Here is a 54,913-nt window from a genome sequence, read left to right on the forward strand (position 1 = left end):
CGCGGGGAGATCGCCAGCCTGCTGGGCATCACCATCGAGACCGTCAGTCGGCAGCTGACCGCGCTGGAGAAAGAGGGTGTGATCGGACGCGCCGGACCGCGCGGCATCGAGCTGCGCGATCTGGATCGGCTGGAGATCCTTGCGGGTTAGGCAAACGCCGCGATGAGGACGACGGCGATTCCCCAGGCCAGGATCAGAACGGGAAGGACGAGGACCTGCACCGCCGCCTCGCCGCCGCTTGACCGGCCGGTAAAGGTATCGACGCCCTCATCGAACAGGCGGCGCAGGCTCATCGCCCGGCCTGGGTTCTCCGGGCCCATCGTCGCCCACAGCATCGGCACAACATAGAAGCCGACGGTGAAGATGACGAAGATCGCCATCGGCAGGATCATTTCGGGATGCGGAAAGCCGATCGCCGTGACGCCGAGGTAGGCGAGGAACAGCCCGAAGAAGCCCGCATGGAGCGAGGTCGGCAGATTGAAGGTTCGGTCGGTGCAGGCGCGCGGAGCGGCGGGGGGCTGCGCCAGCTGGCGAGTGGCGACGAGCAGCTTGGGATCGACATGAACGGACATGACCGGAACACTCCTTGTTGAGGGTTCAAGTCGTAAGCTTTGGAAGCGCGACGCGCTTTGACATCGGTCAAACGCTGGAATCGCGCGCTTAGCCTGCTAAGGCTGGGCGCTTCATGGCAGAGCAGCACAACCACCTCTATCTCGTCGACGGATCGAGCTACATCTTCCGCGCCTATCACCGGCTTCCGCCGCTGACCAACCGTCACGGCGTGCCCGCGGGCGCGGTCTATGGCTATACCGCGATGCTGTGGAAGCTCGCCGATGGGCTGAACAAGGCCGACGGGCCCACCCATATGGCGGTCATCCTGGACGCGTCGTCGCACACGTTCCGCAACGAGATGTACGACCAGTACAAGGCGCACCGGCCGCCGCCGCCCGAGGATCTGGTCCCGCAATTCCCGCTGATCCGCACCGCCACCCGTGCCTTTTCGATCCCGTGCATCGAGACCGAGGGGCTGGAAGCCGACGACATCATCGCCTGCTACACCAAGGCTGCGCTGGCCGCCGGCTGGTCGACGACGATCGTGTCGAGCGACAAGGACCTGATGCAGCTGATCGAGCCGGGCGTGGACATGCTCGACACGATGAACGACCGGCGGATCGACGCCGAGTACGTGACGGCAAAGTTCGGCGTCCCGCCCGAGAAGCTGGGCGACGTCCTGGCGCTGATGGGCGACAGCGTCGACAACGTCCCGGGCGTCCCAGGCATCGGTCCTAAGACCGCGAGCCAGTTGATCAACGATTTTGGGACGCTGGAAGCGGTGCTGGCGGGCACCGAGTCGATTAAGAAGCCCAAGCTGAAGCAGTCGCTGATCGACCATGCCGACAATGCGCGTCTGTCGCGCGAGCTGGTGCGGCTGGAGTGCAACGCGCCGCTGCCCGAACCGCTCGAGGATCTTGCGCTGAAGGGCATCCCGCCCGAGCCGCTTCGCGAATTCCTGGAGGACATGGGGTTTAAGTCGCTGCTCAATCGCGTCGGCGGAAGCGGCGGGAGCAACGGCGCGTCGGGATCGGCGGGGACGATTGCTGCCGTCATGACGCCGGCCGCGCCAAAGCCGGCCGAGCCCGACAAGATTACCGTCGACCGCACCAAATATGAGACGGTAACGACCGAGGAAGCGCTCGACGCGTGGATCGCCGAGGCGCGCCACCAGGGCTTCGTCGCGGTCGATACCGAAACCGACTGCATCGATTGCATCGTGGCAAAGCTGGTTGGGATCAGCCTGGCGACGCAGCCTAACAAGGCCTGCTACATCCCGATCGGTCATGGCGGTGGCGACCTGTTGAGCGAGGCGCCGTCGCAGCTTCGCGCCGACGTGGTGCTGGCTAAGCTGAAGGACCTGCTCGAGGACCCGGCGGTGCTCAAGATCGGGCACAACCTCAAATATGACTGGGTGATGTTCGCCAAGGCTTGGATTACCGTCGCGCCTTATGACGACACACTGGTGATGAGCTTTGACCTCGACGCCGGGCGGTCGGGGCATGGCATGGACGAACTTGCCAAGGCGCATTTCGAGCATGAGTGCATCAGCTTCAAGTCGGTGTGCGGGGTCGGCGCGAAGCAGATCACCTTCGACAAGGTGCCGCTCGAAGCAGCGACGGAATATGCCGCCGAGGATGCCGACATCACGCTGCGCCTGTGGCAGCGGCTGAAGCCGCGCGTCACTGCCGAGGCGGTTGCGAGCGTCTACGAAATGGTCGACCGGCCATTGGTCGCAACCATCGCGCGGATGGAGCGGCGCGGGGTGCGAGTCGACCGCGACTATCTGGCGCGGTTGTCGGGCACCTTCGCCGAGGAAATCGGCAAGCTGGAAGGGCAGGTCTACGAAGCCGCCGAGGGTCCGTTCACGATCGGCAGCCCGCAGCAGTTGGGGCAGGTGCTGTTCGATCGGCTTGGTCTGAAGGGCGGGCGCAAGGGCAAGAGCGGGCAATATTCGACCGACGTGACCGAGCTGGAGCGGCTCGCGGCCGAGGGCGTTCCGGTGGCGCGGCTGGTGCTCGACTGGCGCCAGCTTACCAAGCTGAAGAACACCTACACCGACGCGCTTCAGGCGCAGATCAATCCCGAGACGGGGCGCGTCCACACCAGCTTCAGCCTGTCGGGCGCGCAGACGGGGCGGCTGTCGTCGACCGAGCCGAACCTGCAGAACATCCCGATCCGCACCGAGATCGGCCGCCAGATCCGCGACGCCTTCGTTGCCGAGCCCGGGCATGTGCTGATGAGCGCCGACTATAGCCAGATCGAGCTTCGATTGGCGGCGCACATGGCCGACGTCCCGCAGCTGAAGGAGGCTTTCGCCGCGGGCGAGGATATCCACAGCATGACCGCCGAGGAGTTGTTCGGAAGCGTCGACCGCGACACGCGCGGCAAGGCGAAGACGGTCAACTTCGCCATTCTTTACGGCATTTCCAGCTGGGGGCTTGCCGGTCGGCTGGGCGTTAGCCGCGAAGAGGGGAAGGCGATCATCGACCGCTATTTCGAGCGGTTCCCTGGCATCAATGCCTATATCAACGACACGCTGAACTTCGTTCGGGAACATGGCTTCACGCGCACCCTGTTTGGCCGGAAGACCCATTTCCCGAACATCCGCGCGTCGCAGCAGAACCTTCGCCAAGGCGCCGAGCGCGCCGCGATCAACGCGCCGATCCAGGGGACCAGCGCCGACCTGATCAAACGCGCGATGAACCGCATGGACGGCGCGCTGATCGACGCTGGCCTGCCCGACGTGCGCATGTTGCTTCAGGTCCACGACGAATTGGTGTTCGAAGTGCCCGAAGGCCAGGTCGAGCAGGCCGCCGAGGTCGTGCGCGCTGTGATGGCGCACGCGGCCGAGCCGGCGATGACGCTCGACGTACCGCTGGGTGTCGAAGTGGGATCGGGCGCGCACTGGGGCGCCGCGCATTGAACGAGCCGGGGGGCCCTTCCACGCCAGCCACCGCAGCACCGTCAGCGGACCTCGCCGCGCTGGCGCGTGGCGGGCGGATCAACTTTTTCGGCTTCGTGCTGCGGCTCGCGGCGCGCCTGCCGTTTCTGTTCATCGCCGGGCGGATTTACGGCGCGGAGGCACTCGGCCGCTTCGCCTATGCCGTCCTTATCCTGGAATTCGCGTCGCAACTGGCGACGCTCGGCCTCAAGCGCGGGCTCGCGCAGCAGCTGGCCAAGAACGACAAGCCGCATGTCCATGTCGTGTGGGACGCGCTGCTGGTGGCGGCGATCGGATCGGCGATCGCGATGGCGCTGCTTGCCTTCCTGCCGCAGATCATGTTCCCCAACTCGGAAATCACCGGGTTGGAATGGATGCTGCCGGTGACGGTGATCGCGCTTGCCTGGTCGGACATCAGCCTGGCCGCGCTCGCCTATCGCCACGATGTCGGATCGACGGTTCGCGCGCGGTCGATCGTGGAGCCGTGGATCATCTCGATTGCGGCCTTCGTCTGGTCATACATCTCGCTGCGTGACGGACTGATCATTGCCTACGCGCTGTCGATGATCGGCGCGCTGATCGCGTCGATGATCCCGTTCCTGCGCGCCTATGGCCTGCCGTACGGATGGAAGCCCGATCCCGGCACCTTATGGACCTTGGCGCGGCGCAATTTACCCGTCGCCGCTGCCGACGCGGTCGAATGGGGTTCGCGGCGTATCGACATTGCGGTGCTCGGGCTGTTCTTCTCGCCCGCGGTGGTCGGAATCTATTATGTCGCGCAGCAGGTCGCGTCGTTGCCGTCAAAGCTGAAGACCAGCTTCGACCCGATCCTGGGTCCGGTGATCAGCCGCAACCTGGCCATCGGCGACAGACAAGCAGTCGCGCAGCAAGTTCGGCAGGTCGGCTTCTGGGTCATCGCGGCGCAGGGCGGCGTGGCGCTAGCGCTCGGAATTCCCGGCGAGGCGGTGATGGGATTGGTCGGCGCGGGCTTCGTCGCCGGCACTGCCGCGCTCGCGTTCCTGCTGGCGGCCGAAGTGGTGGCCGCGACCGCCGCGGTCAGCGAGGCCGCGCTGATCTATACCGCGCGCCACCGCAACATGATGATCAGCTTGGTGATGATCGCGCTGGAGGCGGGCCTCGCCGCAGGCCTGATTCTGGCGATGCGTGCGCTCGATTGGCCGATCATGTGGCAGGCGACCGGGCCCGCCATTGCCCTCGCGCTGGCGCTCGCCTTCGCGGCGGTGGTGAAGTCTCGGCTGCTCGCCAAGATCCTCGGCGCGGGCGTGTCGGGATGGCGCTGGCCGCTGGTCTGGGCGGCCGCCGCGGCGATGCTCGTCGGCCAGCTGGTGATCCGCCTGCCCGAGTGGATGGAGCTGATTGTCGGTATCCCCGCGATCCTGCTCGCCTTCGGCGCGGTGCTGTGGACCAAGGGCTTCGGCCCCGCCGACCGCGAGCTCTTCAAGATGCGCAAGGCCGACATCGCCGAACTCAACGAAGCCGAAAGCGACGCGACCCCGCGGCCTTGATTGACCGCACTGCGCGAGGCGTGGCGGCTCAGTGTCGGAAGTGGCGCATTCCCGTGAAGACCATTGCGAGGCCGGCTTCGTTGGCGGCGTCAATCACGTCCTGGTCGCGCATCGATCCGCCTGGTTGGATGACCGCGGTCGCGCCTGCTTCGGCGGCGGCGAGCAGGCCGTCGGCGAAGGGAAAGAAGGCATCCGAGGCGACCGCCGAGCCGACAGTGCGAGGCTGGTCCCAGCCATGCGATTCGGCCGCTTCACGAGCCTTGATCGCGGCGATGCGCGCGGAGTCGCGGCGGTTCATCTGCCCTGCGCCGATCCCGGCGGTGACGCCGTCCTTGGCATAAACGATCGCGTTCGACTTGACGTGCCGCGCGACGGTCCAGGCGAACAGGCAGTCGTCGAGTTCCTGCGCCGTGGGTGCGCGGGCGGTGACGACCTTGAGCTGGTCGCGCGAGACATGGCCGTTGTCGCGGTCCTGGATCAGCAGGCCGCCAGCGATGACCGCGACGCTCTGCCCGCCGCGACGCGGATCGGGCAGCGAGCCGGTCAGCAACAGCCGCAAATTCTTCTTGGCGGCGAACAGCGCGATCGCATCGGCGTCGGCGTCGGGTGCCACGACGACTTCGGTGAAGATGCCGGTGATCGCTTCGGCGGTCGCGCGGTCGAGCGTGCGGTTGACCGCGACGATCCCGCCAAAGGCCGACACGTCGTCGCACGCCAAAGCCTGAACCCAGGCGTCGTGCAGCGTGTCGCCGGTGGCGACGCCGCAGGGGTTAGCGTGCTTGACGATCACCACCGTCGGCGGACCGTCGCGAAATTCGGCGACGAGTTCGAGCGCGGCGTTGGCGTCATTGAGATTGTTGTAGCTGAGTTCCTTGCCCTGCACCTGCCGCGCCTGCGCGACGCCGGGGGTCGACGGACCGGCGGGCAGGTAGAGCGCCGCCTTCTGATGCGGATTTTCTCCGTAGCGAAGGTCCATCGCCTTTTTGCCGACGATGAAGCGCGCTTGCGGATAAGTTTGCCCCTGGTCGGCAAAAGCGAACCAGGAGGCGATCATCGCATCGTAGGCGCCGGTGGTGGCATAGGCCTTGGCAGCCAGGCGGCGACGGAGGTCGAGCGTGGTGCCGCCCTGTTCGGCAAGCTGGGCAAGCGTTTCGGCATAATCGGCAGGGTCGGTCAGCACCGCGACATGGTCGTGGTTCTTCGCGGCCGAGCGGATCATCGCCGGGCCGCCAATGTCGATATTCTCGATGATCGTCGCGCGGTCGGCGCCCTTCGCCACGGTCGCTTCGAACGGATAGAGGTTGACGACGATCAGGTCGATCGCGCCGATGCCGTGCGCGTCCATCGCCGCGACATGCTCCGCATTGTCGCGAACCCCGAGCAGGCCGCCATGGACGATCGGGTGGAGCGTCTTCACGCGCCCGTCCATCATTTCCGGAAAGCCGGTCAGGTCGCTGACGTCGCGGACGTCATGGCCAAGCTCGCGAAGCCGCGCCGCCGTCCCACCGGTCGAAACCAATTCGACCCCGGCCGCGACCAACCCGCGCGCCAGCTCGTCGAGGCCGTTCTTGTCGGAAAGCGAAAGCAGCGCCCGCTTGACGGGGACGAGGCCGGTGGAGGTCATCGAGGTCTTCCTTCGTGGTCTAACTGGAGCGGCGCAACTGCCACGCGATTTCGCCGCCGACGCCGGACACTTCGCCGACGATGACGAGCTGCTGCGTCGCGCGCGCCTGGCCCGCGCCGTCGATGGCGATACTTTCCTCGACCGTCAGCATTGCCCCACGGCAGCGGAAATTCCACGGCGGGGCACCCGGCGAGCGAAGGATCGCACCCATTGCGTCGGCGGTGACGGTCGCCTCGACGCCCGGCGCGAGGTGAAAGCGGATCGCGACGGGGACCGCTTCGGCAACCTTGCGGCGGCCGCGCGGCTGCAGGCGATCTTCGCCGCGCACTTCCTTGCCGTCGTTGCCAAGGCTTATCCGCCGCTGGTGTGCGAGCCCGAAGCCGCGAACGTAGCCATCGTGGCTGGCTTCGAGCCGCGAGCAGTCGTTGTCCTCGCTGCGCTCCACGATCACGTCGGTGACTCCGCGACCGAGGTGACCGCCTTCAAGGATCGCGGTCGAATTGGTGTCGTCGAGCACGAGCGCCGAATGCGCGGCGGTGCTGCGGAGCGCTTGGACAAGATCGTCGGGCAGGTCGGTCGGCACCGCGCCCGGCCCGCCGCAATTGACGATCAGGCGCTGCGCGCCGTCGCTCATTTCCAGTCCCAGCGTCGAGGCGGAGCCGCGCGGCGCCATGCGTGGCGGCGGCGGCGGGGCGGCGTCGAGGACGACGATGGTGCCAAGCGCGCTCAGGCGCTGGTACCCCCACCCGCGCGCCGCGCGCAGCGGGCGGGTGCGAAGGCCGCAACCTTCGACCAGCGCCAGCACGCGTGCCGGATCGCCGGGATTGCCGCCTTGCCATGACGACAGCGCATTATCACCCATCGTGACGCCATGAAGCGCAGCGAGCGCGGCGGTGGCGGCGCTGTCGAGCGCGTCGGGCACCCCCTGCTTCGCCGCGAAATAGGCCGAGCGGACGAGCGCGAGGCGATCGACCAGCAGCATCTGTTCGGATGGCGACCGGCTCATCAGCCCGCCGTCGTCGAACTGCGCTGACGCGAGTGCGCGCATCAGTCCGCTTTCGGCGCGCGACAGGCGCGAAATGCCGCCCTGCATCGTCAGCGCGGCGACGACCGCCCCGGCCCAGGCAGTGATGCGGGTCAGCCCTGGCGGCGCCTTGTCCGCGCTGGCGTCCAGGTGGCGCGCGCCGCGCGCGAGCGTGTTGAGCAGCGCCGAGCGATAGCCGGCGTCGCGGCTCGAGAGAATGTACGGCGCGTAAGCGGTCCAGAAGAGGATGCGTTCGCCCCACAGTTCAGGTGCCCACGCTTCGTCGACGCGGGTGCCATGCGCGATCAGCCAGCGACCGGCGATTGCTTCGGCGAGGCGCGCCCCCTTTTCGCGGCTGGCGGAGGCGGCGAGGTCGCGCAGCCACGCAAAGCTCTGCACTTCGCGCGCCAGCGGCCCGCGCGTGCCAACCGCGGCGAAGTCAATGTCGGACAGCGACACTGCGCCGCTGCCGAGCATCAGCCGTCCGGAGAGCAGCGCATCGCCGCGGCGGCGGTCACCGATGACATGATCACGCGGAACGGCGACGAGACGGAGCGGTCCGCGGCCTTGCTTGAACAACCGCGTGAACAGCGAACCGCGAGCGAGTTTGCCGACGACGTCGTCGCTCATGCGGCTCCTCGAAGCGCGGCGATGTTGGCGGCGTATTGTTCGGGGCCACCCCGGAAGGCGGCGGTGCCTGCGACGAGCGCGGTCGCGCCCGCATCGACCGCCTGGCGCGCGGTGACGGGATCGATCCCGCCGTCGACTTCGATGTCGAGGGTGAGATTCTTCTTCGCCGCCATCTTCGCGATCGCCTCGATCTTCTTGAGCTGGCTGGCGATGAACTTCTGTCCGCCGAATCCCGGATTGACGCTCATGACGAGGACGAGGTCGACTTCCTCGATGACATAGTCGAGCATTTTCGCCGGGGTGGCGGGATTGAGCGAGACGCCGGCCTTCTTGCCGAGCGCCTTGATCCGCTGGATCGAGCGGTGAAGATGCGGGCCGGCTTCGGGATGGACAGTGATCATGTCCGCCCCCGCCTCGGCAAAGGCGTCGAGGAAATTATCGACCAGGCTGATCATCAAGTGGACGTCGAACGGCTTGGCACTGTGCGGGCGCAGCGCCTTCACCACGCCCGGCCCGATGGTGATGTTGGGGACGAAGTGGCCGTCCATCACGTCGATGTGGATCCAGTCCGCGCCCGCGGCGTCGATCGCCCGGACCTCCTCGCCCAGCTTGGCGAAATCGGCGGACAGAATCGACGGGGAGATGAAGGGAGCGGCCATGGGACCGATTAGCCGCGATCAGCCGGTTCGGACAAGGTGTGCGGCGAAGAAGCCGTCGAGTCCGCCTGCCTCCTCGATCATGCCCGGAAGGATGCGTAGCCAGCCGCGCGCATGTGGCGTCACGCCGCCGACCACCTCGGCCGCAGGTTCGATCCGGAAATCGGGACGGTCGGCGAGAAACTGGTCGATCCGTTGCTCGCCTTCGGACGGTTCGAGCGAGCAGACCGCGTAGACCAGGCTCCCGCCGGGGCGGACCCATTCGGCGGCACGGGCGAGCAGCCGGGCCTGAAGCGCCGACGTTTCCTCGATGATCGACGGCCGGGCGCGGTAGAGGACTTCGGGGTGACGGCGGAAGGTGCCCGTCGCCGAGCAGGGCGCGTCGAGCAGCACCGCGTCGTACGGCGCGTCGGGCTGCCATTCGAACACGGCGCCGACGATGCGATCGGCGGCGAGGCCGGTGCGCTCCATATTTTCGGCCAGTCGTGCCAGACGACTTTCCGACCGGTCGAGCGCGGTAACGGCGTGGCCGGCGGCGGCGAGCTGCATCGTTTTTCCGCCCGGCGCGGCGCACGCGTCGAGCACGCGCACCGCGTCGGTTGGGATCAACCGCGCAGGGAGCGAGGCAGCAAGGTCCTGCACCCACCAGCCGCCCTCGCCATAGCCCGACAGCGCCTGCACTGATCCGGCGTCGGCGACACGGCGATGGCGCGGCGCCAGCGCAGTGCCGTCGGGAAAAGCGTCGGCATCCTCCTGGGTCGCGAAGCTGAGGTCGAGCGGCGGACGCTGCGCGATCGACCGGCGCGCGGCGTCGACCATTGGATCGCCCCATGCCTCGCGCCAGCGTTCCTCGACCGCGTGCGGGAGCAACGGCGCGTCGATCGGCGATAGGCCGCGACGAAGAAGCGTACCGAGCACGCCATGGACGAGTCGGCGCGGACCCCCGTCGACCAGCGGCAACGCGGTCGAGACGACGGCATGGTCGGGCGTGCCGAGACCGATCTTCTGCGCAAGCGCCAGGCGGAGCACCATCCGCGCCTTGGCATCGTCGGCCAGGTTGAGCCGCGTCGCGCTGTCGATCAGCGCATCGAAATCGGGCAGGCGCCGAAGCGTCTCGCCGACGATCGCCAACGCCAGCGCGGCGTCGGCGGGCGGCAGGCGTCCCGCGGTCTGCGCGGCATTGTCGACGGTCTGGCCGCGGCGAAGCACGGCTTCGAGGATGCGCAGCGCGGCGGCGCGCGCCGGGAGGCCGTCGGGTTGCTGATCGTGCTGATCGGGTCTTGGCATGGCGCCCCTTACGCATCATCTGGGACTTATGAAACGCCCATCGCATGTGAAGCCGCCGGCGCACCTGACGCCATCGCCGCCGGTCCCCACGCCCGAGCCGGTCGATCCGCCCCCGCCCGCAGGGGAAGAGGATAAGCCCGACCCGACCCGCTATGGCGACTGGGTCAAGAAGGGCATCGCAATCGACTTCTAGTGCGCTTCAGGGCGCGGCGGGCGCGACAGCAGCGCCTCCAGCACCGATTCGACCGCGACCTTGCCTTCGAGCAGCGCCGCGACCGCCGCGACGATCGGCATGTCAATTCCGCGTTCGTGCGCGATCCGGTTGAGGACGGGCGCAGTATGCGCTCCTTCCGCGACCGTCCGACGGTCCGCCATAAGGCTTGCCGCGTCGCGGCCCTCGCCGATGGCTTTGCCTAGCGAGAAATTGCGGCTGCTGGTCGAGGAGCAGGTCAGCACCAAGTCGCCAAGCCCGGACAGGCCGACCAATGTTTCGCGGCGCGCGCCCATCGCCAAGCCGAAGCGCGTCATCTCGGCAAAACCTCGCGCGATCAGTGCCGCGCGGGCGTTCTGGCCGAGGCCGCGCCCCTCGACGACGCCGCAGGCGATGGCGAGCACGTTCTTGACCGCGCCCCCGACTTCGGCGCCGGCAACGTCGTCGGTGAGGTAGGTGCGGAAATGCGGCAACGCGATCCGGTCGCGAAGCCGCTTGGCGACCTCTTCATCCTCGCACGCCAGCGTGACCGCGGTCGGCAGGCCCGCGACGACTTCATGCGCGAAGGTCGGCCCTGACAGCACCGCGACGGGCGAAGTCGGGCAGACTTCGCGCGCGACGTCGTGAAGCATCCGGCCCGACCCTTCCTCGATCCCCTTCGAGCACAGGATCAGCGGCTTGCCCGGACAGGGCGACCGGCCGAGCACCGCGCGCATGTGCTGCGCCGGGGTGACCACCAGCCATGCGTCGCAACTGGCCAGGTCGGAGAAGTTGGAGGTGGCGCGGATCGCAGGATCGAGCTTCGCGCCTTTCAGATAGACTGGATTTTCATGGATGCGGTTGATCGCGGACACGACATCGTCCTCGAGCGCCCACAACAACGTGTCGCGCCCGCCCCATGCCGCGACCTGCGCCAGCGCGGTTCCCCAGGCGCCGCCACCGATCACTGCCAGCCGTTCGATCGTCATGCCTTCACCCCTGCCCCGCGCACTGCCTCACCCGCCGGGTCGAGCGGCCAGCGCGCCCGCGCCGGCGCGTCGAGCCCGTCGACCAGCCGGGCCGCGAAGCGCTCGGCCCCGGCCCAGCCGATCATCGCGGCATTATCGGTGCACAGCCATGCCGGCGGCACCGAGAAATTGCGGCCCTGATCCTCGGCCAGCTTGGCCAGCGCGGTGCGAACCCCGGCATTGGCGGCGACCCCGCCTGCGACGACCAGGCTGGGCGCGTCGCTCGCGGCAAGCGCGATGCGGGTGCGGTCGACGAGGCAATCGATCACCGCCTGCTGGAAACTGGCGGCGATGTCCGCGGGGGCATAGTCGCTTGAGACGACTGCGCGCTGCACCGCGCCTTTGAGGCCGGCAAAACTGAAGTGCGGCTCACCGCTTCCGACCAGCGGGCGTGGCAGCGGGACGGCGCGCGGGTCGCCGTCGGCGGCGAGCGCCTCGATCGCGGGACCGCCGGGATAGGGAAGGTCGAGCAGCTTGGCAGTCTTGTCGAACGCCTCGCCGGCGGCATCGTCGATCGTCGTGGCCAGCCGACGATAGTCGCCGACCCCGCGCACTTCCAGCAATTGGCAATGGCCGCCGCTGACGAGCAAGAGGACGTAGGGAAAGTCGAGCGACACATCGACCAGCCGCGGGCTGAGCGCATGGCCTTCGAGGTGGTTGACCGCGATCAGCGGCTTGCGCGCGCTCAGGGCCAGCCCCTTGCCGAGCATCAGACCCACCATCACCCCGCCGATCAGTCCGGGACCAGCGGTCGCGGCGACCGCGTCGATGTCGCCGATCGAGACGTCGGCTTCGTGCAGCACCTGTCGAACCAAGGTTGGCAGAATTTCGACATGCGCGCGCGCCGCGACCTCGGGCACGACTCCGCCGAACGGGCGGTGCGCGTCATTTTGTCCGACGACCGCCTGCGCCAGGATCTGACGGTCCGACCCGACCAGCGCGGCGGCGCTGTCGTCGCAGGAGGATTCAAGGGCCAGGATCAGTGCCATGCGACAAGGCCTTTGCCTCAATCCCCGGCTTTGCGCTAGCGGGGGCGCCAGTCATGACCCAGCCCGTCTTCACCCTTGGTTCGCGCGGATCTCCGCTGGCGCTCGCGCAGGCGCGGATGGCGGCCGCCGCGTTGGAGCAGGCGCACGGCTGGCCGACCGGGTCGGTCAAGATCCGCGTCGTCAAGACCAGCGGCGACCGCATCCAGGATCGCCCGCTGGCGGAGGTCGGCGGCAAGGCGCTGTGGACCAAAGAACTCGACCTTGCGCTGTTGGCGGGCGAAACCCACGCGTCGGTCCATTCGATGAAGGATGTCGAAAGCGAGCGCCCCGACACGCTGGCGATCGCGGCGATGCTGCCACGCGCCGACGTTCGCGACCGGCTGATCGGCGCGGCGTCGGTGTCGGACCTGCCGCAAGGCGCGCTCGTCGGGAGCAGTTCGCCCCGCCGCACCGCGCAATTGCTTCGGCTTCGTCCCGACCTGCGGCTGGTGTCGATCCGCGGTAACGTCGATACCCGCCTGGCCAAGCGCGACGCGGGCGAGGTCGATGCGACGCTGCTGGCGGCGGCGGGCCTCGACCGACTTGGCCGTCATGACGTCGGCGTTCCCATCCCCGAAATGCTTCCCGCCCCGGCGCAGGGGGCGGTAGGGATCGAGTGCCGCGCCGACGACGGCGCGACGCGCGCGCTGCTGACCGCGATCGATCATGGCGATACCTGCGCCGCGGTCGCCGCCGAGCGCGCCTTCACCCGCGCGCTGGGCGGATCCTGTCATTCGCCGGTCGCGGCGCTGGCGATCGTCAAGGACGGCGCGATTCACTTCCGCGCGCAGATTTTGAGCGAGGACGGCCGCGAGGCGATGCAGGCCGACACCCACTTTGCCGTCGGCGAGACGGACCGCGCAGAGGAATTGGCGCGCGAGATGCTGGCCAGCGCGCCCCACGCGATCCGCCAGCTGTTCGATCCCAAGTGAGGCCGCTGGTCCTGCTCCGCCCCGAGCCGGGCCTGTCGCAGAGCATGGCGAAAGCGCAGGCGGCGGGCCTGACGGCAATCGCCTGCCCCTTGTTCGACGTCCAGTCGGTCGCATGGAAGGCGCCCGATCCGGCGAGATATGACGCGCTGCTGCTCACCAGCGCCAATGCCATTCGGCATGGCGGTAAGGAGCTTGCCGCGCTGTCCGCGCTGCCCGTCCACGCGGTCGGAGATGCCACTGCTGAGGCAGCACGGCAGGCTGGTTTTACAGTGGCGTCGGTCGGCTCGGGTGGCGTCGACGCGTTGCTGGCGACGCTTGCCCCCGGATTGCGCCTGGTTTCGCCCGGCGGAGAAGATCGCCATGTGCCGCTGAGGGAAGTCGACATGGTGACGGTGTATCGAGCCGCCGCCGTTGCCGACCCCGAACTTCCGACCGAGCGCGATTGCGTTTTCGCGGTGCACAGCCCCCGAGCGGGCGCGCGGCTGGCGGAACTGGTGACGACCCGGACCGACGCGACGATCGCCGCGATCAGCGAGGCCGCGGCCGTCGCTTGCGGTGACAGCTGGCGCGAGATCGCAGTGGCGGAGCGACCCGACGACGAGTCGTTGCTGGCCCTTGCGGCGCGGCTGTGTCAGACATCGCCGCGATCATGAGCGCGACCTACAACCCGCAGACCCCGAACTGGACCGCGCGCATCGCCTGGGCCCTGCTGCTGATCATCGCCGGCGCCGCGCTCGCGACGTGGGGATTGGCGAAGTGGGAAGCCGGTGCGCGCTTCCTCGGCGTCGCGCCGAGCGAACCGCTTCAGATCGTTCGTCAGCCGGTCGCGCTTCGCGAAGTGGCGGTGCCGGTCACCGGTACCTCTGCAGTCGATGCGGCGCGCCTGGCGGCGCTCGAGACCCGGCTGACGGGGTTGGAGAATGCGACGCAGGCCGCCGCCGGATCGCTCGGGCGCGCCGACGCCCTGCTGATCGCCTTTGCCGCGCGCCGCGCGATCGATCGCGGGGTTGCCCTTGGTTATCTCGAGCCGCTGCTGGTCCAGCGCTTCGGCGCACAGCACCAGGCGGCGGTCGCCACGATCATCACCTCGTCGCGCGAGCCGGTGCGCCTCGATGCGCTGACCGCCGAGCTCGAAGCGCTCGGTCCCGCGCTTCGTGGCGGAAGTCCCGACGAGAATTGGTGGGATGCGATGCGGCGCGAATTCGGGACGATCGTGTCGGTCCACCGCGCCGATGCCCCCTCCCCGCAGCCGCAGGCACGGTTCGACCGGGCGCTGGCGCGGGTCAAGGCGGGCGAAGTCGATGCCGCGCTGGCCGAGACGATGCGGCTGCCCGGCGCAGCCAATGCCGGACCGTGGATCGCGCGGGCGCGGCGCTACATCGCCTCGCATCGCGCGCTCGACGAGGTCGAGTCGGGCGCGCTGCTGGGCGGCGGGCAACCGGCGCCGTTGCCGCCCGCCCATTAGAGGGTTGGCAAAGCGAATCCGATTTGCGAGTCTGCCCCGACGTGCAAGCCGCGGTTCAGCAATTCGCTGCTAACGCCTTCACAACGCGCCAATAGTCGAGGGGGATTTTGACGCCATGACGCCCGTACCGCACCGCCTGTTGATCGCGGCAGGCCTTGTCGCCGCCGCCGGTCCGGCGAGCACCCAGTCGCTGGCCAACGACCCGCTGGCCCCGCTGCCGCCCGTTACCCGCACGAATTCGCCCACGCCGCAACCGCCCATGCTCGGCCGGGCGCCGGGCGGGCAGACCTCTCTGGCGCCGGCGGCGCTCCGTGACCGCGTCGGCGCGCTCGGACGCGCCTTCAACGGTCGCGCCGGGATTTCCGTGGTGTCGCTGCGCGACGGATGGCAGGCCGATTACAACGCGAACACGCTATTCCCGCAGCAAAGCTGTTCGAAATTGTGGGTCGCGATCGCGGCGATGGATGCGGTCGACCGGGGCCGGGTCAAGCTGACCGACCGCGTGACGCTCGGCCGAAGCGACCTGACCCTGTTCCACCAGCCGCTGGCGTCGAAGATTCTTGGCGGCGGCCACACCACCACGTTGGGCGCGCTGATGACGACCGCGATCACCCAGAGCGACAACACCGCCAACGACAAATTGATGCGGTCGGTCGGTGGTCCCGATGCGGTGCGCGACATGATCGCGGCCAAGGGGCTTGGCGCGATTCGGTTCTATAATGGCGAGCGTGCGCTTCAGTCGCGCATCGCCGGGCTGATCTGGACGCCGAGCTATTCGATCGGCGACGCCTTCTACAAGGCGCGCAGCGCGCTGCCGATGTCGGTCCGCCGCGCGTCGTTCCAGCGCTACATCGAAGATCCCTATGACGGCGCGGCGCCGCATGCGGTGGCGATCGCGCTGGCGCGGCTCAAGCGCGGCGAATTGCTGTCGCCCGCGTCGACCGGCAAGCTGCTGTCGACGATGGCGTCGACGCGCACCGGCGCGCTTCGCGTTCGGGCCGCCCTGAAGCCCGGCTGGAAGTGGAGCCACAAGACCGGCACCGGCCAGAATCTGGGTGGACGTGTCGGCGGGATCAACGACATCGGAATCCTGACCGCGCCCGACGGCAGCGACTATGCGATGGCGATCATGACCGTTCCCAACAAGACCGACGGCGAAGCGCAGACGATGATGCAGGCGGTCACGCGCGCCGTCATCGCGGCGCACGAAGCGCGGCGTGGCGGCTGACGAGGTCGGTCCCGCGGCGCGGCTGGCGGCGCTGGGCGGCGTCCAGCGCTTTCCCAACCGCGCGCTCGAGCTATTCGTCGTCCGCGAGTTCCTGAGCGAGGCCGACTGCGACGCCCTGTGCGCGATGATCGATGCGAAGCGGCGGCCGTCGACGATCGCCGACGATCTGGGCGATCCGGGCTTCCGGACCAGCGAAACCTGCGATTTGGATGGCGATCATCCACTCGTGGCGCGGGTGCGGACGATGCTGAGCGAGGTCACCGGCATCCCGCTCGACCGCGCCGAGCCGATCCAGGGGCAACGCTACGCCCCCGGGCAGGAATTCAAGCCGCACACCGACACCTTCAACCCCGGGGGCGCCGACTTCTTCGTTCACACCGCGGATCAGGGGCAGCGGACCTGGACCGCGATGCTCTACCTAAACCAGCCCGAGGACGGCGGTGCGACACGCTTCAAGATTCTCGGCAAGACGATCCAGCCGGAAACCGGCAAGCTGCTGCTGTGGAATAACCTGCTGGCCGACGGCGCCCCGAACAACGCCTCCCTCCATCAGGGAATGAAGGTGCGCAGAGGCGCCAAGTACATCATCACCCAATGGTATCGGGAGCGCGCGGCAGCCTAGCGGTAGGACAAAGGAAAGGTCGTCCGAAGCGCGGCGACCTTCGGCCGGTCATGCGCCAAAATATACGGATGGCGCGGATTCTTGGCCATGAAGTCCTGATGATAGGCTTCGGCCGGGTGGAAGACGCCCAATTTCTCGATCCTGGTGACGATCGGCCGCGGATAGGCGCGGGCGGCGGTCAGCTGCGCGATGTAGGCCCGCGCCTGCGTCGCCTGCGCCGCGCTCGTCGGGAAGAGCGACGTGCGATATTGCGTGCCGGTGTCCGGACCCTGTCGGTTGAGCTGCGTCGGGTCGGTGATCACCGAGAAATAGATTCGCATCAGGTCGGCGTAGCGGACCACGCGCGGATCGAAAGTGACCCGCACGACCTCGGCATGACCGGTGCTTCCCGCCGAGACGCTGTCGTAAGTCGGCTTGGCCGTCGCGCCGCCGGCATAGCCCGACACGGCCGACTGAACCCCGCGCACATGTTCGAACACGCCTTCGACGCCCCAGAAGCAACCGCCGGCGAAATAGGCCACTTCGCGGGGGCCCGAGGCGGGAATGATGGTCTTGGGGACGGGCATGGCGACGCTAGCGCCCTGCGAGGGCGAGGAAGCGAGGACCGCGACGATCGCGGCGCCGGCGGCGAGGGGAATGAGAATGCGCATAGCCATAGCTACGGCGCATAGCATGATTCGGCTTCGGCCAGGATGAACGGATCGGATGAAGACCGGCGCCGACGTCCCCCGGACATCGGCGAAAAATGGAGCGGGCGAAGGGATTCGAACCCTCGACCCCAACCTTGGCAAGGTTGTGCTCTACCCCTGAGCTACGCCCGCTCTGGCGCCACACGCGGCACGATGTGCCGGTCGGGTGGAGCGGGCGCCTAGCATCGCCCCATGAGGTGCGCAACCCCTCTCTGCGCGATGCTTGCCGCCAACAGCGCCGATGCCCATATGCCTGCTCAACAAGAAGGAGGTACGGCGTGGCGACATTGGGCATGACAGAGGCGGAGCGCGAAGCGATCGAGCGATTCCAGCGCGACGTGATCGAGCCGTCGATGACCAGCCTCGTGATCCTCGATTTCTGGGCCGATTGGTGCGGGCCGTGCAAGCAGCTTGGCCCCGTGCTCGACAAGGTCGCGGCGGACTATGCCGACAAGGGCGTGATCCTGGCGAAGATCGACGTCGAGGCCGACAAGCTGATCGCCTCGCAATTCCGCATCCAGTCGATTCCGACCGTCTACGCGATTTTCCAGGGGCAGCCGGTCGCCGACCTGACCGCGCACCGCACGGAGGCGCAGTTGAAGCGCGCGCTCGATCAATTGCTCGGCCAGTTGCCAGTCAAGGGCGCAGCGCAGGATCTGGCGGCGCAGGTCGAGCCGCTGATCGCGATGGGCGAAGAAGTGCTGGCCGAGGGCGATGCGCCGCGCGCCGAATCGATCTTTGCGCAGATCCGCGACATGGACCCCGACAATCCCGCGGTGATCGGCGGGCTGGCGCGCGCGATGATCGAGGGCGGTCGGACCGACGAAGCGCGGTCGCTGCTGGACGGCGTCGGCGAGGAAGCGGCCAATCATGCGGCCATCGCCCGCGCGCGCGCTGCGCTCGACTTGGCGTCGGCGCCGGTGGCTGACGTTTCGGCGGAGGAAGCGCGGCTGTTGACCAATCCCGACGATCATGAGGCGCGCTACGCGATCGCGCAGGCGAAGCTGGCCGCGGGAGACCGAGATGCCGCCGCCGATGCGCTCCTGACGATCATCGAACGGGACCGCGAGTGGAACGAGGGCGCCGCGCGCACCCGCTTCCTGCAGATGCTGGAGGCCGCCGGGCTCGAGGATCCGTGGGGCCGCGCCCAGCGCCGTCGCCTGTCGTCGCTGCTGTTCACGTGATGGGCGCCGAACCGCTTCGCCTGCCGCTGTTCCCGCTGGCCGGCGCGATCCTGTTCCCCCGCTCGCAGCTGCCGCTGCACATCTTCGAGCCGCGTTATCGCGACATGGTGCGCGACGCGCTCGCCGGTGCCGGGCGAATCGGGATGATACAGCCGAGCGGTGACGGCGATCCCGCGCCGCTGTTCCGGTCAGGCTGCGTCGGCGAGATCGTCGGCGTCGAGGAGATGGAGGACGGGCGCTACAACATCGTCCTGCAGGGTTCGACGCGTTTCCGGCTGATCGCCGAGCGCGACTTGGGTACCACCTATCGCCAGGCCGACGTCGACATCGCCGCCTTCGACGATGCCGAGCCCGATCCCCTTTCGCTCGTCCAGCGATCCGATGTCGAGCGCGAGGCGCGCCGCTTCGGCGATGCGCTCGGCCTTGCGGTCGACTGGGATGCGGTCGGGCGGCTCGACGACGAAATGCTGGTCAATGCAATCGCGCAGGTCGCACCGTTTGATCCGGGCGCGAAGCAGGCGCTGCTGGAGGAAGCGACACTCGCGGGCCGTGCCGACCTTGTCGTCCAGCTGATGCAGTTCCAGCGGATGGCACCCGGCGGCGCCGATTCGGGCCAAACGCTTCAATGACCGACGACGCAGCGGACCTCAGCGGCTGCTGGACGGGCAGCTACGCCTATCCGGGGCAGATGGAACCCGTGCCCTTTACGGTCGAGCTTCGCGACGATGGCGGCCGGCTGAGCGGGCTGTGCCAGGAAGACGGCATCGGCTTCGGCCGGACCGGCACGATGACCGCCACCTTGTCCGGGACGCGGAGTGGCACCGGGGTCAGCTTCACCAAGATCTACGACGCGCACGATGAACTGATCGAACCGGTGACCTATGACGGCCTGGTGCAGGACGACGGGCACGAGATTGGCGGCGAATGGCACATCGTCGGCCAATGGAGCGGGCCGTTCGTGATGACCCGCCCGCGCACCGCCACCGCGAATGGAGAGGTCGAGATCGGCGAGACGGTCGAGCCGCCGCTCGCCTAGATCGGGAGCCCGCGCAGCAGCAGCGGCAGATCGCCGCTCGTTCCGCGCGCTTCGTCCATCAGTCGCTGCTTCACCGGGCTGATCCGATCGATCAGGCCCATGCCGAAGCGGCGCACGCGCGACGCGGTCTTGCCGGGTATACCGTAGATCCGCGTCAGGCTGTCGGTGGCAAGGCTGACCATGAACGTGTCGAGCCCGCGCCAACGCTGGTAACGGTCGAGCAATTGCCGGTCGCCGAGGTCCTGCCCGAGCCGCGCGCCTTCAACCAGCACCTGCGCCAGCGCGGCGGCGTCGCGATAGCCAAGATTGACGCCCTGCCCCGCGATCGGATGAATGCCGTGCGCGGCATCACCGACCAGGGCGAGCCGCCGATCGGTGATCTGCGCGGCATGATGGAAACCGAGCGGGTAGGTCGCGCGCGGGGCCAGCATCGACACCTTGCCGAGGAAGCCACCCATCGCGGCCTCGGCCTCGGCGGCGAAATCCTCGTCGCTGAGCGCAAGAAGGCCAGCCGAATCGGCAGTGGAGACCGACCAGACGATCGCCGAGCGATGTCCAACCTCGTCGTCGATCATCGGCAGCAATGCGAAGGGACCCGCCGGATAGAATATCTCGTAGGCGACCTCTTCATGCGGCCGCTCGTGACGGAGCGTCGAGACGATCGCGGCGTGGTCATATTTCCACCGCGCCATGCGGATGCCCGCCGCGTCGCGAGTCGGCGAGTTGCGCCCCTCGGCCGCGACCAGCAATGGCGCGCGCACGACCGCGCCATCGTCGAGCGTCGCGGTCACGCCATGCTCGCCGCGATCGATGCTGACCGCGCGGCGGTTCCAGCGGAGGTCGATCCTTCGCCCCGCCTCGGCACGCGCGAGCAACGCAGCGCGCAGGTGGCGATTCTCGTTCATCCAGCCGAGCGGCTCGTCCTCACCCTCCGGATCGAAGCTCAGCCCGCCCGGGGCAAGCCCGTCGGCAACCTCGATCCGGCGGATCGGGCAGCCCGGCACGGGGAAATGGTCGCTGATCCCGACGGTGTCGAACATCCGTTTCGACGACGACGACAGCGCACTGGTACGGCCGTCGAACTTGGCATCCTTGCGGTCCGCCGGATCGGCGGGATCGATGACGATGGCGGAAAGGCCGCTGGCGTCGAGCGCAGCGGCCAGCGCCAGTCCGACCAGGCCGCCGCCGAGGATGATCACGTCGCTTCGTTCCATGATTCCCTGTTAGTGGTCGCATGCCGACGAGGGAAGCCTTGCCCCGGAGTCCAGCGACAGGCACAATCATGGCCAACGATTTTTCGACTTCGGGGGAAGTGACGTCATGGCGACCGCCGCGCAGCGGGCTCAAAAGCGGGATCTTGGCCCCGACTGGCGCGAATCGCTGGCCGCGTCGGTCGGCAGATTCGCTCGCAGGACCGTGGGCATCGGCCTGATCGGACTGTCGATCGCGCTGTTCGTGGCGCTGCTGACGCATTCGAGCGTCGATCCAAGCTTCACCACCGCCGCGGGTGGACCGCCGACCAACTGGCTCGGCGCGTTCGGATCCTACGCCAGCGATGCGATGCTGTTCCTGTTCGGCCCCGCCTCGGCGCTGTTCCTGCCGCTCGTCGCGCTCGCCGGGCTTCGCCTCGTGCGCGGCGTCGACACCGGGCGGATCGGCCGCGCGATCCTCGTCGCGGCGCTGGGCGTGATGTTGATCGGGATCGCGCTGGGGCTGTATGCGGGATCGGCCGTGTCTGGTCTTCCCGCCGGTTACGGCGGCGCGCTGGGTCTGGCGGGCGCTTATGGGGTCGACGCGGCGGTGGGCGCGATCGGCAATCCGGCGATTGAGGGCCCGCTGCGTCTGTCGCTGATGGTGCTGCTGGTTCTCGCCGGGTTCGTCGTCGGCTGGTTCGCGCTCGGCGTTCGCGACGAGGAAAAGGAATGGGCGACCGAACGCCTTCGCCGCGAGCCCTCGGGCGTGGTCAAGCCGCCGCGCCGCTCTCAGGCCTCGCGCCTAGTAGAGGACGAGGACGGCGTCGCCACGCCGCCGCGCTCGCGTCCCGCGGTCGCGGTGACCGAGCCCGCCAAGGCGATCGCGCCGGCCAAGGCCGCGCCGAAGAAGGGCAAGGCGCCCGGACAAGCGAGCCTCGCGCTCGGCGACAATTATCAACTGCCCCCGATCGCGCTGCTCGCCGCCGCGCCGGAGAAGGGCAAGAACGTCATCGACCGCGCCGGGTTGGAGCGGAACGCGCGCCTTCTCGAAAGCGTGCTCGAGGATTTCCACGTCCGCGGTGACATCGTCGAGGTTCGCCCCGGCCCGGTCGTCACCATGTACGAGCTGGAGCCTGCCAGCGGGATCAAGGCCAGCCGCGTGATCCAGCTGGCCGACGACATCGCGCGCAACATGTCGGCATTGTCGGCGCGCGTCGCGACGATCCCGGGGCGGAGCGTGATCGGTATCGAGCTTCCCAACACCAAGCGCGAATCGGTGGCGCTGAGCGAGCTCATCGGAAGCCAGGCGTTCGAAGACCAGAACATGTCGCTCCCGCTGATCCTGGGCAAGAATATCTCTGGCGACCCGGTCATCGCCGATCTGGCGCCGATGCCGCACCTGCTCGTCGCCGGCACGACCGGGTCGGGCAAGTCGGTCGGCCTCAACTGCATGATCCTGTCGCTGCTCTATCGCATGGGCCCCGACGAGTGTCGGATGATCATGATCGATCCCAAGATGCTCGAGCTGAGCATATACGACGCGATCCCGCACCTTCTGGCGCCGGTGGTGACCGAGCCGGGCAAGGCGATCCGCGCGCTCAAGTGGACCGTCGAGCAGATGGAGGAACGATACCGGATGATGGCGAGCCTCGGCGTTCGCCAGCTGGCCAGCTTCAATCAGAAGGTTCGCGATTCGAAGGCCAAGGGCGCACAACTCGGCCGCAAGGTGCAGACCGGCTACAACGCCGACACCGGCCAGCCGGTCTATGAGACCGAAGAGCTGGAATATGAGGTCCTGCCGCAGATCGTCGTGGTCGTCGACGAGCTCGCCGACCTGATGATGACCGCGGGCAAGGAAGTCGAATTCCTGATCCAGCGGCTGGCGCAGAAGGCGCGCGCGGCGGGCATCCACCTGATCATGGCGACGCAGCGGCCGTCGGTCGACGTCATCACCGGCGTCATCAAGGCGAACCTGCCGACCCGCATCAGCTTCCAGGTGACCAGCAAGATCGACAGCCGCACCATCCTTGGCGAGCAGGGCGCCGAGCAGCTGCTTGGCAAGGGCGACATGCTCTACATGCCGGGTGGCAAGCAGATCCTTCGCGTCCACGGCCCGTTCGTCAGCGACGACGAGGTTCGCGCGGTTGCCGACCATTGGCGCAAGCAGGGCGTTCCCGACTACATCCAGGCGGTCACCGAGGAGCCCGAGGACGGCGGCTATCAGCTCGACGGTGCGCCGGTTGGCGACGACGATCCCGAGACGCAATTGTACCGCAAGGCGATCCAGATCGTCGCCGAAAGCCAGAAGGCATCGACCAGTTACCTGCAGCGGCAGATGCGCGTCGGCTACAACAGCGCGGCGCGGTTGATCGAACGGATGGAGAAGGACGGGCTGGTCGGCCAGCCCGACCATGTCGGCCGCCGCGAAGTGCTGATCGATACCGACGGTCATCCGCTCTGATCGAGGCCTTTCCCACCTGAACCTAGCGGAACCCTTGGGTTCAGGGCGCATTCAAGGCGCGAGCGCCATTCGTGGCGCAATGATTTTCCAGGAGCTTTCCATGACTTTTGCAACCACCCTGTCGCGCGCGCTGATTCCGGTCGCGCTGGTCGCGACCGTTGCTGCGCCTGCCGCGGCGCAGAGCAACGACCTCCGCGCGGTCCAGCAGAGCCTGGCCGCGACCAGTTCGATGACCGCCAACTTCCTGCAGGCCGACGGCCGTGGGCGGCAGATGGCCGGGACGCTGACGCTCAAGCGTCCGGGCAAGATCCGCTTCGCTTACGGCGGCGGCGTGAACATGCTGCTCGTCGCGAATGGCAAGACGCTCAACTTCATCGATTATGACGTCGGGCAGAAGTCGAGCTGGCCGATCGGCAAGTCGCCGCTGGCGGTGCTGCTGTCGCCTACCCCCGACCTTGGCCGGATCGCGCGCCTTCAGCCCAGCGACAACAAGAACGTCGTTGTCGTCCGCGCGCGCGATGCTCGCCGTCCCGAATTCGGCACGATCGTGCTTGCCTTCCAGCGTGCCGCGGGTGCGCCGGGCGGGCTCCGCCTCGAAGGCTGGACCGCGATCGACGCGCAGAACAAGCGCACCACGGTGCGGCTGTCGAACCAGCGCTACAATGTCGCCGTGCCCGACAGTGCGTTCAACTTCGCCGAGCCGAAGCGCAAGAAAGCGTAGCTTTTCACAACGGTTAAGCTTCGCGACAGCTTCGCTGACGTAAGCCAAACATGATCGTCGCCACCGGGGTTTCCCCCTGTTACCCGCGCGACGCGACGATCGCCTTGCGTGACGAACGCTTGGTTGGCCCTCGCTCCATGCCCCCGGAGCGGGGGCCTTTTACTTGCGGCCTCCGTGGCGCAGCCGCTAAGCCGACCTCCGCATGACCAAGCTAAAGATCGCTTCCTGGAACATCAATTCCGTCCGCGCCCGCCTCGGCATCGTCGAACGGCTGCTCGACGAAGAGCAGCCCGACATCCTGTGCCTGCAGGAAACCAAGGCGCAGGACATGGTTTTCCCGGGCAAGAGCTTCACCGACCGCGGCTACGTCCATCACGAGCTCAACGGGCAAAAGATGCATCATGGCGTCGCGATCCTCAGCCGCCTGCCGCTCGGCGACAGCGGGCGCCACGACTGGCAGGACAATGGCGAGGCGCGCCACGTCGGTGCACGGCTGGAATGCGGAATCCGGCTGGAGAACGTCTATATCCCCGCTGGCGGCGACGTCCCCGATCGCGGCGTCAACCCCAAGTTCGGGCAAAAGCTGGATTTCATCGAGCGCATGACCCGCTGGTCCGAGAAGTTGGCTGAGCCGACTTTGATCGTCGGCGACTTCAACATCGCGCCGCTGGAATGCGACGTGTGGAATCACAAGGCGCTGCTCGATGTCGTCAGCCACACGCCGGTCGAGGTCGAGACGCTCGAACGCCTGCGCGCAGCGCACGACTGGGTCGATCTGGGCCGTCACTTCATCCCCGCGCCGCAACGCAATTTCACCTGGTGGAGCTATCGGTCGAAGGACTGGACCGCGAACGATCGCGGCCGCCGGCTCGATCATATGTGGGCCAGCCCGTCGCTGGCGCCGCAGGTCACCGGGCATCGCGTGCTCGAACCCTGCCGAAGCTGGGAACGCCCGTCGGACCATGTCCCGCTGATCCTAGAGCTGGACGTTTGAGCGACCTTGCCCGCGCCATCGCCGCGCTTCGGCTTGGGCGCCCGGTTCAGGTCGGCGCGCTCGGAATCCTGTCCGCCGAAACCGCAAGCGCGGCAATGCTCGCGCTTGCCGATCCGCAGCAGCGCGCCGACCTGCTGATCAGCGGCGAGCGCGGGGCGGCGCTCGGCCTCGGCAACATGCGCGAGGCAGCGGAAGCGTCGCACCCGGTTCGGATCGAGCGGGCGAACTGGCTCGATCATGGTGAGGCGAGTGCCTTGATCGACCCGTCGCGCGACTTCGACCGGGCGCCGTCGGGGCTGATCGTCAAAGCGCCCCCTGCGGAGGGTGCAGTGGCGCTCAACCTCGCGCGGCTTGCGGGATTGCTGCCCGCCTTGTGGCTTATCGATCCCGACGCCGGGGCACTCGGGGTCGAGGCCGCCGACATCGCGGCGTCACCTAGGGCGGTGATCGTCACTCGCGCAACACTCCCGCTCGACGGCCTTCCTTCCAGCCAGATGGTGGCGTTCCGCGATCCCGCCAGCGGCGAGGAGCATGTCGCGCTGGTCGTCGGCGCATTCGGCGGGAAACCGCCGCTGGTGCGGCTCCACAGTGAATGCCTGACTGGCGATGTGTTCGGCAGTCTGAAATGCGACTGCGGGCCGCAATTGAAGGAGGCGCTACGGATCATCGGGGCGGAAGGCGGCGGTGTGCTACTCTACCTTCGCCAGGAGGGGCGCGGAATCGGACTGACCAACAAGCTTCGCGCCTACGCGTTGCAGGATCGCGGGCTCGACACGGTCGATGCCAATCGCCGGCTCGGTTTCGCCGACGACGCTCGCGATTACCGGATGGCGGCGGCGATGCTTCGCGCGCTCGGGGTCGATTCGGTACGGTTGCTCACGAACAACCCCACGAAGTTGGCGGGGCTGGCCAAGGAAGGAATTGCGGTCGAGCGGGTCGCGCACGCGATGCCTGCCAACCCGCACAACGCCGACTATCTCGCCGCCAAGCGCGACCGCAGCGGCCACTTAGGCTAGCAGGCGCGCGACCTCGTCGAAGGTGGAGGCGAGGTGGTGAACGCCGATGGCCTTAAGGCGGTCGGCGTGACATTCCCCGATATGATCGGCGCCGAGGAAGCCGATCACGGTCGCGCCCGAAGCGACCGCGCCGGTGGCGCCCACCGCCGAATCCTCGATGATCACGCATTGCTCGATCGGCACGTCGAGCTGCCGTGCCGCGTGGAGATAGAGATCGGGCGCCGGCTTGCCGCGCTCGACATGCTCGCGCCCGCTATACAGATGTGGACCGAAGGCGTCGGCGATGCCGAGGTGATTGAGGTGCGCCTTGATCCAGCGCAGGCGCGACGACGACACCACGGCGCGAGGCAACGCGGGATCGAGCGACCGAACGAAACGCACCGCGCCCTCTACCTCGGCAATACCTTCGGCAATCATGCGGTCGTCGATTTCGGATCGCGCCTCGTGAAAGCCTGCCGGGAGCGGCGCGGCAATCAGCGATTCGATCGCGTCGACGAAATCTTGGCCCGAGAGCCCGGTAAAATGGTCGAGCGCCTGGCGCGTCGTCACGGGATGGCCGGCGGCGGTAAGCCATTGCGCGGCGTGCTCGTTGCCCGCCCACTCGCTTTCGATGAGCACGCCGTCGAAGTCGAACAGGATCGCGGCGAAGCGCATCAGTCCTCGAACAAGGCCGTGCCAACGCGCACATGCGTGGCGCCCAGCGTGACCGCCACGGCGTAGTCGGCGCTCATCCCCATCGACAAGCCGGTGACGTCATGACGCTTCGCCAGCTTCGCGAGGAGGGCGAAATAGGGAGACGGCTGATGCTCGGCGGGCGGAATGGCCATCAGGCCCGCGAGTGCAATCGGGGTCGCGCGCACCTGATCGAGAAAGGCTGGCACCGCGTCGAGCGCCACGCCACCCTTCTGCTCTTCCTCGCCAACGTTGACCTGGACGAAGCAGTCGGGACGGTGTCCTTCGGCCGCCGCCTCCGCCAGCGCGTCGAGCAGCGACGGTCGATCGAGCGAGTGGATCGAGGCAAACAGCGCCGCCGCCTCAACCGCCTTGTTCGACTGCAGCCGGCCGATCATGTGCAGGCGAACGTGCGGAAATCGATCGAGTAGAGCAGGCCATTTCTCGGCGGCTTCCTGCACCCGGCTTTCGCCAAAGTCGCGTTGCCCTGCAGCGATCAGCGCTTCGATCTCGTCCGCGCTTCGCCGCTTCGACACCGCGATCAGGCACACGTCCTCGTGTTTTCGACGCGCCAGCGTAGCGGCGCGCGCGATTTCCGCGCGGACGGTCGACAATCGGGTGGCGGCATCGCTCATGCGGTGCGCTATAGAAAGGCCGGTGACGACGAGCCACCCCTCATGGCCACGCGAATGGCTGATGACCGATCCCAGGATCGGCGCGGCCCTGCCGTCGGTGATCGCGCAATTGCCCGACGGGACAGGCGTCATCGTTCGCCATGACGAAGCGCCGAGGACCGAGCGCGCGGCGATTGCCGAACTGTGTCGCGTGCGCGGGATCGTTTTCGGAGTGGCGGGAGATGTCGCGTTGGCACGTGACTGCGGCGCTTCGCTTGTTCACCGACCGCATAGCGATTCGGGAGGTCTACCCCTCAGCCTGCCGGTTCATGACGAGCGCGAAGCCGGCGACGCCGCGCGGCGCGGCGCGGCACTGGCCTTCGTTTCGCCCATCTTTGCCACGCGATCGCATGAGGGCGTCGCGGGGATTGGCCTCGAGCGCGCCGTCAAGCTGGCGAAACGCTCGGCAACGCTTGCGATTGCACTGGGAGGAATGGATCGGGACAGGTTCGCCGAGCTGGACGGCGACGTCTTCTACGGCTGGGCCGGGATCGACGCCTGGCTTAGAACTTGAACGCAGTGCCCACGTAAACCGCCTTGTCGTTGCGGCGATCGTCGGCGAGCGCCGGGATCTGGTCGCGCTCGACCTTGTAGCGGACGCCGCCGTTGACGGCGATGTTGCGGCTGATGCTGTACGACCCGCCGACGTCGACCGCGACGCTGTCGGGACGTGCGAGCGGGGTCAGGCGACTTTCGTTGCGCTCACCCGCGACCGCGACCCGGCCGCTGAATTTCTTGAGGTTGTAGCTAACGCCGACCACCGCGGTGTCGCGAGTGCCGATAACCGGGTCCGGGCTGGCCGAGCGGCTGACATCGCCGGCGACCGCGAACCGCTTCCAGCCCACACCGACGCCGAGGTCGTACTTGGCCGGAGCGATATTGGTAACCGGGGTCGCGACCGCGACTTCGACCGGGCGAGCCGGGGTGGCCGCGCCGCTCGAGCGGACCGCGATGCGGACCTGCGATGGGCGACCCTTTGCCGCAGCGGGCGTGAACTTGAGGTCGTTATTGCCGAAACCGCGACCGGCGAACATCGCGGCGAGGCGCGGGTCGGCCGAAGCGGGCGTAAAGGCGGACATCTTGTCGAAGCTGATTGACACGGCGGGTGGGCGAACCTTGCCGTTGACCGCGGCGATCCCGAGCGCAGGGGTCATGATCAACGCGGCCACTGCCAGCGCCGACGCCGTTCCCTTCCCCATCGGTTTCACCCTGTTCAACACGTGAACGACTCCCATTCACAAGTGATATAGCTCGACGAGCCTGACTGTTCCATGACTCCGCCGATTCAAATCGACTCTGTTGCCCATTGGGCACAAATCGGCCCGGTGCGGGACAGTCGAATGCTTGCTTGCCGTCACGCGGTCAGCATCTATAACGCCAGCGACGACGCCCTTATCGCATGAGAGATTCCATGGCCAGACCGACCCCGACCATCGTCACCCTGATCGCCGCCGGCGTCGCCGCCGCCGCGCTGAGCGGATGCGCGCGCAATCGCGACGTCCCGACCAGCCTGGCCCCCGCCCGGATGACCTCGATCGGGGTCAACAGCTATCTGTGGCGCGCCGCGGTCGACACGCTTTCGTTCGCCCCGCTCGTCACCGCCGATTCCAATGGCGGCGTGATCGTCACCGACTGGTACGCCAACCCGCGCACTCCGGGCGAGCGCGTCAAGCTGACCGTCTCGATCCTCGACCAAGAACTGCGTGCCGATGCGCTTCGCGTCGCCGCCAGCCGCCAGGTCAACCAGAACGGCGCATGGGTCGAGGCGCCCGTCGCCGCGGCCACGGTGCAGAAGCTGGAAGACATCATCCTGACGCGTGCCCGCGACCTTCGCCGCACGACCATCGGCGGCTGAGGCACCAGATCCAGCCATGACCGACCGCTTCGACCCGGCGGTTGCCGACGCCGCGTGGCAGCAACGCTGGTCGGACGCCGGGACCTTCCGCGCCGATTCGGCCAGTCCCAAGCCCAAGGCCTATGTGCTCGAGATGTTTCCGTACCCGTCGGGACGGATCCACATGGGGCACGTCCGCAACTACACCATGGGCGACGTCCTCGCCCGCTATCGCCGCGCGCAGGGCTTCGAAGTGCTCCACCCGATGGGCTGGGACGCGTTCGGAATGCCCGCCGAGAATGCGGCGATGGAGCGCGGCGTCCATCCCGGCGCGTGGACCCGAGAGAATATCGCGGCAATGCGCGCGCAGCTCCAACGGATCGGCTTCGCGCTCGACTGGAGCCGCGAACTCGCCACCTGTGAGCCCGATTATTACGGCCATGAGCAGGCGCTGTTCCTTGACCTGATGGAGGCCGGCCTCGTCTTCCGCAAGGAGAGCGAGGTCAATTGGGACCCGGTCGACATGACCGTCCTCGCGAATGAGCAGGTCATCGACGGCAAGGGCTGGCGGTCAGGCGCGACGGTCGAGCGGCGCAAGCTGAGCCAGTGGTTCCTGCGCATCACCGACTTCGCCGACGAGCTGCTCGAAGGACTGGGTACGCTCGACCAGTGGCCCGACAAGGTCCGCCTGATGCAGGAAAACTGGATCGGCCGGAGCAAGGGGCTGCAATTCTGCTTCCGCCTGGTCGGCACCGCCCCGGGCGGCGCGTGCGATATCGAAGTCTTCACGACGCGGCCCGACACGATCTTTGGGGCAAGCTTCGTCGCCATTTCGCCGGGCCACCCGATCGCCGAAGCGCTCGCCACGGACAATCCGAAAGTCGCCGAGTTCATCGCCACGGCGCGCGCGGGCGGCACCAGCGCCGCCGAGATCGAGACCGCGGAGAAGCTGGGCTTCGACACGGGGCTTGAGGTCGTCCACCCGCTCGATCCGGACCTGCGCCTGCCGGTGTGGATCGCGAATTTCGTGCTCATGGATTACGGCACCGGCGCGCTGTTCGGCGTTCCTGCACACGATGTTCGCGATTTCGAGTTCGCGACCAAGTACCGCCTGCCGATCCGCCGCGTCGTCGGCGACAGCATCGATGATGCCAGCGCCCCGGTCGGCGAGGCCGAAACCGCGCACGGCATCGCGGTCAATTCGCGTTTCCTCGACGGAATGACGACCCAGCAAGCTGCGGCGGAGGTCATTTCCCGCGCTGAAACGGCCGGTTGGGGCCAAGGCAAAACGCAATACCGCCTGCGTGACTGGGGCGTCAGCCGCCAGCGCTATTGGGGCACACCGATCCCGGTTATCCACTGCGAGACATGTGGCCCGGTCGGCGTGCCGCGCGAGCAGTTGCCGATCGTCCTTCCCGAGGACGTCAGCTTCGATATCCCCGGCAACCCGCTCGACCGCCATCCCACCTGGAACAAGGCCGCTTGCCCCAAGTGCGGCAGTCCGGCGCGGCGCGAGACCGACACGCTCGACACCTTCGTTGATTCCAGCTGGTACTTCATCCGCTTCGCCAGCCAGCCCAAGGACAAGCCATTTGATCGCGCCGAGGCCGAGGCGTGGCTTCCCGTCGGTCAATATATTGGCGGGGTCGAGCATGCGATCCTGCACCTGCTCTATGCCCGGTTCTGGACCCGCGCGCTTGAGCGGATCGGCAAACTGTCGGTCAAGGAGCCGTTCAAGGGGCTCTTCACCCAAGGCATGGTGACGCACGAAACGTATCGCAGCGAAGACGGGCGCTGGTTGTCGCCGGCGGAACTGACGATCGGCGAGAAGGGCGCGCTGGTAGAAACCGCGACCGGCGGCGGCGTCACGCCCGGCCGCGTCGAGAAAATGTCGAAGTCGAAGCGCAACACGGTCGATCCCGAGCCAATCCTCGACCGTTACGGTGCCGACGCGGTGCGCTGGTTCATGCTGTCGGATTCGCCGCCCGAACGCGACCTCGAATGGTCGATCGGCGGGATCGAAGGCGCTGCGCGCTTCGTCCAGCGGGTGTGGCGCCTCGCAATGTCGCCACGCACGCCCGATGGTGCCGCCGACGTGTCACTGACCCGCAAGCTACACCGCGCGATTGCTGCGGTCGGCGCGGCGATCGAGGGCCTGCAGTTCAACAAGTCGGTCGCGGCGCTGTACGAGTTGACCAGCGCGGTCGAAAAGGCCGCGCCCGGTCCTGACCGCGATGCCGCCATTCGCGCGCTGCTGATCCTGGTGTCGCCTGGCGCCCCGCATCTTGCCGAGCAAGCTTGGTCGGAGCGCGGCGAAAGCGGCCTGATCGCCGACGCACCGTGGCCAACGCACGATCCCGCTCTGCTGGTCGACGACGAAGTCACGATCGCGGTGCAGGTGAACGGAAAGCTGCGCGATACTCTTACCGTCGCCCGCGGCCTCGACAAGGCGAGCCTCGAGGAACAGGCGCTCAGCCTCGCCAAGGTTCAGGCCCAGCTTGGCGGCGGCGTCCCACGCAAGGTGATTGTGGTTCCCGACCGACTGGTCAATATCGTCGCATGATGCGTCTCGCCGCCCTCGCCCTGTTGATTGGCCTGTCCGGCTGCGGGCTGCGACCGATGTACGCCGGGGGCGCCTCCGGCGCGGTGGTGGGAAGTCTGTCGACGATCCAGGTCGCGCCGATCCCCGAGCGCCAGGGATGGCTGGTCCGCAACGCCGTCGTCGATCGCCTCGGCGGAGAAGCGCGCGACCCCGCATACCGGCTCGAGATCGAACTCGACGACGACCTCACCAGCCTGGGTATTCGCGGCGACAGCGCGGTCACCCGCGAACGACGGACGTTGCGCGCGCGCTATCGCCTCGTCGACGTTACCGACGGCCAAGTCGTCCTCGATGCGACCGCGGGATCCGATGCCGGGATCGACGTCGTCAGCAGCGAATATGCGACCATCGCCGCCGAACAGAGCGCGCTCGAACGGCTTTCGGTCGTCGTCGCCGATCAGATTGTCGGCCGGTTGGCGCTGTTCGTCAGCCGCGGAGCCGCAGCGCCGCGTCGATGAAGTCGGCGAAGGGCAGCCTCAACGTGGCGCTCGACCGGCCCGATCCGTCGATCCGCTTCTACTTGTTCTACGGGCCCGACGAGGCCGGTTCGCGCGCCCATGCGCTGCGCCTGCTCAAGGGCATCGGGGATGCCGAGCGCTTCATCGTGATGGGGCAATCGATCAAGTCGGACCCAGCAACGCTCGCCGACGAGGCCGGCGCGATGTCGCTGTTCGGCGGCAAGCGCGCGGTCTGGATCGAGCCGGCCGGCGACGAAATCACCGAGGGGGTGAGCGCCTTGCTCGATGGCGGCGCAAGCGAGAGTGCGGTGATCGCTCTGGCGGGGCCGCTGCGCAAGACGTCGTCGTTGCTCAAGCTCGCCGAGAGCCACCCTCGCGCATTGGCGCACATCAGCTATGTGCCCGAGGGACGCGAAGTCGAGCGCGTCGTCATCGATCTGGGTTCGGCCCTCGGCCTTCGCCTGTCGCCGGACGTCGCCCAGCGCATCGCCGGCGCGGCGAACAACAATCAGGCGATCGCGTCTCAGGAGCTGGAGAAGCTCGCCCTATTCGTCGGCGCCAGCGGGTCGAACCCGAAGGACCTCAGCCACGAATCGATCGACGCGGTCGGCGCCGACTCGTCGGAGGGTGACATGCTGAGACTCGGCGACCTCGCCCTTGGCGGACGAATGGACGAACTGGTCGAGGAATTGACCCGTCTTCCCCGCCACGGGTCGGAGGCAATCCCCGCTCTCCGCGCCCTCCAACGCCGCTTGCTCATGCTCGCCCCACTGCGGGCAAAAATCGAGAATGGCGAGCGCGTTGATGGCGTCATGGCGGCAATGGGTAAGTCTTTGTTTTGGAAAGACAAACCACTGATCCAGAAACTCTTGTCGACGTGGTCCGCCGAACGGATCGCGGAGGCGGCGTCGCGGGTGGCTGAGCTGGAGAAGCAGCTTATTTTTGCCGGCGTCCCATCAGACTCCGCGCTCGGCGAAACGCTCGTATCCTTCGCCCGCGTCGCGCGGCCGCGCTAGATCGGTTCGCCGCTCAATCGCTGGCAGATCATATCTAGCTGATCGAGGCTGCTATAGTGGACGACGACATTCCCTCCGCCCTTCCCATGCGCCACCTTCACCCGCAGGCCGAGCAAATCTCCGAGCTGCCGCTCAAGGGCGGCGAGATCGGCATCGACCGGTCGGCGATCGCCGGTCTCAGTCTTCGCCTTGGCCTTGGCCGGCTTGGCGTCGCGAACGAGCGCTTCGGCCTGACGCACCGATAGGCCCTCTGCCACGATTTGCCGCGCAATCTCTTCGGCATTCGGCGCGGAGGCAATTGCTCGGGCGTGACCCATGCTGAGGTCGCCAGTCACGAGCATGTCGCGCACCGGCTTGGGAAGATCGAGCAATCGAAGCAAATTGCTGATGTGGCTTCGAGATTTGCCGACGACCTTCCCCAGGTCGTCCTGCGTATGATTGAAGTTATTGATCAGCTGACGATAACCCTCGGCTTCCTCGATCGCGTTGAGGTCTTCGCGTTGGATGTTCTCGATGAGCGCGACTTCGGCCGCAACGCCGTCGTCGAAGGTTCGAACGATTGCGGGGATCGTATGAAGCCCGGCCTTCTGCGCCGCGCGCCAGCGCCGCTCTCCGGCAATGATCGAATATCCGTCAGACGCGGTGCGGATCAGGATCGGCTGAAGGACCCCGCGCTCCTTGATCGATGAAGATAGCTCTTCGATCGCCGCATCGTCGAACCGCTTGCGTGGCTGGGTATCGTTCGGACGAATTCGGCCGATCTCGATTTCCCGGACCATCGCGCCGTGGTCCTGTCCCGTGGCTGGCGGCCGGAATGATTCGTCGATGAGTGCACTCAGTCCGCGACCAAGACCGCCTGGCTTCTTCATGCCGCCACCGCCGCGATCGACGGAAGTCGCGACATGATCTCTCGCGCCAGCTTGATATACGCTTCGGAGCCCGGACACTTCAGGTCGTAGATCAACGCGGGAAGTCCATGGCTCGGCGCTTCCGACAGGCGGACGTTGCGGGGAATGACGGTGGAGAACACCACGTTGCCAAGGCAGGCGCGGACGTCCTCCGCCACCTGCTGCGACAAATTGTTGCGACGGTCGAACATCGTGAGTGCGACACCGAGAATCGAAAGTGAGGGATTAAAAGCAACGCGGATCCGCTCGACCGTCTGCAACAGCTGGCTCAACCCTTCGAGCGCAAAGAACTCGCACTGCAGCGGAACCAGCAAATGCTGCGAGGCCACGAGCGCGTTCACCGTCAACAGTCCGAGCGACGGTGGGCAGTCGAGGAGGCACACGTCCCAGCGGCCTGCGGGCACCTCGGCAAATGCCTGGTAAAGTCGGTGCGTCCGGTCCTCCATCGACACCATTTCAACCTCGGCGCCTGAGAGGTCGACCGTTGCAGGCAGCAGATCGAGCCTCGGTACGGGCGTGGCGACTGCGGCCTCGGCAATCGACGCCTCCCCGATCAGCACGTCATAGCTTGAGCTTGTCCTTGCCGCCTGACCGATGCCAAGACCAGTCGACGCATTTCCTTGCGGATCCAGGTCGACCAGCAAGACTTTCCATCCAATGGCTGCGAGCGCCGTCGCGAGATTGATCGCCGTGGTGGTCTTCCCCACGCCGCCTTTTTGGTTGGCGACCGCTATCCGGATCATGGCCTTCCCCTCCGCCGTACTCGCTCGGCGACGACAATTGCCGCGTCGTCGCTTGTCACGCTGGGAACCAGCGTGAATTCACCCTGCCACCTTATCATGGCTTCATCCAGTTCGGATTTCACCTGTCGCCCCTTAGGCAGGATCCACCGAGTCTTCTTGCGGGACAGATGATTGGCCAGAGAAAAGAACTTGTCCAACGAGGCAACCGCGCGAGCCGTGATATTGTCGAAGGAACCGTGGACACGCTCAGCCTTCGCGGTCGATACAGTCACATTCGGTAGATTAAGTTCGAGCGCCACTTGCTTAAGAAACATCGCGCGAAGCGGCCGCGGCTCGATCAGTGTGATGGGTTGGTCGACCAAGATCGCCAAGACGATACCGGGGAGCCCCGCCCCACTGCCAATGTCGCAGGTCGTGCCCGGAATAAGAATCGAGGCAAGCTGGGCACTATCAAGAATGTGGCGGTCCCAGAGATCATCCAGCGTCGATGCGCTTATCAAATTTTGTTTTGTTGCTTCCGACCGAAGCAAGCCTTCGAAGGCCCGTAGCTTTGTAAGTGTTTCACGTGGAACATCGAGATTTGTTGATCGGGCGATGTCCGTCACGCGGCTTCCCGTATGAGAGCAAAATGAAGGGCCGAGAGGGCAGCCGGCGTCATTCCGTTAATACGCCCCGCCTGATCGAGATTTGCGGGGCGAGCAGATGTAAGTCGCTCACACATTTCGGAAGATAGTCCAGGAATGTCTGAGAAGGACAATGTTGCCGGGATCGACATTCCGCGATCTCGCTCCCGCGCGGCGAGGTCGCTAGACTGCCGATCCAGATATGGCTGATAAAGCGCGTCGTCGATTGCCTCCGACGTGGCAGCGTCATCAGGCAGGTGCGATCGGACGCTTGTCTCGGCGAGCGGGCGGCGAACCCATTCCTCCAGTGGGCGCCTTGCTGGGTCCTCGATGCCGAGCTCCCGTCCAGTCACCGAGCAAGAGTGCAGGACGTTTTGCGCATAACGCTTTGCCACGACATGCTCATCCGCCTTCTTTGCGTTATCCCCGCCAATTAGCCCTAATCGAATTGCAGTTCCTCCCAGCCGCGACACGGCATTGTCGGCACGGAGGTGCAGGCGGTATTCCGACCGTGCAGTAAGCATGCGATACGGCTCTGCCACCCCTTGGATCGTTAGATCGTCAATCATGACACCTACATAGCTTTCGGCGCGATGAGGTCGCAACGCTTCAAGGCCTATCGCCACGGCGGCGGCGTTGGCCCCTGCCACCAGCCCTTGCGCGGCGGCCTCCTCGTACCCGGTGGTGCCGTTTATCTGACCAGCCAGGAAAAGGCCGGTGACCTCACGATGCTCAAGGGTCGGACTGAGTTGGCGCGGATCGCAATAAGAGTATTCGACGGCATAGCCCGGCTGCACAATTTCCGTCCGCTCCAAACCCTCTACCGTTCGTAGCATGGCGAGTTGAACGTCTGCCGGAAGCGAGGTCGAGATTCCATTAGGATAAATCAGATGTGTCGACAGACCCTCGGGTTCTAGGAAGATCTGATGCCCGTCACGGTCCCCGAAGCGCACGACTTTATCCTCGATCGAAGGACAGTAGCGCGGCCCCCTGCCTTCGATGTCGCCACCGATTAAGGGAGAACGAGGAAGCCCAGCACGGATGACGTCATGACTTCGAAGGTTGGTCCTCGTCATCGCGCAAGCGAGCTGGGGAAGTGGTCGTGACTTCTCGAAGAACGACATCTGCCATTCCTGCTGGTCACTCGGCTGCGGCGTCAGCGTCGACCAATCAATTGAGCGACCATCGAGCCTGGGGGGCGTTCCCGTCTTCAGTCGTCCGACCCCGCCACTCAATTCATGGAGTTGATCGGCCATTCGCGCTTGCGTTGGCTTCGCACCTGACCGTCCACCGGTCCAACGTTCTTCCCCTCGAAACAGGGTAGCGCCCAAGAACGTTCCGGTTGCCAAGACGACCGACGGACAGGACAAGAACCGCCCGTCACTAAGCTCTACTCCGCTTACGGCTCCAGTCTCGAAGCGGAGTTCCGACACTTCTCCCTCAAGGACTTCGACACCTGACTCGTTGACCAAGTCACGGACGGCAGCCCGGAAATAATCGCGATCTGCTTGAACACGCGGGCCACGAACGGCGGATCCTTTGCTGGCGTTGAGCATACGGCGGTGAATGGCGGCCCGGTCGGCCGCAATCGCCATTACACCCCCGAGAGCGTCGATTTCCCGGACGAGATGACCTTTACCGACCCCGCCGATCGACGGGTTGCAGGACATTTGGCCCAAATCGCTGGCCGAGAGGGTGACGATCGCCACTCGCGCACCGCGCCGACGGGCGGCGCAAGCCGCCTCCACGCCCGCATGGCCGCCTCCGATCACGATGACATCGAACATTCACGGCACTTACCGCAGCCCCGCATGACATTCAAACCAAGGAGTGTTCCACGTGGAACCTACGGCCTATTTCCCGAGGCAGAATTGGCCAAACAGGCGGTCAAGCATGTCTTCTACGCCAGCTCGACCCGAAATTCTGTCGACTGCACTTCGCGCATGACGAAGTTCTTCGCTGATTAACACAGGGTCGTGAAGGCCGCCGGCCCGTAGAAGCGCGTCGGCAGACTCGCAAAGCAATTCACGCTGGCGCGCATTGATCGCAAGCTGGTCTGCATCGGGGAGAAGGGCCATTGCCTTTGTTGATAGCAGCGCGACGAGGTCCGTGAGTCCTTCCCCCGTGACGACGGAGATCTGCAATCCGGGCGGAGGGAGCGACTCATGAAGGTCTGCTTTGGGCAATATCAGTTCGGCCCCAGGAGGATGCTCGCGGGCCGGGCCCATCCAAAGAACGATATCGGCGCCGGCCATTTGCTGCCCTGCCCGCTCAATCCCAATCGCTTCGACAGGATCGCTTGTTTCGTGAAGTCCTGCGGTATCAATGAGTACGAACGGAATGCCGTCGATGGCGATCGGGACCTCAATGACGTCGCGCGTCGTGCCGGCGACCGGCGTGACAATCGCTTTTTCGGATTGCGACAACGCATTGACCAGGCTCGACTTCCCGCTGTTGGGAGGTCCAGCGATGACCACGCGGATGCCGTCACGCAAAGGCTCGACGCGGGGGCCTGAAAGTACTTCGCGAAGCTCCGCGGCCAGGCGCGCTGCATCTTGTCCCAACGTCAGGTCTTCCGCGCCGTCGTCCTCGTCGGCGTAGTCGATCGCGACCTCGGCCCGAGCGCTCAACACCAGCAGACGCTCGCGCCATTCATCGAGGCGTCGGCGAAGTCCGCCGCCCGCGCGCTCGACTGCGGACCGGCGTTGCCATTCGGTTTCGGCGGCAAGGAGGTCGGCCAGACCTTCGGCTTCGGTCAGGTCGATGCGACCGTTCGCCAGGGCCCGGCGCGTAAACTCACCGGGTTCTGCCAAGCGGAAGCCGGGTTGCGAGCGCAACACCGATAGGATGGCCTCGATAGTGGCACGGCCGCCATGGCATTGATATTCAACGACATCTTCGCCGGTCGAGGAAGCAGGCGCATCGAAGCGCAGAACGACGGCCTCATCGAGAAGGGAGTGGTCCTCCGGATCGCGGAGACGGCAAAAAGCGGCCTGTCGGGCGGGCGGAAGCCGACCGATCAGCCGCTCCGCCGCGGCAAAGGCATGAGGCCCACTGCTTCGAATGACCGAGATGCCTGCCGGCGGACGACCGCTGGACAGCGCGACGATGGTGTCGGGCGACTGCCCGACCATCACATGAACAGGCGGCCCAGCCCGACCTGCGGATCGACCCAGCCGTCATAGATCATCTTCACCGCGACGTAGAGGATCACGACGAGGCCGATGTACGCGATCCAGCGATAGCGCTCGATATACTTGGCGATGACGTTGGCCGCGAGGCCCATCAGCGCGACCGCGAAGATCAGGCCGACGATGAGGATGCCAGGGTGCTCACGAGCCGCGCCAGCGACCGCCAAGACGTTGTCGAGGCTCATGGACACATCCGCGACCGCAACGGCCCAGGCGGCCGCTGCAAAGCTCTTGGCGGGGCGAAGACCGCTATGCTCGTCGCCCTCGATCTCGGCCGAACCTGCGCTCTCGCCGCCATGGTGAAGCTCGCGCCACATTTTCCAGGCTACCCAGAGGAGAAGAAGGCCGCCGACAAGGATGAGGCCGATGATCTGGAGCAACTGAGTGACAATCAGCGCGAAGGCGATGCGAAGGACGAGCGCGGCGATGACGCCGATCAGGATGACCTTGCGGCGCTGTTCGGCAGGGAGGCCCGCCGCGAGCGCGCCGACGACGATGGCATTGTCGCCCGCGAGGACGAGATCGATCATCAGCACCTGAAGGAAGGCCGAGAAGGCTGCCGGCTCGGTGATGTTCGAGAAGTCCTTGACGATCGACGCCCAAATGTCGGCGGGCCCGCCAAAACCGGCCGGTGCCTGTGCGACGGCGGCAAGTACGAAATCGATCATCGACTATTCCCTGTTATCCGGTCTCCGTCGAAAGCGCGACGGAAGAAGAGGTTCCGACCCGCCATCGGGCGGGCTGCCCCGAAACGCCTTACTGGTTCATCGACGCGAAGAAATCCTCGTTCGACTTGGCGTCCTTCATCTTGTCGAGAAGGAACTGCATCGCGTCGATCGTGCCCATCTGCATGAGGATGCGGCGAAGCACCCACATCTTGCTGAGCGTGCCCTGCTCGACCAGCAGCTCTTCCTTGCGGGTGCCGGACTTGCCGACGTCGAGCGACGGGAAGATGCGCTTGTCGCTGACCTTGCGGTCAAGCACGATTTCGCTGTTACCCGTGCCCTTGAACTCTTCGAAGATGACCTCGTCCATCTTGGACCCGGTGTCGATCAGCGCGGTGGCGATGATCGAGAGCGATCCGCCCTCCTCGATATTGCGCGCGGCGCCGAAGAAGCGCTTGGGGCGCTGCAATGCGTTGGCGTCGACACCACCGGTCAGGACCTTGCCCGACGACGGAACGACGGTGTTGTAGGCGCGGCCGAGGCGCGTGATCGAGTCGAGCAGGATGACGACATCCTTCTTGTGCTCGACGAGGCGCTTGGCTTTTTCGATCACCATTTCGGCGACCTGGACGTGACGCTGCGCGGGTTCGTCGAAGGTCGAGGAAACGACCTCGCCGTTGACCGAACGCTGCATGTCGGTGACTTCCTCGGGCCGCTCGTCGATCAGCAGGACGATCAGGAACACCTCGGGGTGGTTGTCGGTGATCGCCTTGGCGATGTTCTGCAGCAGCACGGTCTTGCCGGTACGCGGCGGCGCGACGATCAGCGCGCGCTGGCCCTTGCCGAGCGGCGCGACGATGTCGATCACGCGCGCGCTCTTGTCCTTGACGGTCGGGTCGAGCGTGTCGAGCCGCAGCTTGCTGTCGGGATAGAGCGGTGTGAGGTTGTCGAAGTTGACGCGATGGCGAACCGCTTCGGGCTCGTCGAAATTGATCTGGCTGACGCGGGTCAGCGCGAAATAACGTTCGCCGTCCTTGGGCGCGCGGATCTCACCCTCGACGGTGTCGCCGGTGCGGAGCCCGAAGCGGCGGACGAGGTTCGGCGCGACATAGATGTCGTCGGGGCCGGCGAGATAATTGGCTTCCGGGCTGCGCAGGAAGCCGAAACCATCGTTGAGGACCTCGATCGTCCCCATGCCCATGATCTCGGCGCCATTCTCGGCGCGGACCTTCAGAATGCCGAACATCAAGTCCTGCTTGCGCAGGGTCGATGCGCCTTCGACGCCCATTTCCTCGGCCATCGCGACGAGGTCGGCGGGGCTTTTCTGCTTGAGGTCCTTGAGATGCATGGATTTTTTTCCGAGTATTCGAATGATCAGGAGATGACGCGCGGCAGGACGCCGGACATGGGACGGAACTGGTGGCTCACCGGATCGACATGGGACTGGACCGGTGCAGCCGTCTTGCCCCTGCGCTTAAGTCGCGCGGGGTGGTCAAGTCAATCGCAAGGCGCCGAATTAGAAGGGGCGGACGATGACCAGGACGACGATGATCGCGGTCAGGATGCCCGGGACCTCGTTCATCAGCCGGAGGCGTTTGTCCTCGAGGTCGCGATGCCCCGCGGCAAGCTTTCGGCCGTAGGCGCCGATCCAGCCCTGGTAGCCGGTCAGGAGCAGCACGAAAGCCAGCTTGGCCGAGAACCAGACCTGCCCAAACGCATTGAGGTGCACCGCTAGCATCAGCCCCAGCGTCCACACGATCAGCATCGCCGGCGTCAGGATGATCGTCCGGGCGCGGTCCTCGCGCTCGATCCAGGCGCGGTCCTCGGCCGATCCGGGCGCCGCCTGGCTGTGATGGATGTAATAGCGCGGAACGATGAACAGGCCCGCGATCCAGAAGATTGCAAAGGTCAGGTGCGCGGCCTTCACCCAAAGGTAGGCGCTTCCCAGAAATCCCTGATATTCGCTCAGCATCGCCTCAGCCCTTTACCAGCCGAACGAGCTGTTCGACGTGCGCGATCGGCGTCGTCTGCTGGATCCCGTGGCCGAGGTTGAAGATGTGGGGCCGCATGGCGAAGGCGTCAAGGATGCGCTGTACGGCATCCTCCAGCGCGTCCCCGCCCGCGATCAGCGCGAGCGGGTCGAGGTTGCCCTGAACGGGCATCCCCGGCGGCAGTTCGCGGTGGGCCCAAGCCGGATCGACCGTCTCGTCGATGCCGATCGCGTCGACCCCGGTTTCACGCGCATAGGCCGCAAGCTTGCCGCCCGCGCCCTTGGGGAAGCCGATGATCGGCGTGTCGGGGTGGCGCTGTTTCAGCTGGTCGACAATCCACGCGGTGCGCGCGATGACGAGTTGCTCGAACTGCGTCGGCGACAGGCTTCCCGCCCAACTGTCGAACAACTGGACCGCATCGACCCCCGCCTCGATCTGACCCGACAGATAATCGACCGTGATCGATGCAACGATGTCGAGCAGCGCGCCCATCTTCGCCGGATCGGCGTAGGCGAGCATGCGGGCCTCGGCCTGCTCGCGGCTGCCCTGACCCGCAATCATGTAGGTGGCGACGGTCCACGGGCTGCCGGCAAAGCCAAGCAGCGTGACGTTGCCGGGAAGCGCGGCCTTCACCCGCCGCACCGTCTCGTAGATCGGGTCGAACTGCTCGAAGTGAGGCTTCAGGTCGCGGATGCGCGCCTTGTCCATCGTCGGCGAAAGCCGCGGGCCCTCGCCGGCAACGAAGGTCAGGTCCATGCCCATCGCGTGCGGAACGATCAGGATGTCGGAAAACAGGATCGCGCCGTCGAACGGGAAGCGCGCGAGCGGCTGCAAGGTGATCTCGGCCGCGGCGGCGGGATCGTAGACCATGTCGAGGAAGCCGCCCTTCTCAGCCCGAAGCGCGCGATATTCGGGCAAGTAGCGGCCAGCCTGGCGCATCAGCCACATCGGAGGCGGATCCTGCCGCTCGCCGCGGAGAACGCTGAGCAGGGGCTTAAACGGGGCACCCGGCGACGGGTCGGACGGGACGCGGGCCAGCCTCTTTCTCCTAATATAGAGTCTTATAGTCTTAGACTGATGATGATGATGGGGCGTTGGCAGCGGGGTTTAAGCGCGGCTTCCGACTTTGCCAACAGCGGCGATTCAATCGCGACGTCGGGGAATCCGGCGAGTCGCACCAACTCATTCCCATGATTCACAGGCTGGGGAGAAGATTCATCCCCTGTGGACAAGAGTCGCAAAACTGCGCGCGCAGCGGGGAGCGATCGGGCCAGTTGGGTCATCCCCGGCCTTGCGCTAGGGATGCGCACCGGTTTTTCCACAGGCTTCTCCCATGACTCTCATTCTCGCCAGCAGCAGCGCCATCCGGCGATCGATGCTCGACCAGTCCGGGGTCGAATATCGCCCGGAAAGTCCCGATTTCGACGAGGATGCGGCCAAGCAGTCGCACGACGGCGACGGCGCAAGCCTGGCGCTGCAGCTCGCCAAGGGAAAGGCGTTGTCGGGGCGCGGCGATGACTGGAGCATCGGGTCGGACAGCGTGCTCGAGGTCGATGGCGTCCGCTATTCGAAACCGCGTGATCGCGACGAAGCCGCGGATCACCTTCGCCGCTTCTCAGGACGAAAGATGCGCCTGTCGAGCGCGGTGGCGTTGGCGAAGGACGGCCGCATCGACTGGAGCCATGTCGATACTGCCACCCTCGTCGTGCGCGCGTTGAGCGACGAGTTCATCGCCTCCTATCTCGATGCCGAGTGGCCCGACGTCGGCTATTGTGTCGGGGTCTTCCGGATGGAGGGTCGCGGCGTGACGCTGTTCGACCGCATCGATGGCGACTTCTACACCATCCTCGGCATGCCCCTGCTCCCCCTGCTCGGCGCGCTTCGGGCGCGCGGACTGGTGGCCGCATGACCCGCCCCTATGCCGAAGTGATTGGCGACCCGATCGAGCATAGCCGCTCGCCGTTGATCCATAATTTCTGGCTCGAGGTGCTCGGGATCGACGCCGACTATCGGCGATATCGGGTCGATCGGGCGACGCTGCCCGCCTATCTTGCCGAGCGACGCGCCGACCCCGCTTGGCGCGGGACCAACGTCACCATGCCGCTCAAGCTCGACGCGCTGCATCTCGCGGACGAAGCGACCGATCAGGCGCTCGCGGCCGGCGCGGCCAACCTGTTGATCCGGCGAAACGGCGGGCTGACCGCGGTGAACACCGATGTCCGGGCCATCGGCATGCTGCTTGGGCGGCTGGCGAAGCGTGGGGCCGCATTCGGCTCGGTCACGATCCTCGGCAATGGCGGCGCGGCGCGGGCGGCGCTGGTCGCACTGAAGTTGCTCGGGGTGTCGGCGGTGCGGATCCAGGCGCGTGACATGGTCGCGGCGCGCAAGCTCAGCGTCGAGTTCGGGCTCGATGTCGAGCCGGCGCCACTGACGGCGCCGATCGAAAGCGATGGACTGATCAACGCGACCCCGCTCGGCATGCCCGGTCGCGACTGCCTTAATTGCGAGCTTGGCGGACTTCCCGACAAGGGATGGGTGTTCGACATGGTCACCGACCCCGACGATACGCCGCTGCTGCAGGCGGCGCGGGCGCGGGGATTGAGGACCGTCGCGGGGCTCGACATGCTGGTCGAGCAGGCCGACCGCAGCTTCCGGTTGCTGTTCGGGGTGGACGCGCCGCGTGACCGCGACGTCGATCTCTGGCAAAAGCTGGGGCGATGATCACGCTTGCGCTCACCGGGTCGATCGGCATGGGCAAATCGACCGTCGCCGCGATGTTTCGCGATGCCGGCATCCCTGTCTTCGACGCCGATGCGACGGTGCGCATGCTCCAAGGCGAAGGCGGCCGGCTCGTCCCCGCCATCGAACGCCGCTTCCCGGGCACGACGCGCGACGGCAAGGTCGATCGCGACGCGCTGTCGGCGGCGGTGCTCGGCGATCCCGCGGAATTGTCGGCGCTGGAGGCGATCGTCCATCCCGCAGTCCATCATGAACGCACGCGCTTCATCGTCAACAACGGCGATGCCAAGGCGCTGCTGTTCGACATTCCGCTATTGTTCGAGACCGGCGGCGAGGCTGCGTTCGACAAGGTGATCGTCGTATCGGCGCCGCCCGAGGTCCAGCGCGAACGCGTGCTCGGCCGGCCCGGCATGACCGCGGAGAAGTTTGAGCAAATCCTGTCGCGCCAACTGCCCGATGCCGACAAGCGCGCGCGCGCCGACTTCGTGATCGACACGTCGGGTCCGCTCGACGCGACGAAAGCCCAGGTCGACACGATCCTTGCTTGCCTCGGCCTGCGTGCGGGTGTTTAAGAAGGCCATGCGCGAAATCGTCTTCGACACCGAAACCACGGGCCTGAGCCCCGCGGGGGGCGACCGCATGGTCGAAATCGGCTGCATCGAAATGATCGGCCGGGTCGAGACGGGGCGGCATTACCACGCCTATTTCAATCCCGAACGATCGATGCCGGGTGAGGCGGAAGCGGTTCACGGGCTTGGCGACACCTTTCTGTCGGACAAGCCGCTGTTCGCTGACAAGGTCGAGGAATTGCTCGAATTCATTGGCGATTCCCCGCTGGTCGCGCACAATGCCAGCTTCGACTTCGGCTTCCTTAATCACGAGCTTGGCCGGTGCGGGCGCCCGTCGGTGTGCATGACCCGCATGGTCGACACGCTGACGATCGCCCGCTCGCGCCATCCGGGCGCCAAGCATAGCCTCGATGCGCTCTGCACCCGCTTCGGGGTCGATCGCAGCCAGCGCGTGAAGCACGGCGCGTTGCTCGACGCGCAATTGCTGGCGCAGGTCTATATCGAACTAACCGGTGGGCGGCAGATCGGCCTTGGCTTGGTCACCGACCGCCCGAGCGCGGAGACCGTCTCCAGCGCGCAGATCCTGTCCGAACGCCCGGTGCGACCGGCTCGTCCTCATTTTGCATCGCCTGAGGAACTGGCGCGTCACCGTGCGTTTCTTGTGAAGGTGGCCAATCCGCTGTGGGCTCGTTTCGACGATCCCGCGGAAACCCGGGCCGCCTGATTCGTCGCGTCAGCGTCACACAAGTTTTTCCAAGGAGACATCACATGGACATCAGGGTCGCGGGTCATCAGGTCGACACCGGCGAGGCGCTGCAGGGTCATGTCTCGGATCGAATGTCCGCGATGGCGGATCGATATTTCTCGCGGGCCGTGGCGGCCAACGTCACCTTCGGCAAGGCGCCGCACGAGCATTTCACCTGCGACATCGTCGCACCGGTGGCGCAGGGCGTGGTCCTGAAATCGTCAAACCGCGCCAGCGATGCACACGTCGCCTTCGATGGCGCCGCCGACAAGATCGAGCGGCAGCTGAAGCGCTACATGAGCCGCCTTCGCGAACGGCGCGGCAATGGCGCCGAAGCCGGTCTCGAGGAGAATGCGGCCTACACCGTTTTCGCTGCGCCCGAGGACAATGAATCGCCGCTGCCGCCGTCGCCCGCGATCGTGGCGGAAACCCGCGTCGACATTCCCGAAGCGAGCGTGTCCGACGCGGTGATGATGCTCGATCTGCGCAACACCAACGCGCTAATGTTCAAAAACCCGAAAACCGGCAATTTCAACATGGTCTATCGCCGTGACGACGGAACCATCGGCTGGGTCGAACCGTCGGGCAAGTGACAGCGACGGGCGACTGGTCTAGCTAGCCGGCGCCCGATCCGTCGGCGCTTATCGCTTGTATCGGGTATTGATCATGCAACTCTCCCAGTTCCTCGATTTCGATGCGATCCGCACCGACCTGTCGGCCGGCAACAAGCGCCAGCTGCTCAACCAGCTCGCGCAGATCGCTGGTCAGCGATTGTCGGTTGATACCACCATGATCGCCGACGCGATCGCCGAGCGCGAGCGCTTGGGGTCGACCGGGTTCGGCGGCGGGGTCGCGATCCCGCACGGCAAGCTTGCCGGGCTCGACCGGGTCTACGCGCTGGTGACGCGATTGGCGGCTCCGCTCGATTACAAGGCGATTGATGGTGCGCCGGTGGATCTCGTCTTCCTCCTCCTCTCCCCGCCCGACGCGGGTGCTGAGCATCTGAAGGCGCTCGCCGCGGTCAGCCGACTCGTCCGCCATGCCGCGACGGTCGAGAAAATCCGCGGGGCGCGCTCGCGCGATGCCTTGTCGGCAGTGCTGCTCGGTGCAGAGGAACGCGATGCCGCCTGACGAGGCGCTCAGCGGCGAGGAAGCGCATCTCCGTTCGCTGGAATCGCTCTATCGGTCGGCGCCGATCAACCAATATTTCGATACTGACCTCGTCCTCGGGCGGGCGGGGCAGAGCGAGATTCGCTTCGCCATTTCCCCCGACCTGTTCCACGCTGCGGGCGCGGCGCACGGGACGCTCTATTTCAAGATGCTCGATGATGCGGCTTTCTATGCCGCCAACAGTTTGGTCAGCGATCGCTTTCTGCTGACGACCGCCTTCAACCTCCACTTCACCAAACCGATGAAGGAGGGCGCGGCTCGCGCGGAGGGACGCTGGATCTCGGGTCGGCGCCGGGTATTCGTCGCGGAGGCGCGGATCGTTGATTCAACCGGCGAGGAATGCGCGCGCGGGACCGGAACCTTCATGCGCTCGGGAATCGCGCTGGCCGGGCTGCCCGGTTACCGCGCCGCCCGGTGAACGACCGGCTTCCCGCCCGCGTCGAGGCCAGCTCGCTGCTCCGCCGAGCCGAGGCGGAAGGCGGGTTCGGCATGGTGATTCGCAAGGGCGACCCCGACCGCGGGGCGATCATCCTGACGCTCGCAAGTCGCGGCCAACACTCCGCTTTCGTCGAACGCACCCTTCAACCGAACGGCGATTACCGCTGGCAGATCGTCGGCCCCAATGCCGAATCCTCGGCGGAAGACCGGGCGAAATGGATCGATCGCCGGGTTAAATTCGACACCGATCTGTGGCTCATCGAACTGGATATCGCGGAGGCGGAACGATTCATCGCTGAAACGATCGCCATCGGTTGACCCGGCGGAACCATCGGCGAATAGCGGGTCAACAACAGAGCGGGGGGCATCCGCACACCGGCGTTTGAAGGCCGACATGAGATGCCACGCAGTCGGGGGATCACCCTCGGCGAGCGGTGCGTAAGTTCACGCATCAATCGCCGGACGGCCGGTTCACCGCACAGATAAGTGAATACATGTTCGTGACCTTTCGTTCCGTCCTGACGGTGATTGCCGCCCTGACCGCCTCCTCGGTCGCACCGGCAAAAGTTGCTCCCCAGATGGAGCCGCTCACTACTGTCGAGACGACCAAGGTTCCACTGACCTACGCCAGCCTTCCGATCCCGGCCCGTCCGACTGAAACGCTGCTGACGCCGCCCGCCTCGACCGAAGGTGAGAGCGAGCCCGCCACCGACACCGCCGAAGAAGAAGCCCTCGCTGCCAAGGCATCGCTGGCCGAGACCGTTGCCAGCCTGCGCTCCACCGAGGCGGGAAGCCGCGAGCTAGAATGTCTCGCCGGCGCCATTTACTTCGAATCGAAAAGCGAGAGCCTCAAGGGCCAGCTTGCGGTTGGCCACGTGATCGCCAACCGCACGACCTCGGGCAAATACCCGAAGAGCTTCTGCGGCGTGGTGTATCAGCGCGGCCAGTTCAGCTTCGTGCGTGGCGGCTCGATGCCGTCGATCGCTCGTGGCGGGCTGCAGTGGAAGAATGCCGTCGCGGTGGCGAAGATCGTCGCCAACAAGCTTCACGATTCGCCCGTCGGCAAGGCACTGTCCTTCCATGCGCGCCGCGTCTCGCCAGGCTGGCGTATGACCCGCGTCGCGACGCTCGGGAATCACGTTTTCTATCGCTGAGTTGCCCGCGCAACTGCGATGAACACAGGGGACCGGCCTTTGCGCCGGTCTCTTTTTGTTCTAACGACGGGGCATGTCCAGCGCCCCGATTCCCGCTCCTGATTCATCCTGCTTCGACGATCTTCCGCCGGTCGCGCTCGACGTCGCGCGCGGGGTGACGCGACTGTTCTGCCGGCACGACCTGTTCGCGATGTGCGAAGTGCCGTTGCCCAACGGCCGCCGCGCCGATCTGATGGCGATTGGCGCCAAGGGCGAACTGACGATCGTGGAGATCAAGGTCAGCCGTGCAGACCTGCTGGGCGACCAGAAATGGGGCGACTATCTCGATTATTGCGATCGTTTCTTCTGGGCAGTGCCGCAGGCGCTGGCCTCGCTGCTCGACGATGCGCGCTTCTTGCCGGGACAAGCGGGACTACTCGTGGCTGATCGCTATGATGCCGCCGTGGTCCGCGAAGCGTCCACGCGCCCCTTGGCCCCAGCCCGCCGCAAGGCTGAGACGCTTCGCTTCGCCCGTCGTGCCGCCCGTCGATTGTCGGCGTCGATCGACCCCAGCCTTGGCGACGATCGCTAAAGGTTGGGACCGGCGGCCTTGCGCCGCGTCGACTTGACCGTTTCGATCAGCTTTAGGATCCGCGGATTGCGGCTGTCGCGCTTGGCGTAGTCGCGCGCCGAATAACCGGCGGCGAAATCGGACTTGTCGGCGTCGGCACCCGCTTCGAGCAGCATTTCGACGATATCCGGCTGCCGCGCCTGAACCGCCACGATTAAGGCGGTCTCTCCGCGCTTGTTGGCCGTGTCGACCCGCGCGTTGCGCGCCAGCATCCATCCGACCGCGTCGGACATGCCAATCCGCGCCGCGAGGATCATCGGCGTATCACCATTACGATCGCCAATGTTCGGGTCGGCGCCCTTGCCCAGCAAGTGGCCGACCCAATCGGTCTCCCGCTGGCGCGTTGCGATGTGCAGCGCGGTGTCGCCCGCGAACCCGCGAAAGTTGACGATCCGACCGCCGCTACTGTCGATCATCGGCAAGGCCTTGCTGGCATCGCCCTCCTTGACGGCGGTAAGGAATGCTTCGCCTTCCGACCCGTTCATCGCTTGACCAAGCGCCGGTCCCGCCGTCGCGATCATGATCGCGGTTACTGCCGCCGTGCCCCAGTCACGCATCTCGATACCCTTTGCCTTGATCTTGCCGCCCTGCCGCACCAAGGCTGAGCGCCTCATGAATAGCGCAAAACCCTTTTGGGAAAAGCCCTTGGCCTCGCTCGACCGTGGGGAGTGGGAAGCGCTGTGCGACGGCTGCGGCCGCTGCTGCCTCCACAAGCTCGAAGACGAGGACACTGGACAGCTCTACGCGACCAACGTGGCGTGCAAGCTGCTCGACCGGCGACAGGGGCAGTGCACCGATTATTCGAACCGCAAGAAGCTGGTCAGCGATTGTGTGCAACTGACCCCCGGCAAGGTCGACGGCCTCGAATGGTTGCCCTCGACCTGTGCCTATCGCCTTCGCGCCGACGGCGAGCCGCTTCCCGAATGGCATTACCTCGTCTCCGGCAGCCGCGAGACGGTACACCAGGCGGGACAGTCGACCCGCGGCTGGACCGTCAGCGAGCTCGACGCGGGCGAGCTGGAATATCACCTTGTCGATCGCCCGCTCTGAGGCGCTGACGGTCGACGGGCTGGCGTGGCCGGTCGAAATCCGGCCCCATCCGCGCGCACGAATGCTCCGCCTTCGCCTCGACGAAGCGCGCGAGTGCCTGACGCTGACCTGCCCGAAACGCACCAGCCGGCGCGCCGCGTTGGACTGGGCGCGTCGCCAGTCGGACTGGGTCGACGCGCAGATCGCGAGACTGGCGCCGAGCGAGCCGTTCGTCCCCGGCGTCTCGATTCTGGTCGAAGGGCGCGAGGTGCAGCTTCACTGGGACGCGCAGGCGCCACGAACCGCCCGCCTTGTCGAAAACCGGATGATCTGCGGCGGCGAGCCCGCCTCGTTCGCCGCGCGGATCGAGCGGCACCTGCGGAGCCTGGCGCGCGAACGATTGAGCGAGGAAACCGCCGCCGCGGCAAAACGCGCGGGCGTGACGATCTCATCGGTCAGCGTCGGTGACGCCGGCACGCGCTGGGGAAGTTGCTCGGCCAGCGGCTCGATCCGCTACAATTGGCGGCTGGTGATGGCGCCGCCTGCCATTCTGCGATGGGTGGTCGCGCACGAGGTCGCGCATCGGCTTCACATGAATCACGGAGCGGCGTTTCGCGAGGCCGAAGCGGCATTGTTCGACGGCGATGTAGCGACGGTGCGCGCCGAATTACGTGCCCTGAGCCCCCGGCTCAAACGGCTCGGGCGGGGGCGCTGAGGGCGGCGGCGGGCTCGGCTGTGCCGGTCGCGGCCGATCGAGAACTTCATCGAGCCATTGCTGGTCGACCTGTCCCTGCTCGGGGGTCGGAGGCGCCGAGCCCGGGGCGAGCGGATCGGCCGGCGCAGGACCGATCGGATTGCCGTCGGCGTCGACCATCATCGGCGCCTCGTCTTCCAGATTGAGGCCCCATGCCTCTTCGTCGGGTTCGAGCTGCCAATCGGGCAGCGGCGCCTCGGTCTCGAAGGATTCGACCGGGCGCTTGGCCACCGCAACCTTCATGAAATCGGAGAAGGCGCGGGCCGGGGCGGTTCCGCCCTGGAGGCCGGCAACGGTGCGCGCGTCGTCGCGCCCCATCCACACCCCGGTCGTCAGCCCGCTTGAAAAGCCGATGAACCAGCCGTCCTTGTTCGACGTGGTCGTCCCGGTCTTGCCTGCGACCGGTCGCCCGATGGCGGCGGCACGGCCCGTCCCGGACAGCACTGCCGATTGCAGAAGGTCGGTCATTCCCGCCGCAACCCACGGCGCGACGAGCACGCGCTCCTCGGTCGCCTGGTGCTGGTAGAGCAATTGCCCGTCGGCGGTGACGACGCGGCGGATCGCGTAGGGCATCACGCTGACGCCGCGGTTCTGTACCGCCGCAAAGGCGCGGGTCATGTCGATCAGGCGAACGTCGCTGGTCCCCAACACCATCGACGGATAGGTCGAGATGGTGCCTGAAATGCCAAACCGGCGCGCCATGTCGGCGATCGTCCCGAACCCCAAGGCATCGCCGATCTTCGCGCTGACGGTGTTGATCGACCGCGAAAATGCCTCGCGCAGCGTGATCGGGCCAAGATTAGTGCGGGTGGAATTGCGCGGGGTCCAGCCGTTGATCGTCACCGGTTCGTCGACGACCGTGTCGGTCGGCTTCATCCCCGATTCGAGCGCGGCGAGATAGACGAACAGCTTCCACGCCGATCCCGGCTGACGCTCCGCCTGGGTCGCGCGGTTGTAGATCGAATCGACATAATCGCGCCCGCCGATCATCGCGCGCACCGCCCCATCGCGATCGACCGCAACCAGCGCTCCCTGCGCGCCGCGCGGCGTGTTGGCGTTCACCGCGCGATTGGCGGCGGTCTGCATTCCGGGGTCGAGCGTGGTGAACACGTCGATCGGCTCGCTGGTCTCGTCGATGAGCGTGTCGAGCTGCGGGAGCGCCCAATCGGTAAAATACCGGACGCTGTTCTGTTTGGTGGCGGGCTGAACCCGGATTTCGGCAGGGTCGACTGACGCGGCTGCCGACGCGGGCAGGAAGCCGTTGCGCACCATCGAATCGAGCACCACCCCCGCACGGCCGCGGGCAGCTTCCACATCGGCGGTGGGCGAATAGTTGGACGGCGCCTTGACCAGGCCGGCAATGATCGCCGCCTCGCCGAGCGTAAGATTCTCGCCGCCATGTCCGTAGAAGGTGCGGCTGGCAGCATCGATGCCGTAGGCGCCGCCGCCGAAATAGACGCGATTGAGGTAGAGTTCGAGGATCTGGTCCTTCGAGAATTTGCGCTCGAGCGCGAGCGCGAGCACCGCCTCGCGGATTTTGCGGCCGAAGGTGCGGCTGTTGGTCAGGAAGATGTTGCGCGCCAGCTGCTGCGTGATCGTCGATCCGCCCTGACGCCATTGGCCGGTGTCGAACCGCACCTTGACCGACCGCGCCATGCCGATCGGGTCGACGCCAAGGTGGCTCCGGAAGCGGCGATCCTCGACCGCGATCATCGCCGACCGCATCGTCGCGGGGATCTCGTCGTAGGGGAGCCAGCGGCCGAACGTCGGCCCCAGTGACACGAGTAGCGACCCGTCGGCGGCGCGAACGCGAACCATCTGGCCAAGGTCGGAGCGGCGCGTGAGTTGGCGATAGTCGGGGAGCGACATCATCGCGATCACGACCGCGATGATCAGCGCGACCAGTCCGGCGACGGCAAAACCCAGACCCCATTTGAATGCGGTCAGCGCCATCGCCTTGAAGCTGCTCGGGGTCGCGCGGGCCATTGGCCCAATTCCCTATTGAACCGCACGCGCCCCGACAAGCGTTACCGTCACGCGTCGCGCGCGGTCGAAACTTCTTCGTCTTCTTCGGCGTGATCGCTCTTCTGGTCGTCGAAGTCGAGCGACGCGCTGTTGATGCAATAGCGGAGCCCGGTTTCGCCCGGTCCGTCGGGAAATACATGGCCCAGATGGCCTTCGCATTTCGCGCAGCGGACTTCGGTGCGGCTCATGCCATGGCTGTGGTCGGTCTTTTCCTCCACCGCATCGCCTTCGATCGGCGCGGTGAAGCTCGGCCAGCCCGAGCCGCTGTCATATTTGGTGTCGCTGCCGAACAGCGGCTCGCCGCACGCGGCACATCGGTAGGTGCCCTCACCCTTGTTGTTGAGCAATTCGCCGGTGAACGGCGCTTCGGTGCCCGCTTCGCGCAGGATTCGATATTGTTCGGGGCTCAGGGACGCGCGCCAGTCGGCGTCGGTTCGGCGTTGATCGGTCATCGTCGGCAGTTCCGTTCGGTGAAGTGCGTGAAAGCATCGTTAACCCTGTTTCAACGCTCCTTGCGTAGCTTGGTGCCTTGATGGGCCTCCAACTTGCCCCTTTCGTCCTCGCGACCTTATTCGCGACGGGACTTGCAACGCCGGCGGCTTCGCAATCGGTGCTGGCCCCCTGCCGCCTCTGTTCGGTCGATCCCGCCAAGCAAAGCAGCGGAAACGAAACTGCGGTTCGTCTCGACGTGGAAACGACGCTAGACTTCGACCGCCTGATCCTCAGCGGCAGCGGCGCGGGCATGGCGGAACTCGGTCCGGACGGCGCGCGCAGCGTCGGGGGATCGATCCAGGCGATCGGCGCGCGGGCGATGGTCGGCCAGGTCGTCATTCGCGGGGAGCCGGGCCGCCATGTCCGGATCGGACTGCCCGACCAGATCGTGCTGCACGGCCTGTCCGGCGGGACGATCCAACTCGAATCGATTCGCACCGACCTGATCGCGGCGCCGCGCCTCGGTGCGAACGGCACGCTGACCTTCCGATTCGGCGGAATCCTGAAGATCGACGGCGACAGCGACGGCGAATTTCGCGGCGACGTGCCGATCGACGTCGAATATTTCTAAGGCGCTGCCAGGAAAACTCTCCATTCCGGACCAATGCTTAATGCGCCGGAAACCATAGGCCTGAGCAAAGCGGAAAGCGGTCAAGGTTAATGACGTCCTCACCGTTGGACGGCCGGCTCGGCTGGCCCTCCGGCATCGAAACAAGTGGGGATAAATTTCATGAACAAGTTCACTCTGGCGGCGCTCGCCGCGACCGCAGCGCTCGTCGCCACCCCGGCGCTGGCTGCTCCGACTTCGGCCAATCCGAAGGCGACCGCGACCGCGAAGATCGTCAAGCCGCTGACGCTGACCGCCGCGCGCAACCTCAACTTCGGCACGATCCTGGTCGGCACGCTCGCCGCGCCGCAGACCGTTTCGATCAGCCAGGCAGGCGTCCTGTCGGGCTGCACCGGCGCGCTCACCTGCTCGGGCACCGTCTCATCGGCCGACTATAACGTCACCGGCACCAAGTCGATGACCGTCAACATCGCCGCCGTCGCATCGGACCTGACGAACACGACTTCGGGCAACAACGAGAAGCTCGTCTTCACGCCGAACGCGCCGACGACGCACACGCTCGCCAACTCGGGCGCGCCGGGCAGCAACTTCCAGGTCGGCGGCGCGATCACGCTGACCTCGACCACGGTCGACGGCCTCTATGTCGGCAACATCGAAGTCACCGTCGACTATTAAGTCGGGACGACCAGAAAAATCGGCGGCTCGTCAGTCGCCGAACCAGGAAAGGGCTGCCGGGCAACCGGCGGCCCTTTTTGCGTGGCCGGATCCCGCACTTCGAACGCCATGGTTAGGCGGATGATAACCATTTCGGATGCATCAGTGCCTTCAGCCATTTTGGAGGAATATGCATGCGTCTCTCGATCCTTCCCCTGCTCGCCCGTGCAACGCTGCTCGCGCCCGCGTTGCTGCTTGCGGCTCCGGCGGCGAACGCCGGCGTTGGGGACCTGCTGGTCGCGCCGACCCGGATCGTGCTCGACGGGCGCCGCGGGACCGAGGTCATCCTCAACAATATCGGCGATGAGGTCGCAACCTACCGCATTTCGGTCGAGCTTCGCCGCATGACCCCCGACGGGCGCCTGACCGACGTGACCGCGCCTTCGGATGGCGAGAAAGCGGCGCAGGAGATGATCCTGTTCGCCCCGCGCCGCGTCACTTTGCCGCCGAATCAGCCGCAGGCGATCCGGCTGTCGGCGCGCGCCCCGCAGGGACTGGC

60 protein-coding genes and 1 tRNA gene (2 of these 61 running past the window's edge) are annotated in these 54,913 nt (G+C 66.4%); 36 read left to right on the plus strand and 25 right to left on the minus strand.

Annotation, left to right across the window (positions count from 1 at the left end; all coding sequences use genetic code 11):
* Window positions 1-150, plus strand: the 3' portion of a protein-coding gene (locus SH584_RS07390) for a Crp/Fnr family transcriptional regulator (protein ID WP_324805952.1). 555 nt of this gene lie to the left of the window's left edge; 150 of the gene's 705 nt are visible here — the last part of the coding sequence; the start codon falls outside the window, past its left edge; its stop codon occupies window positions 148-150.
* Here the strand turns inward: SH584_RS07390 and SH584_RS07395 are convergent.
* Window positions 147-572, minus strand: a complete 426-nt coding sequence (locus tag SH584_RS07395) for a hypothetical protein (RefSeq protein ID WP_324805954.1) — start codon at window positions 570-572, stop codon at window positions 147-149. The genes SH584_RS07390 and SH584_RS07395 overlap by 4 nt on opposite strands.
* 113 nt (window positions 573-685) lie before the next feature.
* Here SH584_RS07395 and polA point away from each other — a divergent pair, with 113 nt between their 5' ends.
* Entirely contained in the window at window positions 686-3,478 is a 2,793-nt protein-coding gene (gene polA / locus SH584_RS07400) for a DNA polymerase I (protein WP_324805956.1), read from the plus strand.
* Entirely contained in the window at window positions 3,475-5,022 is a 1,548-nt protein-coding gene (locus tag SH584_RS07405) for a lipopolysaccharide biosynthesis protein (protein WP_324805958.1), read from the plus strand. The genes polA and SH584_RS07405 overlap by 4 nt, the downstream gene beginning before the upstream one ends.
* 28 nt (window positions 5,023-5,050) lie before the next feature.
* Here SH584_RS07405 and purH read toward each other — a convergent pair whose 3' ends face one another.
* From purH to SH584_RS07425, 4 genes are read right to left on the minus strand one after another with little or no spacing between them, the layout of a single operon-like run.
* Window positions 5,051-6,646, minus strand: a complete 1,596-nt coding sequence (gene purH / locus SH584_RS07410; RefSeq protein WP_324805960.1) for a bifunctional phosphoribosylaminoimidazolecarboxamide formyltransferase/IMP cyclohydrolase — start codon at window positions 6,644-6,646, stop codon at window positions 5,051-5,053.
* Window positions 6,647-6,665: 19 nt separating this feature from the next.
* Window positions 6,666-8,300: a heparinase II/III family protein gene (locus SH584_RS07415; protein ID WP_324805961.1), complete on the minus strand. Its 1,635-nt coding sequence runs from the start codon at window positions 8,298-8,300 to the stop codon at window positions 6,666-6,668.
* Window positions 8,297-8,959 carry a ribulose-phosphate 3-epimerase gene (gene rpe, locus SH584_RS07420; protein ID WP_324805963.1) on the minus strand — a complete coding sequence of 221 codons (663 nt, stop codon included), beginning with the start codon at window positions 8,957-8,959 and terminating at the stop codon, window positions 8,297-8,299. The genes SH584_RS07415 and rpe overlap by 4 nt, the downstream gene beginning before the upstream one ends.
* An 18-nt stretch (window positions 8,960-8,977) precedes the next feature.
* Window positions 8,978-10,243 (minus strand): RsmB/NOP family class I SAM-dependent RNA methyltransferase, encoded by a 1,266-nt coding sequence (locus SH584_RS07425; RefSeq protein WP_324805964.1) that lies wholly within the window; start codon window positions 10,241-10,243, stop codon window positions 8,978-8,980.
* A gap of 28 nt (window positions 10,244-10,271) precedes the next feature.
* Here SH584_RS07425 and SH584_RS07430 point away from each other — a divergent pair, with 28 nt between their 5' ends.
* Complete coding sequence (locus tag SH584_RS07430) at window positions 10,272-10,436, plus strand: DUF1674 domain-containing protein (protein WP_322841826.1); 165 nt, start codon at window positions 10,272-10,274, stop codon at window positions 10,434-10,436.
* Here SH584_RS07430 and SH584_RS07435 read toward each other — a convergent pair.
* Window positions 10,433-11,422, minus strand: a complete 990-nt coding sequence (locus SH584_RS07435) for an NAD(P)H-dependent glycerol-3-phosphate dehydrogenase (RefSeq protein WP_324805966.1) — start codon at window positions 11,420-11,422, stop codon at window positions 10,433-10,435. The genes SH584_RS07430 and SH584_RS07435 overlap by 4 nt on opposite strands.
* Window positions 11,419-12,450, minus strand: a complete 1,032-nt coding sequence (gene tsaD, locus SH584_RS07440; RefSeq protein WP_324805968.1) for a tRNA (adenosine(37)-N6)-threonylcarbamoyltransferase complex transferase subunit TsaD — start codon at window positions 12,448-12,450, stop codon at window positions 11,419-11,421. Before tsaD ends, SH584_RS07435 begins: the two co-directional genes overlap by 4 nt.
* Before the next feature lie 53 nt (window positions 12,451-12,503).
* Between tsaD and hemC the strand changes: the two genes are divergently transcribed.
* The 5 genes from hemC to SH584_RS07465 all read left to right on the plus strand — a co-directional run bounded on the left by hemC (window position 12,504) and on the right by SH584_RS07465 (window position 16,736).
* Complete coding sequence (hemC, locus tag SH584_RS07445; RefSeq protein ID WP_324805970.1) at window positions 12,504-13,421, plus strand: hydroxymethylbilane synthase; 918 nt, start codon at window positions 12,504-12,506, stop codon at window positions 13,419-13,421.
* Window positions 13,418-14,074, plus strand: coding sequence for a uroporphyrinogen-III synthase (locus SH584_RS07450; RefSeq protein WP_324805972.1), 657 nt, complete (start codon window positions 13,418-13,420; stop codon window positions 14,072-14,074). Before hemC ends, SH584_RS07450 begins: the two co-directional genes overlap by 4 nt.
* The gene (locus tag SH584_RS07455) at window positions 14,071-14,886 is read left to right on the plus strand and encodes a hypothetical protein (protein ID WP_324805974.1); all 816 of its coding nucleotides are present in this window, start codon (window positions 14,071-14,073) and stop codon (window positions 14,884-14,886) included. The genes SH584_RS07450 and SH584_RS07455 overlap by 4 nt, the downstream gene beginning before the upstream one ends.
* Window positions 14,887-15,001: 115 nt before the next feature.
* Window positions 15,002-16,114 carry a serine hydrolase gene (locus SH584_RS07460; RefSeq protein ID WP_324805976.1) on the plus strand — a complete coding sequence of 371 codons (1,113 nt, stop codon included), beginning with the start codon at window positions 15,002-15,004 and terminating at the stop codon, window positions 16,112-16,114.
* A complete protein-coding gene (locus SH584_RS07465) occupies window positions 16,104-16,736 on the plus strand; it encodes a prolyl hydroxylase family protein (protein ID WP_324805978.1) in 633 nt (210 codons plus the stop codon). Before SH584_RS07460 ends, SH584_RS07465 begins: the two co-directional genes overlap by 11 nt.
* Here SH584_RS07465 and msrA read toward each other — a convergent pair.
* Together msrA and SH584_RS07475 are read right to left on the minus strand one after the other, a co-directional pair.
* Window positions 16,733-17,392: a peptide-methionine (S)-S-oxide reductase MsrA gene (gene msrA / locus SH584_RS07470; protein WP_324805980.1), complete on the minus strand. Its 660-nt coding sequence runs from the start codon at window positions 17,390-17,392 to the stop codon at window positions 16,733-16,735. The genes SH584_RS07465 and msrA overlap by 4 nt on opposite strands.
* A gap of 90 nt (window positions 17,393-17,482) precedes the next feature.
* A tRNA-Gly gene (locus tag SH584_RS07475) sits at window positions 17,483-17,557 on the minus strand.
* 146 nt (window positions 17,558-17,703) lie between these two features.
* On the opposite strand from SH584_RS07475, the gene SH584_RS07480 reads away from it, so the two are divergent.
* From SH584_RS07480 to SH584_RS07490, 3 genes are read left to right on the plus strand one after another with little or no spacing between them, the layout of a single operon-like run.
* The gene (locus SH584_RS07480) at window positions 17,704-18,609 is read left to right on the plus strand and encodes a tetratricopeptide repeat protein (RefSeq protein WP_324805982.1); all 906 of its coding nucleotides are present in this window, start codon (window positions 17,704-17,706) and stop codon (window positions 18,607-18,609) included.
* Window positions 18,609-19,238, plus strand: coding sequence for an LON peptidase substrate-binding domain-containing protein (locus SH584_RS07485; RefSeq protein WP_324805984.1), 630 nt, complete (start codon window positions 18,609-18,611; stop codon window positions 19,236-19,238). Before SH584_RS07480 ends, SH584_RS07485 begins: the two co-directional genes overlap by 1 nt.
* Window positions 19,235-19,645 carry a hypothetical protein gene (locus tag SH584_RS07490; protein ID WP_324805987.1) on the plus strand — a complete coding sequence of 137 codons (411 nt, stop codon included), beginning with the start codon at window positions 19,235-19,237 and terminating at the stop codon, window positions 19,643-19,645. Before SH584_RS07485 ends, SH584_RS07490 begins: the two co-directional genes overlap by 4 nt.
* Here SH584_RS07490 and SH584_RS07495 read toward each other — a convergent pair.
* Complete coding sequence (locus tag SH584_RS07495; RefSeq protein WP_324805989.1) at window positions 19,642-20,859, minus strand: FAD-dependent monooxygenase; 1,218 nt, start codon at window positions 20,857-20,859, stop codon at window positions 19,642-19,644. The genes SH584_RS07490 and SH584_RS07495 overlap by 4 nt on opposite strands.
* A gap of 106 nt (window positions 20,860-20,965) precedes the next feature.
* Here SH584_RS07495 and SH584_RS07500 point away from each other — a divergent pair, with 106 nt between their 5' ends.
* The 4 genes from SH584_RS07500 to ribA all read left to right on the plus strand — a co-directional run bounded on the left by SH584_RS07500 (window position 20,966) and on the right by ribA (window position 26,030).
* A complete protein-coding gene (locus tag SH584_RS07500) occupies window positions 20,966-23,299 on the plus strand; it encodes an FtsK/SpoIIIE family DNA translocase (protein ID WP_324805991.1) in 2,334 nt (777 codons plus the stop codon).
* Window positions 23,300-23,399: 100 nt separating this feature from the next.
* Window positions 23,400-24,020: a LolA family protein gene (locus tag SH584_RS07505; protein ID WP_322841812.1), complete on the plus strand. Its 621-nt coding sequence runs from the start codon at window positions 23,400-23,402 to the stop codon at window positions 24,018-24,020.
* Window positions 24,021-24,222: 202 nt separating this feature from the next.
* Window positions 24,223-25,014, plus strand: coding sequence for an exodeoxyribonuclease III (locus SH584_RS07510; protein WP_324805994.1), 792 nt, complete (start codon window positions 24,223-24,225; stop codon window positions 25,012-25,014).
* Entirely contained in the window at window positions 25,011-26,030 is a 1,020-nt protein-coding gene (ribA, locus tag SH584_RS07515) for a GTP cyclohydrolase II (protein ID WP_324805996.1), read from the plus strand. The genes SH584_RS07510 and ribA overlap by 4 nt, the downstream gene beginning before the upstream one ends.
* Here ribA and SH584_RS07520 read toward each other — a convergent pair.
* Both SH584_RS07520 and SH584_RS07525 read right to left on the minus strand, forming a co-directional pair.
* A complete protein-coding gene (locus tag SH584_RS07520) occupies window positions 26,022-26,684 on the minus strand; it encodes an HAD family hydrolase (protein ID WP_324805998.1) in 663 nt (220 codons plus the stop codon). The two genes, ribA and SH584_RS07520, sit on opposite strands and share 9 nt — an antisense overlap.
* On the minus strand, window positions 26,684-27,337 hold the full coding sequence (locus tag SH584_RS07525; RefSeq protein ID WP_324806000.1) for a YggS family pyridoxal phosphate-dependent enzyme: 654 nt from the start codon (window positions 27,335-27,337) through the stop codon (window positions 26,684-26,686). The genes SH584_RS07520 and SH584_RS07525 overlap by 1 nt, the downstream gene beginning before the upstream one ends.
* A 61-nt stretch (window positions 27,338-27,398) precedes the next feature.
* Here SH584_RS07525 and SH584_RS07530 point away from each other — a divergent pair, with 61 nt between their 5' ends.
* Window positions 27,399-27,890 (plus strand): thiamine phosphate synthase, encoded by a 492-nt coding sequence (locus SH584_RS07530; RefSeq protein WP_324806002.1) that lies wholly within the window; start codon window positions 27,399-27,401, stop codon window positions 27,888-27,890.
* Here the strand turns inward: SH584_RS07530 and SH584_RS07535 are convergent.
* Window positions 27,880-28,575, minus strand: a complete 696-nt coding sequence (locus SH584_RS07535; protein WP_324806004.1) for a hypothetical protein — start codon at window positions 28,573-28,575, stop codon at window positions 27,880-27,882. The two genes, SH584_RS07530 and SH584_RS07535, sit on opposite strands and share 11 nt — an antisense overlap.
* Window positions 28,576-28,787: 212 nt before the next feature.
* Here SH584_RS07535 and SH584_RS07540 point away from each other — a divergent pair, with 212 nt between their 5' ends.
* Genes SH584_RS07540 through holA form a run of 4 tightly spaced genes read left to right on the plus strand, consistent with a single transcriptional unit; the run spans window position 28,788 to window position 33,286 of the window.
* The gene (locus SH584_RS07540) at window positions 28,788-29,231 is read left to right on the plus strand and encodes a DUF3576 domain-containing protein (RefSeq protein WP_322841805.1); all 444 of its coding nucleotides are present in this window, start codon (window positions 28,788-28,790) and stop codon (window positions 29,229-29,231) included.
* A gap of 16 nt (window positions 29,232-29,247) precedes the next feature.
* Window positions 29,248-31,773, plus strand: coding sequence for a leucine--tRNA ligase (leuS, locus tag SH584_RS07545; RefSeq protein ID WP_324806006.1), 2,526 nt, complete (start codon window positions 29,248-29,250; stop codon window positions 31,771-31,773).
* Complete coding sequence (gene lptE, locus SH584_RS07550; RefSeq protein ID WP_324806008.1) at window positions 31,770-32,270, plus strand: LPS assembly lipoprotein LptE; 501 nt, start codon at window positions 31,770-31,772, stop codon at window positions 32,268-32,270. The genes leuS and lptE overlap by 4 nt, the downstream gene beginning before the upstream one ends.
* Window positions 32,267-33,286, plus strand: coding sequence for a DNA polymerase III subunit delta (holA, locus tag SH584_RS07555; protein WP_324806010.1), 1,020 nt, complete (start codon window positions 32,267-32,269; stop codon window positions 33,284-33,286). Before lptE ends, holA begins: the two co-directional genes overlap by 4 nt.
* Here the strand turns inward: holA and SH584_RS07560 are convergent.
* The 9 genes from SH584_RS07560 to hemE form a co-directional block, all read right to left on the minus strand.
* Window positions 33,283-34,155: a ParB/RepB/Spo0J family partition protein gene (locus tag SH584_RS07560; RefSeq protein ID WP_324806012.1), complete on the minus strand. Its 873-nt coding sequence runs from the start codon at window positions 34,153-34,155 to the stop codon at window positions 33,283-33,285. The genes holA and SH584_RS07560 overlap by 4 nt on opposite strands.
* Window positions 34,152-34,937 (minus strand): ParA family protein, encoded by a 786-nt coding sequence (locus SH584_RS07565; RefSeq protein ID WP_322841800.1) that lies wholly within the window; start codon window positions 34,935-34,937, stop codon window positions 34,152-34,154. Before SH584_RS07565 ends, SH584_RS07560 begins: the two co-directional genes overlap by 4 nt.
* Complete coding sequence (gene rsmG, locus SH584_RS07570; protein WP_324806014.1) at window positions 34,934-35,542, minus strand: 16S rRNA (guanine(527)-N(7))-methyltransferase RsmG; 609 nt, start codon at window positions 35,540-35,542, stop codon at window positions 34,934-34,936. The genes SH584_RS07565 and rsmG overlap by 4 nt, the downstream gene beginning before the upstream one ends.
* On the minus strand, window positions 35,539-37,347 hold the full coding sequence (gene mnmG / locus SH584_RS07575; protein WP_324806016.1) for a tRNA uridine-5-carboxymethylaminomethyl(34) synthesis enzyme MnmG: 1,809 nt from the start codon (window positions 37,345-37,347) through the stop codon (window positions 35,539-35,541). The genes rsmG and mnmG overlap by 4 nt, the downstream gene beginning before the upstream one ends.
* Window positions 37,348-37,413: 66 nt before the next feature.
* The gene (gene mnmE / locus SH584_RS07580) at window positions 37,414-38,694 is read right to left on the minus strand and encodes a tRNA uridine-5-carboxymethylaminomethyl(34) synthesis GTPase MnmE (RefSeq protein WP_324809525.1); all 1,281 of its coding nucleotides are present in this window, start codon (window positions 38,692-38,694) and stop codon (window positions 37,414-37,416) included.
* Entirely contained in the window at window positions 38,694-39,419 is a 726-nt protein-coding gene (locus SH584_RS07585; protein WP_322841797.1) for a YjbE family putative metal transport protein, read from the minus strand. Before SH584_RS07585 ends, mnmE begins: the two co-directional genes overlap by 1 nt.
* Before the next feature lie 88 nt (window positions 39,420-39,507).
* The gene (gene rho / locus SH584_RS07590; protein WP_322841796.1) at window positions 39,508-40,764 is read right to left on the minus strand and encodes a transcription termination factor Rho; all 1,257 of its coding nucleotides are present in this window, start codon (window positions 40,762-40,764) and stop codon (window positions 39,508-39,510) included.
* A 168-nt stretch (window positions 40,765-40,932) separates the two neighbouring features.
* Window positions 40,933-41,388, minus strand: coding sequence for a CopD family protein (locus tag SH584_RS07595; RefSeq protein ID WP_322841795.1), 456 nt, complete (start codon window positions 41,386-41,388; stop codon window positions 40,933-40,935).
* A 4-nt stretch (window positions 41,389-41,392) separates the two neighbouring features.
* Entirely contained in the window at window positions 41,393-42,445 is a 1,053-nt protein-coding gene (gene hemE / locus SH584_RS07600) for a uroporphyrinogen decarboxylase (protein WP_324809527.1), read from the minus strand.
* A gap of 295 nt (window positions 42,446-42,740) precedes the next feature.
* Here hemE and SH584_RS07605 point away from each other — a divergent pair, with 295 nt between their 5' ends.
* The 10 genes from SH584_RS07605 (at window position 42,741) to SH584_RS07650 (ending at window position 48,793) form a co-directional block, all read left to right on the plus strand.
* A complete protein-coding gene (locus SH584_RS07605) occupies window positions 42,741-43,316 on the plus strand; it encodes a Maf family protein (RefSeq protein ID WP_324806020.1) in 576 nt (191 codons plus the stop codon).
* On the plus strand, window positions 43,313-44,128 hold the full coding sequence (locus SH584_RS07610; protein ID WP_324806022.1) for a shikimate dehydrogenase family protein: 816 nt from the start codon (window positions 43,313-43,315) through the stop codon (window positions 44,126-44,128). Before SH584_RS07605 ends, SH584_RS07610 begins: the two co-directional genes overlap by 4 nt.
* Window positions 44,125-44,718 carry a dephospho-CoA kinase gene (gene coaE, locus SH584_RS07615; RefSeq protein WP_324806024.1) on the plus strand — a complete coding sequence of 198 codons (594 nt, stop codon included), beginning with the start codon at window positions 44,125-44,127 and terminating at the stop codon, window positions 44,716-44,718. Before SH584_RS07610 ends, coaE begins: the two co-directional genes overlap by 4 nt.
* Before the next feature lie 7 nt (window positions 44,719-44,725).
* Window positions 44,726-45,439, plus strand: a complete 714-nt coding sequence (dnaQ, locus tag SH584_RS07620) for a DNA polymerase III subunit epsilon (protein ID WP_322841791.1) — start codon at window positions 44,726-44,728, stop codon at window positions 45,437-45,439.
* A 44-nt stretch (window positions 45,440-45,483) separates the two neighbouring features.
* A complete protein-coding gene (hpf, locus tag SH584_RS07625; protein ID WP_322841790.1) occupies window positions 45,484-46,053 on the plus strand; it encodes a ribosome hibernation-promoting factor, HPF/YfiA family in 570 nt (189 codons plus the stop codon).
* A 70-nt stretch (window positions 46,054-46,123) separates the two neighbouring features.
* Window positions 46,124-46,591 carry a PTS sugar transporter subunit IIA gene (locus SH584_RS07630; protein ID WP_416385174.1) on the plus strand — a complete coding sequence of 156 codons (468 nt, stop codon included), beginning with the start codon at window positions 46,124-46,126 and terminating at the stop codon, window positions 46,589-46,591.
* Window positions 46,581-47,048: a PaaI family thioesterase gene (locus SH584_RS07635; protein WP_324806028.1), complete on the plus strand. Its 468-nt coding sequence runs from the start codon at window positions 46,581-46,583 to the stop codon at window positions 47,046-47,048. The genes SH584_RS07630 and SH584_RS07635 overlap by 11 nt, the downstream gene beginning before the upstream one ends.
* Window positions 47,045-47,386, plus strand: coding sequence for a DUF1491 family protein (locus SH584_RS07640; protein WP_324806030.1), 342 nt, complete (start codon window positions 47,045-47,047; stop codon window positions 47,384-47,386). Before SH584_RS07635 ends, SH584_RS07640 begins: the two co-directional genes overlap by 4 nt.
* Window positions 47,387-47,568: 182 nt before the next feature.
* The gene (locus SH584_RS07645) at window positions 47,569-48,222 is read left to right on the plus strand and encodes a cell wall hydrolase (protein ID WP_324806032.1); all 654 of its coding nucleotides are present in this window, start codon (window positions 47,569-47,571) and stop codon (window positions 48,220-48,222) included.
* Between the two features lie 73 nt (window positions 48,223-48,295).
* Window positions 48,296-48,793, plus strand: coding sequence for an MmcB family DNA repair protein (locus SH584_RS07650; RefSeq protein WP_322841785.1), 498 nt, complete (start codon window positions 48,296-48,298; stop codon window positions 48,791-48,793).
* On the opposite strand, the gene SH584_RS07655 is transcribed toward SH584_RS07650, so the two are convergent.
* Complete coding sequence (locus SH584_RS07655) at window positions 48,790-49,446, minus strand: ankyrin repeat domain-containing protein (protein WP_324806036.1); 657 nt, start codon at window positions 49,444-49,446, stop codon at window positions 48,790-48,792. The two genes, SH584_RS07650 and SH584_RS07655, sit on opposite strands and share 4 nt — an antisense overlap.
* Here SH584_RS07655 and SH584_RS07660 point away from each other — a divergent pair.
* On the plus strand, window positions 49,445-49,882 hold the full coding sequence (locus tag SH584_RS07660) for a YcgN family cysteine cluster protein (RefSeq protein ID WP_324806038.1): 438 nt from the start codon (window positions 49,445-49,447) through the stop codon (window positions 49,880-49,882). The two genes, SH584_RS07655 and SH584_RS07660, sit on opposite strands and share 2 nt — an antisense overlap.
* The gene (locus SH584_RS07665) at window positions 49,863-50,576 is read left to right on the plus strand and encodes a M48 family metallopeptidase (protein WP_324806040.1); all 714 of its coding nucleotides are present in this window, start codon (window positions 49,863-49,865) and stop codon (window positions 50,574-50,576) included. The genes SH584_RS07660 and SH584_RS07665 overlap by 20 nt, the downstream gene beginning before the upstream one ends.
* On the opposite strand, the gene SH584_RS07670 is transcribed toward SH584_RS07665, so the two are convergent.
* On the minus strand, window positions 50,529-52,601 hold the full coding sequence (locus SH584_RS07670) for a transglycosylase domain-containing protein (RefSeq protein WP_416385120.1): 2,073 nt from the start codon (window positions 52,599-52,601) through the stop codon (window positions 50,529-50,531). The genes SH584_RS07665 and SH584_RS07670 overlap by 48 nt on opposite strands.
* A gap of 47 nt (window positions 52,602-52,648) precedes the next feature.
* Window positions 52,649-53,092, minus strand: coding sequence for a peptide-methionine (R)-S-oxide reductase MsrB (msrB, locus tag SH584_RS07675; RefSeq protein ID WP_324806042.1), 444 nt, complete (start codon window positions 53,090-53,092; stop codon window positions 52,649-52,651).
* Between the two features lie 80 nt (window positions 53,093-53,172).
* Between msrB and SH584_RS07680 the strand changes: the two genes are divergently transcribed.
* The 3 genes from SH584_RS07680 to SH584_RS07690 form a co-directional block, all read left to right on the plus strand.
* Entirely contained in the window at window positions 53,173-53,703 is a 531-nt protein-coding gene (locus tag SH584_RS07680; RefSeq protein ID WP_324806044.1) for a DUF4402 domain-containing protein, read from the plus strand.
* Between the two features lie 159 nt (window positions 53,704-53,862).
* Window positions 53,863-54,375, plus strand: a complete 513-nt coding sequence (locus SH584_RS07685; protein WP_324806046.1) for a DUF4402 domain-containing protein — start codon at window positions 53,863-53,865, stop codon at window positions 54,373-54,375.
* Window positions 54,376-54,548: 173 nt separating this feature from the next.
* A protein-coding gene (locus SH584_RS07690; protein WP_324806048.1) for a fimbrial biogenesis chaperone crosses the window boundary here: on the plus strand, window positions 54,549-54,913 show its 5' end (the start). Its footprint extends 463 nt past the window's final position; 365 of the gene's 828 nt are visible here — the first part of the coding sequence; its start codon is at window positions 54,549-54,551; its stop codon lies beyond the right edge, outside the window.

Origin of the sequence: Sphingomonas sp. LY29, assembly GCF_035593985.1 — a bacterium.
Classification (GTDB): Bacteria; Pseudomonadota; Alphaproteobacteria; order Sphingomonadales; family Sphingomonadaceae; genus Sphingomicrobium.

Bases quoted from the DNA above. Each gene is read 5' to 3' on its own strand.
- SH584_RS07395 (WP_324805954.1), bottom strand. From the start codon at position 572: ATGTCCGTTCATGTCGATCCCAAGCTGCTCGTCGCCACTCGCCAGCTG.
- polA (WP_324805956.1), top strand. From the start codon at position 686: ATGGCAGAGCAGCACAACCACCTCTATCTCGTCGACGGATCGAGCTAC.
- purH (WP_324805960.1), bottom strand. From the start codon at position 6,646: ATGACCTCCACCGGCCTCGTCCCCGTCAAGCGGGCGCTGCTTTCGCTT.
- SH584_RS07415 (WP_324805961.1), bottom strand. From the start codon at position 8,300: ATGAGCGACGACGTCGTCGGCAAACTCGCTCGCGGTTCGCTGTTCACG.
- rpe (WP_324805963.1), bottom strand. From the start codon at position 8,959: ATGGCCGCTCCCTTCATCTCCCCGTCGATTCTGTCCGCCGATTTCGCC.
- SH584_RS07425 (WP_324805964.1), bottom strand. From the start codon at position 10,243: ATGCCAAGACCCGATCAGCACGATCAGCAACCCGACGGCCTCCCGGCG.
- SH584_RS07430 (WP_322841826.1), top strand. From the start codon at position 10,272: ATGAAACGCCCATCGCATGTGAAGCCGCCGGCGCACCTGACGCCATCG.
- SH584_RS07435 (WP_324805966.1), bottom strand. From the start codon at position 11,422: ATGACGATCGAACGGCTGGCAGTGATCGGTGGCGGCGCCTGGGGAACC.
- tsaD (WP_324805968.1), bottom strand. From the start codon at position 12,450: ATGGCACTGATCCTGGCCCTTGAATCCTCCTGCGACGACAGCGCCGCC.
- hemC (WP_324805970.1), top strand. From the start codon at position 12,504: ATGACCCAGCCCGTCTTCACCCTTGGTTCGCGCGGATCTCCGCTGGCG.
- SH584_RS07455 (WP_324805974.1), top strand. From the start codon at position 14,071: ATGAGCGCGACCTACAACCCGCAGACCCCGAACTGGACCGCGCGCATC.
- SH584_RS07460 (WP_324805976.1), top strand. From the start codon at position 15,002: ATGACGCCCGTACCGCACCGCCTGTTGATCGCGGCAGGCCTTGTCGCC.
- msrA (WP_324805980.1), bottom strand. From the start codon at position 17,392: ATGGCTATGCGCATTCTCATTCCCCTCGCCGCCGGCGCCGCGATCGTC.
- SH584_RS07485 (WP_324805984.1), top strand. From the start codon at position 18,609: ATGGGCGCCGAACCGCTTCGCCTGCCGCTGTTCCCGCTGGCCGGCGCG.
- SH584_RS07490 (WP_324805987.1), top strand. From the start codon at position 19,235: ATGACCGACGACGCAGCGGACCTCAGCGGCTGCTGGACGGGCAGCTAC.
- SH584_RS07495 (WP_324805989.1), bottom strand. From the start codon at position 20,859: ATGGAACGAAGCGACGTGATCATCCTCGGCGGCGGCCTGGTCGGACTG.
- SH584_RS07500 (WP_324805991.1), top strand. From the start codon at position 20,966: ATGGCGACCGCCGCGCAGCGGGCTCAAAAGCGGGATCTTGGCCCCGAC.
- SH584_RS07505 (WP_322841812.1), top strand. From the start codon at position 23,400: ATGACTTTTGCAACCACCCTGTCGCGCGCGCTGATTCCGGTCGCGCTG.
- SH584_RS07510 (WP_324805994.1), top strand. From the start codon at position 24,223: ATGACCAAGCTAAAGATCGCTTCCTGGAACATCAATTCCGTCCGCGCC.
- SH584_RS07520 (WP_324805998.1), bottom strand. From the start codon at position 26,684: ATGCGCTTCGCCGCGATCCTGTTCGACTTCGACGGCGTGCTCATCGAA.
- SH584_RS07525 (WP_324806000.1), bottom strand. From the start codon at position 27,337: ATGAGCGATGCCGCCACCCGATTGTCGACCGTCCGCGCGGAAATCGCG.
- SH584_RS07530 (WP_324806002.1), top strand. From the start codon at position 27,399: ATGACCGATCCCAGGATCGGCGCGGCCCTGCCGTCGGTGATCGCGCAA.
- SH584_RS07535 (WP_324806004.1), bottom strand. From the start codon at position 28,575: ATGGGGAAGGGAACGGCGTCGGCGCTGGCAGTGGCCGCGTTGATCATG.
- SH584_RS07540 (WP_322841805.1), top strand. From the start codon at position 28,788: ATGGCCAGACCGACCCCGACCATCGTCACCCTGATCGCCGCCGGCGTC.
- leuS (WP_324806006.1), top strand. From the start codon at position 29,248: ATGACCGACCGCTTCGACCCGGCGGTTGCCGACGCCGCGTGGCAGCAA.
- lptE (WP_324806008.1), top strand. From the start codon at position 31,770: ATGATGCGTCTCGCCGCCCTCGCCCTGTTGATTGGCCTGTCCGGCTGC.
- holA (WP_324806010.1), top strand. From the start codon at position 32,267: ATGAAGTCGGCGAAGGGCAGCCTCAACGTGGCGCTCGACCGGCCCGAT.
- SH584_RS07560 (WP_324806012.1), bottom strand. From the start codon at position 34,155: ATGAAGAAGCCAGGCGGTCTTGGTCGCGGACTGAGTGCACTCATCGAC.
- SH584_RS07565 (WP_322841800.1), bottom strand. From the start codon at position 34,937: ATGATCCGGATAGCGGTCGCCAACCAAAAAGGCGGCGTGGGGAAGACC.
- mnmG (WP_324806016.1), bottom strand. From the start codon at position 37,347: ATGTTCGATGTCATCGTGATCGGAGGCGGCCATGCGGGCGTGGAGGCG.
- mnmE (WP_324809525.1), bottom strand. From the start codon at position 38,694: ATGGTCGGGCAGTCGCCCGACACCATCGTCGCGCTGTCCAGCGGTCGT.
- SH584_RS07585 (WP_322841797.1), bottom strand. From the start codon at position 39,419: ATGATCGATTTCGTACTTGCCGCCGTCGCACAGGCACCGGCCGGTTTT.
- rho (WP_322841796.1), bottom strand. From the start codon at position 40,764: ATGCATCTCAAGGACCTCAAGCAGAAAAGCCCCGCCGACCTCGTCGCG.
- SH584_RS07595 (WP_322841795.1), bottom strand. From the start codon at position 41,388: ATGCTGAGCGAATATCAGGGATTTCTGGGAAGCGCCTACCTTTGGGTG.
- SH584_RS07605 (WP_324806020.1), top strand. From the start codon at position 42,741: ATGACTCTCATTCTCGCCAGCAGCAGCGCCATCCGGCGATCGATGCTC.
- SH584_RS07610 (WP_324806022.1), top strand. From the start codon at position 43,313: ATGACCCGCCCCTATGCCGAAGTGATTGGCGACCCGATCGAGCATAGC.
- coaE (WP_324806024.1), top strand. From the start codon at position 44,125: ATGATCACGCTTGCGCTCACCGGGTCGATCGGCATGGGCAAATCGACC.
- dnaQ (WP_322841791.1), top strand. From the start codon at position 44,726: ATGCGCGAAATCGTCTTCGACACCGAAACCACGGGCCTGAGCCCCGCG.
- hpf (WP_322841790.1), top strand. From the start codon at position 45,484: ATGGACATCAGGGTCGCGGGTCATCAGGTCGACACCGGCGAGGCGCTG.
- SH584_RS07635 (WP_324806028.1), top strand. From the start codon at position 46,581: ATGCCGCCTGACGAGGCGCTCAGCGGCGAGGAAGCGCATCTCCGTTCG.
- SH584_RS07650 (WP_322841785.1), top strand. From the start codon at position 48,296: ATGTCCAGCGCCCCGATTCCCGCTCCTGATTCATCCTGCTTCGACGAT.
- SH584_RS07660 (WP_324806038.1), top strand. From the start codon at position 49,445: ATGAATAGCGCAAAACCCTTTTGGGAAAAGCCCTTGGCCTCGCTCGAC.
- SH584_RS07655 (WP_324806036.1), bottom strand. From the start codon at position 49,446: ATGAGGCGCTCAGCCTTGGTGCGGCAGGGCGGCAAGATCAAGGCAAAG.
- SH584_RS07670 (WP_416385120.1), bottom strand. From the start codon at position 52,601: ATGGCCCGCGCGACCCCGAGCAGCTTCAAGGCGATGGCGCTGACCGCA.
- msrB (WP_324806042.1), bottom strand. From the start codon at position 53,092: ATGACCGATCAACGCCGAACCGACGCCGACTGGCGCGCGTCCCTGAGC.
- SH584_RS07680 (WP_324806044.1), top strand. From the start codon at position 53,173: ATGGGCCTCCAACTTGCCCCTTTCGTCCTCGCGACCTTATTCGCGACG.
- SH584_RS07685 (WP_324806046.1), top strand. From the start codon at position 53,863: ATGAACAAGTTCACTCTGGCGGCGCTCGCCGCGACCGCAGCGCTCGTC.